General features: G+C 34.2%; 64 protein-coding genes and 9 pseudogenes (1 of these 73 running past the window's edge). 49 read left to right on the top strand and 24 right to left on the bottom strand.

The window, feature by feature from the left end; translation table 11 throughout:
- Window positions 1-545, top strand: the 3' portion of a protein-coding gene (gene hcp, locus C564_RS0118880; protein WP_018766394.1) for a hydroxylamine reductase. 742 nt of this gene lie to the left of the window's left edge; only the last 545 of its 1,287 coding nucleotides appear in the window; the start codon falls outside the window, past its left edge; the stop codon is at window positions 543-545.
- A 110-nt stretch (window positions 546-655) separates the two neighbouring features.
- Here the strand turns inward: hcp and C564_RS0118875 are convergent, their stop codons facing one another.
- A complete protein-coding gene (locus tag C564_RS0118875; RefSeq protein WP_003197459.1) occupies window positions 656-1,144 on the bottom strand; it encodes a hypothetical protein in 489 nt (162 codons plus the stop codon).
- A gap of 365 nt (window positions 1,145-1,509) precedes the next feature.
- Here C564_RS0118875 and C564_RS0118870 point away from each other — a divergent pair, with 365 nt between their 5' ends.
- Window positions 1,510-2,865, top strand: coding sequence for a hemolysin family protein (locus C564_RS0118870; RefSeq protein WP_026008623.1), 1,356 nt, complete (start codon window positions 1,510-1,512; stop codon window positions 2,863-2,865).
- A gap of 270 nt (window positions 2,866-3,135) precedes the next feature.
- A pseudogene (locus tag C564_RS35070) lies at window positions 3,136-3,284 on the top strand (aldehyde dehydrogenase family protein); the annotation flags it as partial.
- A gap of 171 nt (window positions 3,285-3,455) precedes the next feature.
- Here the strand turns inward: C564_RS35070 and C564_RS0118865 are convergent.
- On the bottom strand, window positions 3,456-3,848 hold the full coding sequence (locus C564_RS0118865; protein ID WP_016132763.1) for a YueI family protein: 393 nt from the start codon (window positions 3,846-3,848) through the stop codon (window positions 3,456-3,458).
- 165 nt (window positions 3,849-4,013) lie between these two features.
- Here C564_RS0118865 and C564_RS0118860 point away from each other — a divergent pair, with 165 nt between their 5' ends.
- A complete protein-coding gene (locus C564_RS0118860) occupies window positions 4,014-5,147 on the top strand; it encodes a BA2291 family sporulation histidine kinase (protein ID WP_003197467.1) in 1,134 nt (377 codons plus the stop codon).
- A gap of 39 nt (window positions 5,148-5,186) precedes the next feature.
- Here C564_RS0118860 and C564_RS0118855 read toward each other — a convergent pair whose 3' ends face one another.
- The gene (locus C564_RS0118855; protein WP_018766392.1) at window positions 5,187-5,936 is read right to left on the bottom strand and encodes a DUF4397 domain-containing protein; all 750 of its coding nucleotides are present in this window, start codon (window positions 5,934-5,936) and stop codon (window positions 5,187-5,189) included.
- Window positions 5,937-6,372: 436 nt separating this feature from the next.
- On the opposite strand from C564_RS0118855, the pseudogene C564_RS32290 reads away from it, so the two are divergent.
- Window positions 6,373-6,501: pseudogene (locus tag C564_RS32290) on the top strand (YjcZ family sporulation protein); the annotation flags it as partial.
- Window positions 6,502-7,099: 598 nt separating this feature from the next.
- On the opposite strand, the gene C564_RS0118840 reads toward C564_RS32290, so the two are convergent.
- Window positions 7,100-8,203, bottom strand: a complete 1,104-nt coding sequence (locus C564_RS0118840) for an ABC transporter ATP-binding protein (protein WP_003197473.1) — start codon at window positions 8,201-8,203, stop codon at window positions 7,100-7,102.
- 104 nt (window positions 8,204-8,307) lie between these two features.
- Window positions 8,308-9,171 (bottom strand): PucR family transcriptional regulator, encoded by an 864-nt coding sequence (locus C564_RS0118835; protein WP_003207132.1) that lies wholly within the window; start codon window positions 9,169-9,171, stop codon window positions 8,308-8,310.
- A gap of 1,129 nt (window positions 9,172-10,300) precedes the next feature.
- Between C564_RS0118835 and C564_RS0118830 the strand changes: the two genes are divergently transcribed.
- The 11 genes from C564_RS0118830 to C564_RS0118775 all read left to right on the top strand — a co-directional run bounded on the left by C564_RS0118830 (window position 10,301) and on the right by C564_RS0118775 (window position 21,197).
- Entirely contained in the window at window positions 10,301-11,611 is a 1,311-nt protein-coding gene (locus C564_RS0118830) for an aspartate aminotransferase family protein (RefSeq protein WP_018766389.1), read from the top strand.
- Window positions 11,608-12,306, top strand: a complete 699-nt coding sequence (gene atoD / locus C564_RS0118825; protein WP_018766388.1) for an acetate CoA-transferase subunit alpha — start codon at window positions 11,608-11,610, stop codon at window positions 12,304-12,306. Before C564_RS0118830 ends, atoD begins: the two co-directional genes overlap by 4 nt.
- Window positions 12,291-12,953, top strand: a complete 663-nt coding sequence (locus C564_RS0118820; protein WP_018766387.1) for a CoA transferase subunit B — start codon at window positions 12,291-12,293, stop codon at window positions 12,951-12,953. Before atoD ends, C564_RS0118820 begins: the two co-directional genes overlap by 16 nt.
- A gap of 15 nt (window positions 12,954-12,968) precedes the next feature.
- A complete protein-coding gene (locus C564_RS0118815) occupies window positions 12,969-14,237 on the top strand; it encodes a peptidase (protein ID WP_003197483.1) in 1,269 nt (422 codons plus the stop codon).
- Entirely contained in the window at window positions 14,234-15,085 is an 852-nt protein-coding gene (gene ablB / locus C564_RS0118810; RefSeq protein WP_018766386.1) for a putative beta-lysine N-acetyltransferase, read from the top strand. The genes C564_RS0118815 and ablB overlap by 4 nt, the downstream gene beginning before the upstream one ends.
- A gap of 224 nt (window positions 15,086-15,309) precedes the next feature.
- Window positions 15,310-16,701, top strand: coding sequence for a sigma-54 interaction domain-containing protein (locus tag C564_RS0118805; RefSeq protein ID WP_098206716.1), 1,392 nt, complete (start codon window positions 15,310-15,312; stop codon window positions 16,699-16,701).
- 210 nt (window positions 16,702-16,911) lie between these two features.
- Window positions 16,912-18,330 carry a lysine 2,3-aminomutase gene (ablA, locus tag C564_RS0118800; RefSeq protein ID WP_018766384.1) on the top strand — a complete coding sequence of 473 codons (1,419 nt, stop codon included), beginning with the start codon at window positions 16,912-16,914 and terminating at the stop codon, window positions 18,328-18,330.
- A complete protein-coding gene (locus tag C564_RS0118795) occupies window positions 18,327-18,599 on the top strand; it encodes a YokU family protein (protein ID WP_018766383.1) in 273 nt (90 codons plus the stop codon). The genes ablA and C564_RS0118795 overlap by 4 nt, the downstream gene beginning before the upstream one ends.
- Before the next feature lie 72 nt (window positions 18,600-18,671).
- Entirely contained in the window at window positions 18,672-18,887 is a 216-nt protein-coding gene (locus C564_RS0118790) for a YozE family protein (protein WP_018766382.1), read from the top strand.
- Between the two features lie 320 nt (window positions 18,888-19,207).
- Window positions 19,208-20,683, top strand: coding sequence for a recombinase family protein (locus tag C564_RS0118780; RefSeq protein WP_003197498.1), 1,476 nt, complete (start codon window positions 19,208-19,210; stop codon window positions 20,681-20,683).
- 241 nt (window positions 20,684-20,924) lie between these two features.
- Window positions 20,925-21,197 carry a hypothetical protein gene (locus tag C564_RS0118775; RefSeq protein WP_003197499.1) on the top strand — a complete coding sequence of 91 codons (273 nt, stop codon included), beginning with the start codon at window positions 20,925-20,927 and terminating at the stop codon, window positions 21,195-21,197.
- Between the two features lie 49 nt (window positions 21,198-21,246).
- On the opposite strand, the gene C564_RS0118770 is transcribed toward C564_RS0118775, so the two are convergent.
- Both C564_RS0118770 and C564_RS0118765 read right to left on the bottom strand, forming a co-directional pair.
- Window positions 21,247-21,858 carry a hypothetical protein gene (locus C564_RS0118770; protein WP_003197501.1) on the bottom strand — a complete coding sequence of 204 codons (612 nt, stop codon included), beginning with the start codon at window positions 21,856-21,858 and terminating at the stop codon, window positions 21,247-21,249.
- 155 nt (window positions 21,859-22,013) lie between these two features.
- The gene (locus tag C564_RS0118765; RefSeq protein ID WP_003197503.1) at window positions 22,014-23,414 is read right to left on the bottom strand and encodes a hypothetical protein; all 1,401 of its coding nucleotides are present in this window, start codon (window positions 23,412-23,414) and stop codon (window positions 22,014-22,016) included.
- Window positions 23,415-23,749: 335 nt separating this feature from the next.
- Here C564_RS0118765 and C564_RS0118760 point away from each other — a divergent pair, with 335 nt between their 5' ends.
- The 3 genes from C564_RS0118760 to C564_RS0118750 all read left to right on the top strand — a co-directional run bounded on the left by C564_RS0118760 (window position 23,750) and on the right by C564_RS0118750 (window position 27,657).
- Complete coding sequence (locus C564_RS0118760; protein ID WP_003197505.1) at window positions 23,750-25,174, top strand: hypothetical protein; 1,425 nt, start codon at window positions 23,750-23,752, stop codon at window positions 25,172-25,174.
- Between the two features lie 524 nt (window positions 25,175-25,698).
- A complete protein-coding gene (locus C564_RS0118755; protein WP_026008621.1) occupies window positions 25,699-27,222 on the top strand; it encodes a phage major capsid protein in 1,524 nt (507 codons plus the stop codon).
- Between the two features lie 207 nt (window positions 27,223-27,429).
- The gene (locus C564_RS0118750; RefSeq protein ID WP_018766379.1) at window positions 27,430-27,657 is read left to right on the top strand and encodes a hypothetical protein; all 228 of its coding nucleotides are present in this window, start codon (window positions 27,430-27,432) and stop codon (window positions 27,655-27,657) included.
- Window positions 27,658-27,926: 269 nt separating this feature from the next.
- Here C564_RS0118750 and C564_RS0118745 read toward each other — a convergent pair whose 3' ends face one another.
- Entirely contained in the window at window positions 27,927-28,136 is a 210-nt protein-coding gene (locus tag C564_RS0118745) for a hypothetical protein (RefSeq protein WP_018766378.1), read from the bottom strand.
- 286 nt (window positions 28,137-28,422) lie between these two features.
- Here C564_RS0118745 and C564_RS0118740 point away from each other — a divergent pair, with 286 nt between their 5' ends.
- From C564_RS0118740 to C564_RS0118730, 3 genes are read left to right on the top strand one after another with little or no spacing between them, the layout of a single operon-like run.
- Window positions 28,423-29,892 carry a dsDNA nuclease domain-containing protein gene (locus tag C564_RS0118740; RefSeq protein WP_003207137.1) on the top strand — a complete coding sequence of 490 codons (1,470 nt, stop codon included), beginning with the start codon at window positions 28,423-28,425 and terminating at the stop codon, window positions 29,890-29,892.
- Window positions 29,893-29,896: 4 nt separating this feature from the next.
- Window positions 29,897-30,544, top strand: coding sequence for a hypothetical protein (locus C564_RS0118735; RefSeq protein WP_018766377.1), 648 nt, complete (start codon window positions 29,897-29,899; stop codon window positions 30,542-30,544).
- Complete coding sequence (locus C564_RS0118730) at window positions 30,534-32,516, top strand: AAA family ATPase (RefSeq protein WP_003197513.1); 1,983 nt, start codon at window positions 30,534-30,536, stop codon at window positions 32,514-32,516. The genes C564_RS0118735 and C564_RS0118730 overlap by 11 nt, the downstream gene beginning before the upstream one ends.
- 317 nt (window positions 32,517-32,833) lie before the next feature.
- Here the strand turns inward: C564_RS0118730 and C564_RS0118725 are convergent, their stop codons facing one another.
- Window positions 32,834-33,094, bottom strand: a complete 261-nt coding sequence (locus C564_RS0118725; RefSeq protein WP_018766376.1) for a hypothetical protein — start codon at window positions 33,092-33,094, stop codon at window positions 32,834-32,836.
- A gap of 162 nt (window positions 33,095-33,256) precedes the next feature.
- Between C564_RS0118725 and C564_RS0118720 the strand changes: the two genes are divergently transcribed.
- From C564_RS0118720 to C564_RS0118705, 4 genes are all read left to right on the top strand, one after another.
- Window positions 33,257-33,733, top strand: coding sequence for a Rho termination factor N-terminal domain-containing protein (locus C564_RS0118720; RefSeq protein WP_003197515.1), 477 nt, complete (start codon window positions 33,257-33,259; stop codon window positions 33,731-33,733).
- Window positions 33,734-33,920: 187 nt separating this feature from the next.
- Window positions 33,921-34,064, top strand: a complete 144-nt coding sequence (locus C564_RS36865) for a hypothetical protein (protein WP_003197517.1) — start codon at window positions 33,921-33,923, stop codon at window positions 34,062-34,064.
- Window positions 34,065-34,136: 72 nt separating this feature from the next.
- A complete protein-coding gene (locus C564_RS36860; RefSeq protein ID WP_018766374.1) occupies window positions 34,137-34,283 on the top strand; it encodes a hypothetical protein in 147 nt (48 codons plus the stop codon).
- Window positions 34,280-34,858: a hypothetical protein gene (locus tag C564_RS0118705; protein ID WP_018766373.1), complete on the top strand. Its 579-nt coding sequence runs from the start codon at window positions 34,280-34,282 to the stop codon at window positions 34,856-34,858. Before C564_RS36860 ends, C564_RS0118705 begins: the two co-directional genes overlap by 4 nt.
- On the opposite strand, the gene C564_RS35065 is transcribed toward C564_RS0118705, so the two are convergent.
- Window positions 34,859-35,014 (bottom strand): DUF3930 family protein, encoded by a 156-nt coding sequence (locus C564_RS35065; RefSeq protein WP_003197522.1) that lies wholly within the window; start codon window positions 35,012-35,014, stop codon window positions 34,859-34,861.
- 158 nt (window positions 35,015-35,172) lie between these two features.
- On the opposite strand from C564_RS35065, the gene C564_RS0118695 reads away from it, so the two are divergent.
- The 5 genes from C564_RS0118695 (at window position 35,173) to C564_RS0118675 (ending at window position 37,944) form a co-directional block, all read left to right on the top strand.
- Window positions 35,173-35,352: a YozD family protein gene (locus C564_RS0118695; protein WP_003197525.1), complete on the top strand. Its 180-nt coding sequence runs from the start codon at window positions 35,173-35,175 to the stop codon at window positions 35,350-35,352.
- A 124-nt stretch (window positions 35,353-35,476) separates the two neighbouring features.
- Window positions 35,477-35,668, top strand: a complete 192-nt coding sequence (locus C564_RS35060; protein WP_017149660.1) for a hypothetical protein — start codon at window positions 35,477-35,479, stop codon at window positions 35,666-35,668.
- Window positions 35,668-36,489: a serine/threonine protein kinase gene (locus tag C564_RS0118685; RefSeq protein WP_018766372.1), complete on the top strand. Its 822-nt coding sequence runs from the start codon at window positions 35,668-35,670 to the stop codon at window positions 36,487-36,489. The genes C564_RS35060 and C564_RS0118685 overlap by 1 nt, the downstream gene beginning before the upstream one ends.
- A complete protein-coding gene (locus tag C564_RS0118680; protein WP_018766371.1) occupies window positions 36,471-37,226 on the top strand; it encodes a sporulation protein in 756 nt (251 codons plus the stop codon). The genes C564_RS0118685 and C564_RS0118680 overlap by 19 nt, the downstream gene beginning before the upstream one ends.
- 82 nt (window positions 37,227-37,308) lie before the next feature.
- Window positions 37,309-37,944, top strand: a complete 636-nt coding sequence (locus C564_RS0118675) for a phosphatase PAP2 family protein (RefSeq protein ID WP_018766370.1) — start codon at window positions 37,309-37,311, stop codon at window positions 37,942-37,944.
- Here C564_RS0118675 and C564_RS0118670 read toward each other — a convergent pair.
- From C564_RS0118670 to C564_RS37580, 5 genes and pseudogenes are all read right to left on the bottom strand, one after another.
- Window positions 37,931-38,812 (bottom strand): cation diffusion facilitator family transporter, encoded by an 882-nt coding sequence (locus tag C564_RS0118670; RefSeq protein WP_018766369.1) that lies wholly within the window; start codon window positions 38,810-38,812, stop codon window positions 37,931-37,933. The genes C564_RS0118675 and C564_RS0118670 overlap by 14 nt on opposite strands.
- Window positions 38,813-39,408: 596 nt before the next feature.
- Window positions 39,409-39,723 carry a thioredoxin family protein gene (locus C564_RS0118660; RefSeq protein WP_016114761.1) on the bottom strand — a complete coding sequence of 105 codons (315 nt, stop codon included), beginning with the start codon at window positions 39,721-39,723 and terminating at the stop codon, window positions 39,409-39,411.
- An 84-nt stretch (window positions 39,724-39,807) separates the two neighbouring features.
- Window positions 39,808-40,179: a tyrosine-type recombinase/integrase gene (locus tag C564_RS0118650; protein ID WP_026008620.1), complete on the bottom strand. Its 372-nt coding sequence runs from the start codon at window positions 40,177-40,179 to the stop codon at window positions 39,808-39,810.
- Window positions 40,154-40,681, bottom strand: coding sequence for a tyrosine-type recombinase/integrase (locus tag C564_RS37585; protein WP_018766366.1), 528 nt, complete (start codon window positions 40,679-40,681; stop codon window positions 40,154-40,156). Before C564_RS37585 ends, C564_RS0118650 begins: the two co-directional genes overlap by 26 nt.
- Window positions 40,682-40,705: 24 nt before the next feature.
- A pseudogene (locus tag C564_RS37580) lies at window positions 40,706-40,762 on the bottom strand (hypothetical protein); the annotation flags it as partial.
- A gap of 111 nt (window positions 40,763-40,873) precedes the next feature.
- Here C564_RS37580 and C564_RS0118640 point away from each other — a divergent pair.
- The 3 genes and pseudogenes from C564_RS0118640 to C564_RS0118635 form a co-directional block, all read left to right on the top strand.
- Window positions 40,874-41,197 carry a helix-turn-helix domain-containing protein gene (locus tag C564_RS0118640; protein WP_018766365.1) on the top strand — a complete coding sequence of 108 codons (324 nt, stop codon included), beginning with the start codon at window positions 40,874-40,876 and terminating at the stop codon, window positions 41,195-41,197.
- Window positions 41,198-41,361: 164 nt separating this feature from the next.
- Window positions 41,362-41,478, top strand: coding sequence for an IS3 family transposase (locus C564_RS38450; RefSeq protein ID WP_165774941.1), 117 nt, complete (start codon window positions 41,362-41,364; stop codon window positions 41,476-41,478).
- A gap of 40 nt (window positions 41,479-41,518) precedes the next feature.
- Window positions 41,519-41,761: pseudogene (locus C564_RS0118635) on the top strand (N-acetylmuramoyl-L-alanine amidase); the annotation flags it as partial.
- A 2-nt stretch (window positions 41,762-41,763) separates the two neighbouring features.
- Here C564_RS0118635 and C564_RS0118630 read toward each other — a convergent pair.
- Both C564_RS0118630 and C564_RS0118625 read right to left on the bottom strand, forming a co-directional pair.
- Window positions 41,764-42,066 carry a contact-dependent growth inhibition system immunity protein gene (locus C564_RS0118630; protein ID WP_026008619.1) on the bottom strand — a complete coding sequence of 101 codons (303 nt, stop codon included), beginning with the start codon at window positions 42,064-42,066 and terminating at the stop codon, window positions 41,764-41,766.
- Window positions 42,067-42,203: 137 nt separating this feature from the next.
- The gene (locus C564_RS0118625) at window positions 42,204-42,479 is read right to left on the bottom strand and encodes a TIGR04197 family type VII secretion effector (protein WP_018766362.1); all 276 of its coding nucleotides are present in this window, start codon (window positions 42,477-42,479) and stop codon (window positions 42,204-42,206) included.
- Window positions 42,480-42,787: 308 nt separating this feature from the next.
- Here C564_RS0118625 and C564_RS37575 point away from each other — a divergent pair.
- Window positions 42,788-42,886 (top strand): annotated as a pseudogene (locus C564_RS37575) (N-acetylmuramoyl-L-alanine amidase); the annotation flags it as partial.
- A gap of 33 nt (window positions 42,887-42,919) precedes the next feature.
- On the opposite strand, the gene C564_RS0118620 reads toward C564_RS37575, so the two are convergent.
- From C564_RS0118620 to C564_RS0118605, 4 genes are all read right to left on the bottom strand, one after another.
- Window positions 42,920-43,567: a sunset domain-containing protein gene (locus tag C564_RS0118620; RefSeq protein ID WP_018766361.1), complete on the bottom strand. Its 648-nt coding sequence runs from the start codon at window positions 43,565-43,567 to the stop codon at window positions 42,920-42,922.
- A 166-nt stretch (window positions 43,568-43,733) separates the two neighbouring features.
- Window positions 43,734-44,186, bottom strand: a complete 453-nt coding sequence (locus tag C564_RS0118615; RefSeq protein WP_018766360.1) for a DUF4429 domain-containing protein — start codon at window positions 44,184-44,186, stop codon at window positions 43,734-43,736.
- A 142-nt stretch (window positions 44,187-44,328) separates the two neighbouring features.
- The gene (locus tag C564_RS0118610; protein ID WP_018766359.1) at window positions 44,329-44,793 is read right to left on the bottom strand and encodes a restriction endonuclease; all 465 of its coding nucleotides are present in this window, start codon (window positions 44,791-44,793) and stop codon (window positions 44,329-44,331) included.
- Between the two features lie 36 nt (window positions 44,794-44,829).
- The gene (locus C564_RS0118605) at window positions 44,830-45,030 is read right to left on the bottom strand and encodes a helix-turn-helix transcriptional regulator (protein ID WP_018766358.1); all 201 of its coding nucleotides are present in this window, start codon (window positions 45,028-45,030) and stop codon (window positions 44,830-44,832) included.
- 163 nt (window positions 45,031-45,193) lie between these two features.
- On the opposite strand from C564_RS0118605, the gene C564_RS0118600 reads away from it, so the two are divergent.
- The 4 genes and pseudogenes from C564_RS0118600 to C564_RS0118585 all read left to right on the top strand — a co-directional run bounded on the left by C564_RS0118600 (window position 45,194) and on the right by C564_RS0118585 (window position 47,537).
- Complete coding sequence (locus C564_RS0118600) at window positions 45,194-45,496, top strand: hypothetical protein (RefSeq protein ID WP_018766357.1); 303 nt, start codon at window positions 45,194-45,196, stop codon at window positions 45,494-45,496.
- Window positions 45,493-45,675 (top strand): hypothetical protein, encoded by a 183-nt coding sequence (locus tag C564_RS0118595; protein ID WP_018766356.1) that lies wholly within the window; start codon window positions 45,493-45,495, stop codon window positions 45,673-45,675. Before C564_RS0118600 ends, C564_RS0118595 begins: the two co-directional genes overlap by 4 nt.
- A gap of 118 nt (window positions 45,676-45,793) precedes the next feature.
- Window positions 45,794-46,978, top strand: a pseudogene (locus C564_RS0118590) (FtsK/SpoIIIE domain-containing protein).
- Window positions 46,920-47,537 (top strand): replication-relaxation family protein, encoded by a 618-nt coding sequence (locus C564_RS0118585; protein ID WP_018766354.1) that lies wholly within the window; start codon window positions 46,920-46,922, stop codon window positions 47,535-47,537. Before C564_RS0118590 ends, C564_RS0118585 begins: the two are co-directional and overlap by 59 nt.
- 51 nt (window positions 47,538-47,588) lie before the next feature.
- Here C564_RS0118585 and C564_RS0118580 read toward each other — a convergent pair whose 3' ends face one another.
- Entirely contained in the window at window positions 47,589-48,203 is a 615-nt protein-coding gene (locus tag C564_RS0118580) for an insecticidal crystal protein CryET29 (RefSeq protein WP_018766353.1), read from the bottom strand.
- Between the two features lie 450 nt (window positions 48,204-48,653).
- Between C564_RS0118580 and C564_RS0118575 the strand changes: the two genes are divergently transcribed.
- Entirely contained in the window at window positions 48,654-49,049 is a 396-nt protein-coding gene (locus C564_RS0118575; RefSeq protein ID WP_018766352.1) for a hypothetical protein, read from the top strand.
- A 564-nt stretch (window positions 49,050-49,613) separates the two neighbouring features.
- Here the strand turns inward: C564_RS0118575 and C564_RS0118570 are convergent.
- Window positions 49,614-49,718 (bottom strand): annotated as a pseudogene (locus C564_RS0118570) (thioredoxin domain-containing protein); the annotation flags it as partial.
- Between the two features lie 157 nt (window positions 49,719-49,875).
- Between C564_RS0118570 and C564_RS35045 the strand changes: the two are divergent.
- From C564_RS35045 to C564_RS0118540, 4 genes and pseudogenes are all read left to right on the top strand, one after another.
- Window positions 49,876-49,974 (top strand): hypothetical protein, encoded by a 99-nt coding sequence (locus C564_RS35045; RefSeq protein ID WP_018766350.1) that lies wholly within the window; start codon window positions 49,876-49,878, stop codon window positions 49,972-49,974.
- 953 nt (window positions 49,975-50,927) lie between these two features.
- Window positions 50,928-51,104, top strand: coding sequence for a hypothetical protein (locus C564_RS36840; protein ID WP_018766348.1), 177 nt, complete (start codon window positions 50,928-50,930; stop codon window positions 51,102-51,104).
- Between the two features lie 539 nt (window positions 51,105-51,643).
- The gene (locus C564_RS0118545) at window positions 51,644-51,886 is read left to right on the top strand and encodes a DUF3947 family protein (RefSeq protein ID WP_018766347.1); all 243 of its coding nucleotides are present in this window, start codon (window positions 51,644-51,646) and stop codon (window positions 51,884-51,886) included.
- A gap of 153 nt (window positions 51,887-52,039) precedes the next feature.
- A pseudogene (locus C564_RS0118540) lies at window positions 52,040-52,387 on the top strand (dUTP diphosphatase); the annotation flags it as partial.
- 333 nt (window positions 52,388-52,720) lie between these two features.
- On the opposite strand, the gene C564_RS0118535 reads toward C564_RS0118540, so the two are convergent.
- Window positions 52,721-52,900 carry a hypothetical protein gene (locus C564_RS0118535; protein ID WP_003199845.1) on the bottom strand — a complete coding sequence of 60 codons (180 nt, stop codon included), beginning with the start codon at window positions 52,898-52,900 and terminating at the stop codon, window positions 52,721-52,723.
- A gap of 716 nt (window positions 52,901-53,616) precedes the next feature.
- Here C564_RS0118535 and C564_RS35035 point away from each other — a divergent pair.
- The 5 genes and pseudogenes from C564_RS35035 to C564_RS35030 all read left to right on the top strand — a co-directional run.
- Complete coding sequence (locus tag C564_RS35035; protein ID WP_080548452.1) at window positions 53,617-53,805, top strand: hypothetical protein; 189 nt, start codon at window positions 53,617-53,619, stop codon at window positions 53,803-53,805.
- Between the two features lie 164 nt (window positions 53,806-53,969).
- Entirely contained in the window at window positions 53,970-54,149 is a 180-nt protein-coding gene (locus C564_RS0118530; protein WP_018766345.1) for a hypothetical protein, read from the top strand.
- Between the two features lie 330 nt (window positions 54,150-54,479).
- On the top strand, window positions 54,480-55,133 hold the full coding sequence (locus tag C564_RS0118520) for a DUF6944 family repetitive protein (RefSeq protein ID WP_018766344.1): 654 nt from the start codon (window positions 54,480-54,482) through the stop codon (window positions 55,131-55,133).
- A gap of 207 nt (window positions 55,134-55,340) precedes the next feature.
- Window positions 55,341-55,658, top strand: coding sequence for a hypothetical protein (locus C564_RS0118515; RefSeq protein ID WP_003199857.1), 318 nt, complete (start codon window positions 55,341-55,343; stop codon window positions 55,656-55,658).
- Window positions 55,659-55,687: 29 nt separating this feature from the next.
- Window positions 55,688-55,897: pseudogene (locus C564_RS35030) on the top strand (transposase); the annotation flags it as partial.
- Between the last annotated feature and the right edge of the window lie 262 nt (window positions 55,898-56,159).

Below are 56,159 nucleotides of genomic sequence, written 5' to 3'. Positions count from 1 at the left end.
TAGTAACAGGGTTTCATCATAATACAGTATTATCATTAGCTCCAGAAATCATTGAGGCAGTAAAGGGAGGGAAAATTAAGCGCTTCTTTGTCATCGCAGGTTGTGATGCCCCAGGAAAAGGCGGAGAATACTATCGTGAATTAGCAACGTCACTTCCGCAAGAAACGGTTATTTTAACAACTTCTTGTGGGAAATTCCGCTTTAATGATGTGAATTATGGTGTTGTACCCGGTACGGAGATTCCACGTTACATTGACTTAGGGCAATGTAATAATTCAATTTCTACAATAAAAATAGCGGCAGCTTTAGCAGATGCTTTTCAATGTGAAGTGAACGAATTGCCAGTTAGTATTGTCCTATCTTGGTTTGAACAAAAAGCGGTTGCCATTTTACTTGGGCTATTTAGTCTTGGGATTCAAGATATTCGTATCGGTCCAAAGGCCCCTGAATTTATTTCACCTGGTGTGCTTGATGTATTACAAGAAACATTTGGTTTAAAACTTATTACAACTGCAGCAGAAGATATGAATATGATGTTATCGTAACAAAAAGGATGTCTTGTAATGAGACATCCTTTTTATATAAATAAAAAAGCGCATGATAATTGACTAGGGGGGAGTCGATTATCATGCGCGAACAAACGATTGGAAAAGAACTAAAATCCGAATATACTTAAAATCATTTTACGACGTTTCGGTTTTTCTTCTCGTTCATATGTTGGCGTGATATCAGGTGTGATGTAAATTGGTTCTTTTTTCTCAAGAGCAGCTTCTAATTTTTGAATTCTATCCATCATTTCTTCCATTTCTCTGCGATGTTGTAGCAATTGGTAATTGACGACATCATCTGCTTTATCTTGCATTTTTTCCTCTATACGATTTAAACGGTGTGTAATTGTATTTAATTGTGTAACAAATTGTTCAAAATCAGTTGATGGTTCTACTTGTGAAATTATAGCTGGAGATAAGGTTTGTTCTATATGAGAACGATGATATTCTAACATTTTATCTAAGTTGTCTTGAGTGAAAATGAAATGACCGTACTTGTTTTTTTCTATATTGAGATTCAATTGTTGTGCAATTCGAACCACTGCCTTTGGGCTAACACCTAACTTTTTCGCAATAATGGGTGTTTTATATTCCAAGGTAAATCCCTCCTATATATATCCTGTTGAATTATTTCGAGGTATTAAGCTTCTTCCCTGCATGGGTGACAAAAGAAGTGAGGAATCGGCAAAGAAAGTGTTTTTTCACGAGAATTAGTTTTTGAACATATAGATTCTTCTAAAAAGAGAGAAAAATGTCTGTTTTTTTTCAATTATTCTAGTTTGACTGAAAGAAGATATTTAGATTATCATAAATATAAATATCCTCTTTATGTATGCATATAATGTATAAAAAGGTGATGGCGAATGTAGAAACTTGTAAGATGATAAGAAAAGTCTTTTTCGCTTGAATAAATTAATTAGGAGGTGGCTTCCTTGCTTACAGCGTAAGTAAGGAAACGTATTTGGACATATATAGTATAAGTATGGTGATTGTTTTAATTGCCTTAACTGCATTTTTCGTTGCGGCCGAGTTTGCAATTGTGAAAGTAAGAAGTTCACGCATCGATTTTTTAATTGCAGAGAGAAATAAACGTGCAATTCCTGTGAAAACAGTCATTACAAACTTAGACGAGTATTTATCAGCTTGTCAATTAGGAATTACAGTTACAGCTCTTGGACTCGGATGGTTAGGAAAGCCAGCAATAAAGCACATGTTTGATTCGCTTTTCGCAAGATGGGAAGTGCCTCCCCAGGTTGCTGATATTTTGGCTGTGATTCTAGTATTTATGTTCATTACTTTTTTCCATGTTGTTGTGGGAGAATTATCACCAAAAACATTGGCGATTCAAAAGGCAGAACAAGTGAGTTTACTCGTTGCTAAACCGCTTATTTTCTTTTATCGAATTACTTTTCCGTTTATATGGCTTTTAAATGGATCTGCTCGATATGTAACAAGAATGTTTGGTTTACAAACTGCGAAAGAGCACGAGGAAGTCCATTCGGAAGAAGAATTACGGTTGTTAGTGTCAGAAAGTTATAAAAACGGTGAAATTAATCAATCTGAATTTAAATATGTAAATAAAATCTTTGAATTTGACGATCGTATTGCAAAAGAAATTATGGTCCCACGGACAGAGATGAACATTTTAGATAAAGATACTTCTGTTAAAGAAGCATTGCAAAAAATGTCCAATGAGAAATATACAAGATACCCAGTTGTTGATGGGGATAAGGATCATGTTATCGGTTTTGTAAACTTTAAAGATATTTTCACAGATTTTGTGAAACATGGTGCCTTTAGCAAAGAAACGGTGCAGCAGTATATTCGTCCCATTATACTTGTCATTGAATCGATTGCAATTCATGATTTGTTTTTAAAAATGCAACGAGAGCGTACACATATCGCTATATTAATTGATGAATATGGTGGAACAGCAGGTCTTGTAACAGTTGAAGATATATTAGAAGAAATTGTTGGCGATATTCAAGATGAATTTGATATAGATGAAAAACCAGAAATCCAACATATAAGTGAAACAAAGACAATTTTAGAAGGAAAAGTATTTGTTAGCGAAGTAAATGTATTGTTAGGTTTATCTATTGATGATGATGATATTGATACAATTGGTGGATGGATTTTAACAAAACACCTAGAAATTACAGAAGGTGATATTGTTGAAATTGAAGATTATAATTTTTGCGTTAAGGAATTGGATGGCCACTATATCAAACAGATAGAAGTGACAAAGCGAGCAGCTCCCATTTTAATTTCAGAAACTGAAAAACCAATAACATTACAAGAACAAGTAAGCTCGTAAACTCTGCATTTAGCAGAGTTTTTTTATGTAATGGGACAATGCTACAATAAAATAAGTCAGACATTTAACGAAAGCAATGCATGGAATTGATGAACTAGAATTAGATAAATACAAATTAAAAGACTGACATAAAACCTAATTTTTAGGTGGGAGAGAGCATCCGGCGGTCAGACCCTTTTTCTGCTCCATGTCGAGTGAAAACAAATGCAGACCCCCCATTTTGTTATTCATAGCCGCGGCTTATATGTCAAAAAATCAAAATGGATTTATATGGGCAGTTTCATGATTAAAGACATTTCAACTTTTCGAGTAGATCACATGCCATATGCGGTGTCAAAGAAAGTGGTACAGGTCGTGAAGGAATTAAATATGCGATTGAAGAAATGACAGAGAGGAAACTAATCTTTATAAAAAAATAAATACAAATAAAAGGTACACTTATTATCTAAGTAAGTGTACCTTTTATTTATCTCGTTATTTGCGTGCAGTAAGACCCCCATCTCAAGATTCAGAGAGGAGCAAGGAAGAGAAGTGGGGGATAACTGCCCGTAAAAGACCGATTGGTAATGGAAGTGTCACATTATCGTGTATTATTTCATCTCTTGTTTAAAAATCGTATCTTCAACATAAACTTGTTCTTTATCTACCGCTGTGTTATGCGCAAGAACTAAACCAATTGGTGTTTGTGTACCTTTATTTTGGACGATTGTAAAAGGTACATTTTTTTCGTTTGCTAATTTAATGTATTTTGATAAATGTGGGTAAGAGATGCTGCCGTTTACATATAGTTGTAATGATTGAGAAGTGCGCATGCTATTAGCTACTTCTGTGTAAACATTGCTTTGCATCACTTGACCGATTGTTAAAGCGATTTCCACACGTTCACGCAATGTGCCTAAGTACATATTGCGTTCTTCTGGTTTGTTTTGCTTTTGGCCATGAATGCCTTCTTGGAGATAATCTTCCACATTTTTATTTACCATATTTTTCACACCTTTCATATCTTATTGTACGCAAGAAATGAAAAGGATGCAAAAAAAGACATTGCAAATTAACTTTATCAACAGAAATTAACAAAATGTGACAACAATCTCTTAACGAAACTCGTTTTTTGTGTTAATATTCAAAATATATAGGGTATTCGTCGCATGGAAATGGAGGGAATGGGGGTTTTTCCAATCGATAAGGATATTAAAGAAGTATTTTGTTCGCACTTGAAAAACAACAGGCACCAATTCGTAGAGAACTGGAAAAACAAAATGATAATTTCCGAAAAAGATCCATTTAAGCAAGAAGTAGCTCAGAATGGAGAGAATTTATTAGAGTTAATCATTGAACTTATTATGGAAAATAAGGATGTAGCTCATCTACAGCCGTTATGTGAAAAAATTGCAATTGAGCGAGCAGGGGCGGACGTTAATATTGGAGATTTTGTCTATAACGCGAATGTAGGAAGAAATGAACTATTTGAAGCAATGTGCGAATTAGATGTTAAAGCTCGTGAATTAAAACCAATTATGACAAAAATACATACTTGTTTTGACAAATTAATTTATTATACGGTTTTAAAATATTCGGAAATTATATCGAGAAATTTAGAAGAAAAACAGCAATATATAAATGAAACACATAAAGAAAGATTGACGATTTTAGGACAAATGTCGGCTAGTTTTGTTCACGAGTTTCGAAATCCATTAACCTCCATTATGGGGTTTGTGAAATTATTGAAATTAGATCATCCGAATTTATCATATTTAGATATTATTTCACATGAATTGGACCAATTAAACTTTCGTATTTCGCAATTTTTACTTGTTTCAAAAAAAGAAATGTGGAATGAGTCTGAACGATTTTGGCTAAATGATTTGTTTCATGATATTATTCATTTCTTATATCCAAGTCTAGTTAATGCAAATGTTTCAATTGAAAAGATTTTACCGTATCCTATCTCATTTGTGGGATACCGTAGTGAAGTGAGACAAGTTTTTCTAAATATTTTAATGAACTCAATCGATGCTCTCGAAGTGATTAAAGAAGATCGTAAAATTATTATCGATACATGTGAAGAGGAAGAAAGGATTCATATTGTTATTAAAAATAATGGACCGATGATTCCGGCAGAAAGTATTGAAACGATTTTTGAACCATTTGTCACGACTAAGAAATTAGGAACTGGCATCGGTTTGTTTGTATGTAAACAAATTGTTGAAAAGCATAATGGATCGATTACGTGTCGCTCTGATTCAGAATGGACAGAATTTCATATTTCATTTCAAAAATAAAGAGAAAAAAGTCTACACCAAGAGAATGGTGTAGATTTTTTAATTTGTAAGAACCACGGCTTCTAATTTTGGGGATTGATTAGAATAGCCTACTAATGCAAATGTGTAAATTGTATTTGGTTCTACTTTTACATCAGGGATGGTTACAAGTATCTTTTTTGTATGGGCAAGAGAAATTTCAATATCAGCTGTTCCAGGGCTTACCTGTAAATAATCTGTTACTTGTTTAAATAAGACATTTTCGAATAAATAGTCGCCACCTTTTATGGATACATAAACAGCAGGGGTATCAGAGGAAAAATGTAAAAATCTTATTTTTGCTTGACCAGATTGCAAAGGAGTATTATCAAGCATTGGTTGCAACTGTAGATGTGTATCGGTACTAATTGCTGCCAGTGTATAAGAGTGGTTACCCATCATGGGAACAAGTGCTGAAAAAATAGGTGTTTCATTACCGACTGGAACGATATCAACCCGGTACTGCCCTTGAGTTAAGGACAAATAAGGACTGTGTTGTTTAAAAGAAATGTTTTTTACTACCTTCTGTCCGTTAACTAAAAAATCAATAGCTGGTGTATGAGGGGATGCGTGGAATATTCTCATATAGGATGGCAATGTAGCTTCTTGAGAGCCGCGTTTTTCATACACATGTACAAGTTTGGTAATCGCACTATGATATTTCATATATAATTCCATATATTTTTTGGGATTTGTATATTGATAGTAACGGGCAAGTTGTTCATACAGGGCTGCTTCTTGTCCATATTTTTCAATTTCAGATTGAGCCATGTAAAATTCCTCCTTTGTCATCACTATAACTATATGCATCTCGGAAAAGGGCTTATGCAAAAAATGCTTCAAAATATAAATAGGATAATAGATAGTTTATCCCGCATTAACGGGCAGTAAGACCCCCACCTCAAGATTCAGGGAGAAACAAGGTAGGTAGGGGATCAACTGCCCGTAAAAGCCCGATTGGTGAGGGCTAATAATCAGTGGGGGATGAAGAAAACCCCCACTGATTAAAGTTTCACTGTATTTAATGCCACAAATTTTATACATATACAAGTTGCTCGATCTGGTGCAAACTATAAAATCGTTAGCGGAGTTATGGAGTTTTTAATTTATAGGCAAACGCACATACAAAGTGGGAGTTGTCCTACATAATTTATTAAGGGAATTTAATTTTTAAGTAGCGGAGGGAGTGGAGCAAATCATGTGGGGTTACGGATATTCTAGTAGTTATTGCGGATATGGTTATGGCGGCGGAGGGTGCGGTACAGGTTCTGGATTTGCGTTGATCGTTGTATTGTTTATTTTACTAATTATCATCGGGGCATGTTGGGTTCGTTAATAACTGATAAAGAGCGTCATGCTGAACTGGTTAATATAGTTAATCGGTTCTTTCTTTTTTATTTTAATGTAAACTCGTATTTAAAATATCAGTTGGAACATGAGGTCTTGCGATATTTTAACACAAAAGAACAAATGAAGAAGTTGCAGTGGGATAAACTAATGATGGTAAAGGTTATCCAGAAACTGTGAAATTAATTGTTAAATATGTACTTGAAAATTTGAAATTACATTGAATGGAAGCATGTGTAAGGTTACATAAGGTTGTATCTATAGAGGATTAGAAAAATTAGATTTTCATAAAGTGAAATTTCAATCAGCGGTGGGGCTTCATCTCCCACCTAATTTCTTTGCTTTTGTTGCATGTTGGGGTGGGGCCTTACTGCTCGCGAATAGCGAGATAAAAAAGGAGTAGCCAAAAAATGTTAATGAAAATGAAAAATAAGAGGAGCGTCAGGTGGTAGCAATAAAAAACGAAAAGGATTAAATATAATACTTGTAAAAAAATAAAATATCAAAAAGAAGCTTCCTGGCCTTTCTTAGGTAAATAGTACAGAAAGATCAGGAAGAAAAATGGTTTATACCTTAATCAAGTATGTCTATTCATTACGTATACGTTGTTCTGTATCAATATCGAAAAAGTGCGCTTTAGTTAAACTAAAAGCTAACGGAAGTTTATCGGTAGCTTTAATTTCTGAACGAGCGTTGATTCGTGCAACAAAGTTTTGACTCGCAAGTTTTCCATGAATCATCGTTTCAGCACCTAATAATTCAGCGACCTCAACTGTAATTTCGACAGTTGATTCAGGAGAAGATTGAAGAACAATTAGTTCATCATGAATGTCTTCAGGACGAATACCGAGTATGATTTCTTTTCCATTATATCCTTTTTTCTTTAATGCTTTTAGTTGGCCATCTGGTACTTTGAAACGAATATTTTCTATATGAAAATAGTTATCTTGTAATGTTCCGGTAAAGAAATTCATAGCTGGAGAACCAATGAATCCGCCAACAAAAATGTTTTCAGGAGCATCGTATACTTCTTTTGGCGTACCAACTTGCTGGATGACACCATCTTTCATAACAACAAGGCGTGATGCCATTGTCATTGCTTCTGTTTGATCATGTGTCACATATATAGTGGTCGTGTTTAAACGGCGATGAAGTTTAGAGATTTCAGAGCGCATACTTACGCGCAATTTTGCGTCTAAATTGGATAGAGGCTCGTCCATTAAAAATACTTTTGCGTCACGAACGATAGCTCTTCCTAGCGCAACACGTTGGCGTTGTCCACCTGATAATGCCTTTGGTTTTCGTTTTAAGTAATCTTCAAGGCCTAAGATTTTCGCAGCCTCTGTTACGCGGCGATTAATTTCATCTTTTGGAAGTTTGCGTAGTTTCAAGCCAAACGCCATATTATCATAAACAGACATATGTGGGTATAGTGCGTAATTTTGAAATACCATCGCAATGTCGCGATCTTTTGGAGCGACATCATTCATACGTTCTCCATCAATATAAAATGAACCATCAGAAATGTCTTCTAGACCCGCAATCATACGTAGAGTTGTTGATTTTCCACATCCAGAAGGACCGACAAATACGATAAACTCTTTATCTTCAATATGTAAATTAAAATCAGAAACAGCAGTCGTTTTATTATCATAAACTTTAAAAATATGATCTAATACGAGTTCTGCCACAATTACTCACTCCTTATTCTTTGAATTAATTGAATTATAAGTTTTTTTTCGCAGGTAGGTAAATTGGCAGATTGCACAAAAAAATGAGAGGTTTTTATGCAAGTTTACGAGATATCTAAAGAAAGGAATGCCATATAAACTGCTACAGCGCCTTCAAATGTTTTGATATTAATTCCTGTTTTTTCAATGAATCTATCAATTCGATACTGCAAGGTATTACGATGCAAATATAAATGTTTCGCTGCAAGTGATACATTTAAATTACATTGGAAGAATACTTTAACACTATCGATTAGTTCTTTGTCATTTGAAATGTGTGCTAACAATTGATTTGTATATTTTTCTCTTTCTTCTTTTGGTAATGAGATCATTAATTGGTAAGGGAGTAGGTGTTCAATGTGTATAATCTTTTTTGATAAATAGGGAGAAAGAAAAGAAAATAATGCTCGTTCCCATTGATACAAACGAGAAATTCCATTTGTTTCGGTATAGTGTCTGCCAATAAAAAAGGATAGAGATATAAAAAAATCTGTTTCTAATGTATCAAGGGCTGTTTGTAATATAGATTTCGATATATCTTCTTCTAAGATGAGAACGCCGGCTTGAGAAGTCTCCCATATCGTTGTAGTGGCGAAAGAAAACATGGACTGTAAAGCATCTTGAAATTCTTCTCTTTCTACTATAGAGTGATTTGTGAAAAAATGTAAAAAACGAACAGATACGATAGGAATATCCTTATTTTGATATAACGCTTCATACCAAGACTTTTCTTTTTCTGTTTCATAAAATGTATCAGTATGAATGGGCGTTAAGATTGATGAAAGTAATTGACGTTCCCTTTGGTGTAAGCGAGATTTGCGAATCCCTACTTTGTTTCCTTCAACTAAAAACCAGCTATACTCCCCAGACAATACTGTTTCATTAACCGTTATATCTTTACCGTAATATGTTTTTAATTGTTGAATCATAGGAACACTCCTTTTCTTTTTCTGAGATAAAGTGAAACTTTCATTTAGCCAGATCAATTGATTTTTTTTGTGGGCAATTATCCCGCGCACCTATCTTTCTCATTTGTACGGACTTTAAGGTAGGGAGAATTTTATTAGTAATTAACCTTCATCGATCAGATTTTTACGGGAAGAATCAATTTGATAAAAATAATCTTTCTCTTGCAGGCAATTCCATTCATGGTTTTTATTTCGCAATAAATAGAATTATATTGTTAGGCTATGAATAAAAATGTTTGAAAAATTTTATAAAAAATTCAGAAAATGTATTACGAAAGAAAAAGTTGTAATGGTATACTTCATAACAACTGGTAATGACAACATGATATCATGATTTAATTTATTATTTATATAATCAATATATCATGGAAAAGAATGTAGTTACGGTGGAAAAGGATGTTACGAACGATATGCATCGACTTCTGCACTTATTCGCCAATATAAAGAAGCATCTCGATTACCAATGATGCTGGTGTGTATGGAGCTTGTTATTTAGGGTTGAATCGCTGGGAGAGTTAGATAGATTAAGGTGCTATGTAAGAGGAGAAACCTCGTACAGAGGATTTGCACATTTGTTTTTTCTCAGTAAAAAATATTTTGTAAAATGCAATAAAAGCATGTTTTTTAATAGGAATAAGTAGATGTCGAAAATTTAAAAAATAAATTATATGAAAGAAACCTCCTATGATTGAGTAATCATAGGAGGTTTCTTTTTGAAGGATTTGTCTAAATTTGTTGAAAAATATGACAGATAAACAAAATAAATAGGAAGGAAATTGACGGGAGTTTCGTCGAAGTTTACACAATGTCAGCAATTGAGCGAAGCTGATGGTATGGTGAAAAAATAATTAGGTAGTATGTTTTTTAGGCTTATTTTTTATAGGGGGGAGGATTTTTTAAAGAGGGGTAAAGGGTTTGGTCTTTTATTATATTTCTGAATGTTTATTTTTATTTTGATTTTTAGCACTCATTTGTATATTTTATAATAGTTTTTTGATAAATTCACTGCGTTTGCAGAGGGTTCTTTTTTATGAAAGAAACGTCAATTTTCTTCATATATATATACAAATTGGAGAAATGGGGGAGCGCTATGCGCGATTACTTAATTAAGCCACTTGTTGGTCAGCCGTATCCAATGATTTCACATGGAAAAGGTGTGTATTTGTATGATCAAAATGGTAATAAATATTTTGATGGTTCGTCAGGAGCGATTACGGCAGGTATCGGACATGGCTTAACGGAGATTGCGGAAGTGATTAAAAAGCAGGCAGAGGAGATTGCTTTTGTGTACCGCTCACAGTTTACGAGTGAGCCAGCTGAGAAGTTAGCAAAGAAGTTAAGTGATTTAAGTGTAGGAGATTTGAACTGGAGTTTCTTTGTGAATAGTGGTACAGAAGCGAATGAAACGGCTATGAAAATTGCGATTCAACATTTTCAAGAGCGCGGTATTCAAGGGAAACATAAAATTTTATCACGTTGGATGAGTTATCACGGTATTACGATGGGAGCTTTATCAATGTCAGGGCATCCACTTCGTCGCCAGCGATTTGTATCTATTTTAGAAGATTATCCAACTGTTCCAGCGCCGTATTGTTTCCGTTGTCCGGTGCAGAAAGTATATCCAACGTGTCAGCTTTCTTGTGCAACGGAATTAGAACGAGCAATTGAACGAATTGGTGCAGAACATATTGCAGCTTTTATAGCTGAACCGATTATTGGGGCGGCAGGCGGTGCGGTTGTACCACCGAAAGAATATTATAAAGTAATTAAAGATATTTGCAGCCATTATGATATTTTATTTATTGCTGATGAGGTGATGACAGGCCTTGGGCGTACAGGTGCATGGTTTGCGATGGAACACTGGGGCGTGGAGCCAGACATCATGACGTTAGGAAAGGGTCTAGGTGCTGGTTATACACCGATGGCCGCGACGGTTGTGAGTGACCGTGTGATGGAACCGATTTTACGAGGGTCGCGATCAGTTATGAGTGGGCATACGCTAAGTGCTAACCCGTTATCAGCCGCGACAGCTTTAGCGGTTATTGAATATATGGAGAAACATAATTTACCTGAAAAAACAGCTGAAAAAGGAGAATATTTAATAAAAGGATTGCAGAAAGTTCAGCAGCAATCGACGATTATTGCCGATGTGCGCGGAAAAGGACTCCTGATCGGAGTAGAATTGCAATCGTTTACAAAAGCGTCTGAGCTCATTTCAGTCGCGGCGAAAAACGGACTTCTTTTATATCAAGCTGTTTCAGGGCAAGCAGGAAAAGAGGATAGTGCGCTGCTTGTTGCACCGCCGATGACAACTACATATTCTGAGTTAGATGAGTTACTTGAGATTTTTGTGAAAAGTGTGGAAGAGATGATGCAAAAAGGAGGGCACAGTATCGTATGACAACCATTACAAATACATTTGGTAAATTAAAAGAAATTGAAGAGATTATGTCATTGTTTCATGATGATATGACGTTAATGTTTGGAGGGTTTGGCGGAATTGGATCCCCTCCATCATTAATACAGGCTATTGCACAAAAAGGAATTACAAATTTACATTTAATCGGAAATGATACGGGATTTCCAGAGGTAGGAATTGGCCGCCTTGTAACAAATGAGCGAGTGAAATCATTAATTACTTCTCATATTGGTTCAAATCCAAATGCAGGAAGACAGTTAAATGAAGGACGATTACGGATTGAGTTTTCGCCTCAGGGAACGCTAGCAGAGCGAATTCGTGCAGGTGGAATGGGATTAGGCGGAATTCTTGTCGATGTTGGTGTGGATACGATTGTAGAGGAAGGAAAACGAACAGTCGAAATGAACGGAAAAACATATTTAGTGGAAACAGCTTTAACGGCAGAGGTATCGATTGTATATGCGAAGAAGGCGGATCCGTTTGGCAATCTTGTGTTTGATAAAAGTGCTCGCAATATGAATCCACACGTTGCGATGGCTGGAGATATTACAATTGTTGAGGCAGAAGAAATCGTACCGCTTGGAAGTTTAGATCCTGAGGAAATTGTTGTTCCAGGTGTTTTTGTAAATTATATTGTGCCGTCGGAAGGAGTGAATTGGAGATGGGTATGGGAGTAGAAGTACGAGATAAGATAGCAAGGCGTGCTGCGAAAGAAATTCAAAATGGAATGATTGTAAATTTAGGGATTGGTATCCCTTCTCTTGTACCTAACCATTTGCCTGAAGATATACATGTTATGTTCCAGGCGGAAAATGGAATCGTTGGAATGGGCCCGACGCCAAGTAAAGGAAGCGAAGATGAAAACTTGTGTAATGCGGCTGGATTGCCGACGTCACTTATTACAGGAGCAAGTTATTTTGACAGTTGCACGGCATTTGGAATGATTCGAAAAGGGTTGCTTGATGTAACAATACTTGGTTCACTGCAAGTAAGTGAAAAAGGTGATTTAGCAAATTGGATTGTTCCCGGGAAACGTGTTCCTGGTATTGGCGGAGCGATGGATTTAGCGCAAAAAGCAAAGCGGGTCGTTGTTGTGATGAATCACGTTGATAAGTATGGAAATGCAAAAATTGTTTCAGAATGTACGCTTCCATTAACGTCGAAAAGGTGCGTGGATTTAATTATTACAGATATGGCTGTAATGGAAGTTACTTCTGAAGGTTTAATACTCCAAGAGTTAATGAGCCCTTATACAGTAGAGGATGTAAAACGAAATACGGAGGCATCTTTTCATGTGAGTTCTAATTTACTTGTGATTGAATGAGAGGAGCTAACAAATATGGAGCAATTAAAAAAACAAGTGTGTGATTATATTGAAAGTCATGAAGGAGAAAGTGTAAAGCTCTTAAAACGATTAATTCAAGAAAAAAGTGTATCTGGAGATGAGAGCGGCGCGCAAGCAATTGTCATTGAAAAACTACGTGAATTAGGTTTAGATCTCGATATTTGGGAGCCTTCTTTTACAAAAATGAAAGATCATCCTTATTTTGTATCTCCAAGAACGAATTTTTCAGATAGCCCAAATATTGTTGCGACGTTAAAAGGAAGCGGCGATGGAAAATCAATGATTTTAAATGGACATATCGATGTTGTACCAGAAGGTGATGTGAATCAGTGGGAACACCATCCATATAGTGGTGAAAAAGTAGGGAATCGCATATATGGTCGTGGAACAACCGATATGAAGGGCGGCAATGTGGCGCTTATGCTGGCAATCGAAGCGATTGTAGAACTGGGTATTGAATTAAAAGGAGATATTTATTTTCAAAGTGTAATAGAAGAGGAGAGCGGTGGAGCAGGTACTTTAGCAGCAATTTTACGAGGATATAAGGCAGATGGGGTTATCATTCCAGAACCAACAAATATGAAGTTTTTCCCGAAACAACAAGGTTCAATGTGGTTTCGCTTGCATGTGAAAGGAAAAGCAGCACATGGCGGGACTCGTTATGAAGGAGTAAGTGCAATTGAAAAGAGCGTGTTTGTTGTTGAACATTTGAGACAATTAGAACAGAAAAGAAATGAACGGATTACAGACCCGTTATATAAAGAAATTCCAATCCCTGTTCCAATCAATGTTGGGAAAATTGAAGGTGGTAGCTGGCCAAGCTCCGTACCAGATTCGTTGATTTTAGAAGGAAGATGTGGAGTTGCGCCGAATGAGACTATGGAGGCGGTAAAAGAAGAATTTGAAAATTGGATAGGGCAATTAAAGAATGTAGATCCATGGTTCGAAGAATATCCAGTAGAGGTAGAATGGTTTGGGGCAAGGTGGGTCCCAGGTGAATTAGATGAGGAGCATGCGCTCATTACAACGCTTCAAGATAATTTTGCTCAAATTGAAGAAAGAAGTCCAATTATAGAAGCATCACCATGGGGCACAGATGGTGGTTTATTTACACAAATCGCAGAAATCCCAACCATTATATTCGGACCAGGAGAGACAAAGGTAGCCCACTATCCAAATGAATACATTGAAGTGGATAAAATGATTGCCGCAGCAAAAGTTATTGCATGTACATTACTAGACTGGTGTGAGGTGAAAAAATGAACTATTATGAATCATTCAGAGAACAGACAAACTACTATACTGTAGAAGGAGTGCTAGATTATTTTAATAAACGTATTCGGGTAGATCATTATACAGGAAATGTAGAAAGTCTTATGCGAAAAATAGAAGAGTTAGCAGAGAAGCATTCTTTCACCAAATGCATTATAAAAGGAAAGGGAGAGCATGTTTCGGCGTGGCTCTCTTTTGGCTTTTTATTAGAAGCGACAATTCCACATTATTTTCAAGGACATGATGCATACTTTTTCGTAAAATATCGTGATGATGAAAGACGAAATAGTATCCAGTGGATTGATGAGGACCGCATTATAGATGGTGTGAGAGAAAAGGAAGTAAAGGAGAAACAAGTTCCAGAGAAATTTGTACTACGAAAAGCGACAGAGGCAGACGCAGAAGAATTGGCAAGTGTATTTGGAAAAGTGTTTGAAATTTATCCGACACCGTTAAATGAAGCAGACTATATTGTTCAGACGATGAAAGAAGATACGATTTATTATGTGTATGAATCAGAGGGGCGTATTATTAGTACTGCTTCAGCAGAAATGAATGTGAAAGAAGGTAACGCAGAATTAACGAATTGTGCAACTTTACCTGAATATCGAAAGCATGGATTTATGAAAAGTTTACTCATTAAGTTAGAAGAAGAACTACAAGAGAGAGCAATCTTTTGTTCTTACACAATCGCACGTTCACTTTCGTTTGGTATGAATGCAGCTTTTCATCAGCTAGGATATACATACACAGGAAGGCTAGCAAATAATTGTTATATTTTTGATAAATTAGAAGATATGAATGTATGGGTAAAAGATTTATCCCGCATGAATGGGTAGTAAGATCTTTACTTGAAAGTTTAGAATACCAGATTGTTGCGGGCTAATAATCAGTGGGGGATGAAGCCCCCCGCTGATTAGAGTTGCACTTTATTACTTGTTGGCGGGAAAGTAATGATATGAAATAAATAGAAAAGTAGAACGGAATCGCAATGCTTATAATCGCGCACAGGGGTGCCGGAAATTCGGCATATAAATTGCTGAATTTTTAGCAAAAGGGGGGAATGACATTGCTGGCAGTTTCGACACAAGAAGTCATTGAAGCGATTTTGGGCAGTATTGATGAAGCGATTCATGCTGTGGATGAGAATGGTATTACAATTTTTTATAATACTGTTGCTGCAAAACATGACGGATCAAAGATTGAGAATGTATTGGGTAAGCATTTATTAGAAGCATTCCCATCTTTATCAAGGGAAACGAGTACACTTATGAAAGTTTTAAATACAAAAAAGCCGATTTTACATCAAGTGCAGCGTTATCAAAATTTAAATGGTGAAGATGTTTGTACTGTAAATACCACATTACCTATTTTTATAGAAGGTGAAATTGCAGGTGCTGTTGAAATCGCAAAAGATTACTCGACGATTCAAAAATTAACGGATACAATTGTTGATTTACAATCGAAAATGAAACGATCCTCTAGGAAGAAGATAACAAAAAAACACGTTGCTTTTAATACAATTGTGACGAATGATTCCCACTTTAAACAAACAAAAGATTTGGCGCAAAAGGTAGCTCCAACAAATGCAAACGTTTTAATATACGGGGAAACAGGAACAGGAAAGGAACTATTTGTACAAGCGATTCATGAGGCTTCCAACCGTAAAAACAAACCGTTTATTGCCCAGAATTGTGCAGCTCTTCCAGAGTCCTTACTAGAAAGTCTATTATTTGGGACAACTAAAGGGAGTTATACAGGAGCTATTGAACGTGCGGGGCTATTTGAACTTGCAGATGGAGGGACATTATTTTTAGATGAATTAAATTCGATGCCCCTTGATCTGCAGGCGAAAATGCTACGTGCATTAGAAGATGGAGTAATTCGTCGCATCGGTGATAGTAAGACGAGAAAAGTAGATGTTCGCGTGATTACGGCGATGAATCAACCTCCAGAAGTATGTTTACGTGAAAATAAAATTCGTACCGATTTATATTATCGTTTAAATGTATTTTCTCTATATATTCCACCGCTTCGTGAACGAAAAGAAGATGTATTATTGTTAGCATCCTACTTTTTAAGAGACTATAACAAAGAATATAAAAAACAGGTGCTCCATATTGATAATGGGACGAAAGAAAGGTTGCTAGCATATCATTGGCCTGGAAATGTAAGAGAGTTAAAACACACGATTGAACACGCTGTAATTATTGCAGAAGGAGGTTCATTAACAGTTAGTTGTTTACCACGAACATTTCGAAAAGAAGTAGATTCAAAGAAACAGAAGAAATCTATTCTTCCATTACGTGAGGCACTTCACCAAACAGAGAAAGAATTAATTAATCAAGCGCTAATGGAAACGGATGGGAATATTTTGCAAGCTGCTAAATTATTAGGTATTCCAAGACAAACATTGCAGTATAAATTAAATAAGTATGACAAAACCGCCGAATAATCGGCGGTTTTTGTGTGTTTGCACCAAAAAAAGAGCGTTTACATATACAGAAAGTAACGAATATTGTATTGAGTAGAGCGCCATTTAAAATAAGAAAAATATTTTTTCTTATATATAATAGGGTATCTTTCGTCATCACTTCTTGAAAATGTGGAGTTGGCATAATTATTGCTTATATAAATGGCGAGCGTAAAAAAAGGGGGAATAGCAATGTTACATGATGTATACAAACCAAATCGTCACTGGAAAGATATCGAATTATGGAAAGATGTTACAGAAGAGCAATGGAATGATTGGGTTTGGCAATTAACGAATACGATCAAAACGTTAGATGATTTAAAGAAAGTGATTAATTTGACACCAGAAGAAGAAGAAGGTGTTAAAATTTCAACAAAAACGATTCCGTTAAATATTACACCGTACTATGCTTCTCTTATGAATCCCGATGATCCACGCTGTCCGATTCGGATGCAATCTGTACCGATTTCGGAAGAATTATATAAAACAAAGTATGATTTAGAAGATCCGCTTCATGAAGATGAGGATTCACCAGTTCCAGGTTTAACACATCGTTATCCAGACCGCGTGTTATTTTTAGTAACAAATCAATGTTCTATGTACTGTCGTTACTGTACACGTCGTCGTTTTAGTGGACAAATTGGAATGGGTGTTCCGAAAAAACAATTAGATGATGCAATTGCTTATATTCGTGAAACGCCACAAGTACGAGATGTTTTAATTTCTGGTGGGGATGGTCTTCTTATTAATGATAAAATCTTAGAATACGTATTAAAAAATTTACGCGCAATTCCGCATGTGGAAATTATTCGTATCGGAACGAGAGCGCCAGTTGTATTCCCGCAACGTATTACAGAAAATCTATGTAATATTATTAAAAAATATCACCCAGTATGGTTAAATACGCACTTTAACACTTCTATTGAAATTACAGAAGAATCAAAACTAGCATGTGAAATGCTTGCAAATGCAGGTGTTCCAATTGGAAACCAAGCGGTTATTTTAGCAGGTATTAATGATAGCGTTCCGATTATGAAAAAACTGATGCACGATTTAGTAAAAATTCGTGTTCGTCCGTATTACATTTATCAATGTGATTTATCAGAAGGTATCGGTCATTTCCGCGCTCCGGTTTCAAAAGGATTAGAAATTATTGAAGGGTTACGTGGACATACGTCTGGTTATGCGGTTCCAACGTTCGTTGTAGATGCACCAGGAGGCGGCGGGAAAATTGCTCTTCAGCCAAATTATTTAATTTCACAAAGCGCAGATAAAGTTGTTCTTCGTAACTTTGAAGGTGTTATTACAACATATCCAGAACCAGAAAACTATGTACCAGGAAGAGCGGAAGGTTACTTTAAAGAGATTTATCCAACATATGAAGAGAAACGTTCGGATATTGGTGTAGCAGGATTGATGAGTGATAAGAAATTTAATCTTGTTCCGGATGATTTACAACGTATGAATCGTCGGAAAGATTATGAAACAAATGAAACACATTCTTCTTTAAAAGATAAACGAGATAAGCGTGATCAGTTAAAAGATAAAAAGTATCAAGCCCAAATGTCGAAATTAGAAGATGGCAAAAAAGCTGAGGGTGACGCAGTATGAATTGTATGTGGTGTGACAGTACAGAAGCAAGAGAAAGTCTGAATACTGTATATTGGGAATTGCCAGATGGTACAAAAGCCATTGAAATTCAAAAGACACCATGTATTTCGTGTTCATCATGTGGAATGGACTATCAGGCTGATCATGTTGTAAAAGAAATAGAAGATCAGTTGTTTTTAATTTATACAAAAGATTTACCAAAACAATTGACATATGAAGAATTAATGGAACGTCCACGTCTCCTAAAAAGAAATTATTTCGACTTTTAACCAGCGGTTATGCTGGTTTTTTTCTTTTTACCCTTGTATAATGTATCCAAGTTAGAAAGGTAGGGAATATTTTTGAAAAAGTCATTTTATCACTATATGATGAAGTATCGTGCGTCTTTAATCAGAAATGAAATATCAGATTTAGCTGAAGCTATGTACGATGATTTAAGTTTTCCGAAGCAATCAGAAGATTACGATGAAATTAGTTCATATTTAGAATTAAGTGGATTACTAGGCAGTATGTCTATTTTTGATGAGGCGTGGGAGCTATACATACAAGAAAGATAACGATTAAACATATACAAATATATCTGTATTGGTGTACATCACTCTATAAAAAGTGATGTATTTTTTATTGAAATTTTTTTTGAATATAAGCTGATGTGATAAGCGTTTTTCTGCCGTTTGCATATACTGGTATCAAAATCACGACTTTAAAAAGGAGAGATATAAATGGCAAGAAAAAAACAACCTAAATATAATGTAGGAGATATAGTCGTGATTACGCTATATGGAACTGTTGGCAAAATTACAAATGTTAATTTTCTATTTTTATTCGGTTAATAATGTGGTATCATTCCTAGTACATAATATAAGAGGTGAAGAACATGGGATTAGCTGCAATTTATTTACGCTTATCCAGAAACGAAGAACAACTAGACATAGATGAAATCTTATCTAGTCATAGAAATGCTCTAACGAAACTCGCAAAACAGCAGAAGTTAACTTACGACATGTATCAAGAGATTTCAAGTGGAGTTAATACCGACAGACCGCAATTGAATTTGCTATTAAGCAGGTTAGATGATTATGATGCTCTCCTTGTAATGGATATTGACAGAATTTCTCGTGACAACGCTCATGCTGAAGAAATTAAAAAGATGCTCATTCTTCATGACATCAAAATTTTGACTCCTCAAGGTGCAATTGATTTGTCACAGGAAAGCAATGAAATGCTTTTCTCATTCCAAGCAATGATGGCAAACTTTGAATATAAACAAATTCGTAAACGTTTGGGAAGAGGACGATTAGCAGCAGCAGAACAAGGGAAATGGACGATGTCAAATCGAGTTCCTTTAGGATATAAGAAGAACGAAGAGAAGAGATTAGAGATAGTTGAAGATGAAGCTAAAATCATTCGCTTTATCTTTCAAAAGACATTAGAACGAGTCAGTGCTAACGAAATTGCAAAACAGTTAGATACTTTAGGGTGGAGAAGCAGAAATGGTAAAGTTCTCACATCAGCACATATTAGTCAAGTCAGAAGGAACGTTGTTTATTATGGAGTTGTTCAAGCGTGCAGACGAGTTAACGGTAGGGTGGTTGATGAAGTATTTGTTGAAAATGCTCATGAACCGATTATAAGCAAGCAAACATTTTTAGAAGTACAGGAGATATTGGCAGAAAATACGACTGGTAATTTCTTTAACAAAGCGAAATCTATAAGAAAACTTCAAGGCTTAATTTACTGTAATTGCTGCAAGCGGAAGAGATACATTCAATGTGATGGGCATGGCGTTGATTTTGTGAAGTCATGTATTTATAAAGTCGATAATAATAATTGCAGAGACAGAGGACATAAATATGCTCCGATTGAACAGTTTGTGTTACAAAAAGTGAAAGAAAAGAAGCCGGCCTTTGAACAAGAATTAAGGATGCTAAAATCTCTTGATACAGTTGAGGTAGAAAATAAATTATTGATTCAAAAAGAGTCTTTAGAGAAGCAATTAGATAAATTCAATAAACGTCAACGGAATCTGAAAGAAATGCGGATGGATGGAGAGATTACGAAAGTAGAGTTTTATGAGATGCGCGACAGGAATGAAGAACAAATCAAACAAGTTCGGCAACAAATGGAACTTATTGATATTCGGTTAGAGAATCTATCAAATACAGACGAAGAACAAAAGAGATTAGAAGATGCTATCAAAAAGCTAGATATGCTTGAGGAGTTGAATGATGAAGTCTGTAACGCTTTTCTTAAGAAGTTTATAAAGAAAATATGGTTTAGCAGCAATACAGAAGCAAATCATGACACAACAAGAGAAAGGGTAGAAGCTACGGTAGAAATTGAGTGGTTATAAGCCTAATGTTCCGTTTCTTATTTAAAAATAACAAAATATATAATGATTAAAGAGGATCTGGCGTAATAGTCAGGTCTTTTTTTATTTGTTCACAAATCTGTCGCATTTATCGCTTTAAAGAACGTACGCTCGATATATAAGAGTAGTAGAAAAACAAATTACTGCTGAGACTATTGTATTTTGATGTTCGTTTTAAAAATCGGTTTTATTAATTCTAAAATTATTACTGGAGGAATTTCAAATGGAACAAAAAGAACTTGAATTACTAAAAGAAGTAGAATTACTAATTGCAGGGCTTGAGCCACTATTTCAATTAAGAGGTCGTATGGTTGATGAAAGTACAGCGCGAGGAAAAGGAGGAATTAACGATGAAGATGGAATGGATTTTGATAAGTTATTCAGTGAGGTTTATAAAAGAACAGGTTCAGAAATTGTAGAAGTGACAGAAAGGTTTTATATATCGGTGGTTAAAAATTTCAAATGGTGGAGTTTAATACTCTTTAACACTTGTTGATTATTAACTAAACAAGACCAGGCCAGTTGGGCTTGGGCTTTTAGTGTAATTATCTAATAATAAGATTTGGTCTGTATGCTTCATCGGGATATGGTAATCTGTCTATTAAATCCATTAAAAATTGAAGGTAGTTTTTGACATGCTTACGGAAGAAATCAAAGTCATTAATGTCTTTATCTTTGTATGCATGTATAGCATTTCTTCTTTCTTGAACTAATGTAAGCCAATCTGTCTTGTCTTTTCGCTCTGAATCGCTCCAAACACTGTCATTAAAGAAGTTTTTTAATCCGTTAAACATTGCTCCATCAGGATCAATTTGGTTTCCCCGTCGAGACATTGCATTAATATCAGTTTTGTAGGTTTCATAATAGACTGATAGGAAGAATTTTAAACTGCCTTCAACTAGTGCGCCAAGATTTGCCCAAGCCAAAATTAAATCTCCATGCTCAGAGTTTGGTTCAGGGTTTTGATCCCATTTATGTAAAGAATAACTCAGAGAAGCAAGCCAATCTAGTCTTGATTTGCTTAGTAGATTGGCAGCCTCAATCGGGGCCCATCCTTGTGCTGTAGACCAAAACTTTTTGAGATGTTCATTAAGTTCAATAATTTTATCTACAGTTTCAGAATAAGATAAATCGTTAACAGTTTTTCTTTTAAACATAGTAGACACTTCCCTTCAGCATTTCAGTTACTAACATTCATAGAATATCATAAATTAAAGATTACAGATGAAAATATTGTTAATGGAAATAATATTTGTAATAAAATCTTTATTTTATAATTAAAAATGAAAAGGACCTAAGTGGTCCTTTTATCTTATCTTTTTCTATTATTTTGACGAGATTTTCTTGATATTTTCTTTTTCTTTTTATTAGAACGTTTTTTGTTTTTAGCTTGATTAGTGTTAGTATTTTTTTTCATAGAAGAAGGAAAGTAATCCTGCAAAGTTCTAGGTTTAATGCCTTGATTGACAAAAATAAATTTACGAGTTTGATAAACAATCTCTGAAAGTCCGATGCATGAACGCATTAACTCAAAACATTCAAGAACAAACTCTGTTAAATATATATTTTCAGGAGTTCCCTTTTTTTGATCGCCAGAAGGATAATAGGTTAATTTTTGAGTAATAACATCATAAGTATAACTTCTATGTCCTATTGCATTACGTAATCTATTATCAACTTTAGAAACGAAAATTCTATCGAAGCTTTCTTCACCATTAATAAATTCTAATTTCCGCCCCTTACTGCGCATTTTACTATAATCTTCAATATCTAAAATATCTTTGATTACATTTTCTTTCATTTTTTTGAAGTCTGCTCGATGCTTTAAATTATTATATGCAACCATTAAATTTAAAATATCGCCAATATCTTCAAAAGTATCTATGTAGAAATCCTTAATATCTTCAAAATCAACAGTTGTTAATCCTAATTTTTTGATTACTTCTTCTTTGTGATTTTGTTCTGAATAAAAGTCTAATCCGTAAATAGGAATAAACATGTGGAATTTATCAATAAACTTATTGATAATACCGAATAGCTTACGTTCATAATCAGCTAAATAACTTTCAAAGTGTCGTGCTATCAAAAATAATTGATTTTTGTCACTAGTATTGTCCAGCTCTTTGAAAATATGGTCAGTAATTTCCATAAAATAATTACCTGCAAAATTATTGGTGAATATTGAATTTAAAAAATGAATCGCTCTTAATAATTCTAGCTCATTATCTGCAGGGAATTCTGTTTTATTTAATAATTTATGAATTTCCTTAGGTAAGTATGTATGATTGCCATTAAACCATAGCTCATTAATTCGTCTCAAAGTGGGCCATTCATGTTCAATTTTATGTAGAAAATGAATGGTGCTTTGCTTGAAATTATCGATATTTTCTCCCATAGAGAATAAACCATTTTTGAAAAAAGGGGGGAAAAAAGTATCTATTTTCCCAGTATATGGGCGCATTTTTTCAGTTAAGAGCTCTCCAGAAACTTCAATTAGATAATCAGGTTTTCCAATGTTCTTTAAAGGTGTTACATTTTTTAATTTAATAGAAAATCCTGCATTTTGCTGATCTAAATATACGTTGCCGAATATTGAAATATCACAATTACCACATTTGATTCTTACTGGATAGTGATCTAACCAACCAAGTTGAACCTTTATACGAGTAATACTATTACAAACATTACATTGAAAATCATTTGTAACTATCATTAGAATCATCCTTTTAAAAACGTATTATTTCATACTACGTTTTATTATAATAGCAAATAATTATAATTTACCACCTATATATCATTAAATAAAATTCTCATTTCATGATATGGTTTCAGGCGAAGCCTGAACCATGCGTTCAAGCGAAGCTTGATCACAGAGTGTTACAAAATTATATATGAGTGATAAGGGTAAAGAAAAAAGGAGAATTCTTAATACTAGCAATTCGCCCTAAAAATTTACCTTAAAGAATTTAGTCCGATTGATTTACGTTTTTCCTTCAGCAGATAGAAATGTATTGAGAGAGAAAATAAAACAATCGGAGGACATCAACTATGACTTACTTATCTGAACGATTTAATCAACAAGATTTTAAGAATATGGAACCAGGTTATAATTACGGATTTTGGTCAGAACCAGACAGTGGTAAAACTACTATGATTGTTAAGCATCTTATTCCGTTGGTAGAAAAAGAGAATAAATCTATATTATTCCTTTATCCAAGGTCAGCAATTGGAGAGCAGCTTGAATATAAATTTGTATCTCATGTAATTGATTACTTTACTTATCAATCTTTGGAAGAAAAATTAAATGACGGACTTATCATGAATCATTACGATTATATTGTTTGTGATGAAGCTCATTACTTTGTTGAAGATGCTGACTTTAATGAAAACACTGAGCTGTCATTTGACTTCATCAACAACGCACGAAATTCAGTAAAGATACTTCTCACTGGAACTCCAGAACCATTGCAATATGCTGAATTTAAAAAGCTGGTCATTCCTATGTCCGCTGTCAACTATTCGAATCATAATGTTGAAGTTGTATTCTTAACTCGCTCAACAAAGATGATTGAAAATCAGATTCGAAAAGAATTACAAGAAGGTCAGCAGACTTTAGTATTTTCGTCATCAGCAACTCAAGCATATGAAATGTCAAGGAACTTTTTGGATCATAATCCATTCTTTATTAGTAGTAAAGGAAACCAAACGTTCAAAGCCAAGAACGATGAAGACATTCGAGAGAAAATTATTAAAGAAGAAAAAACTGAACGTTCTATTGGTTTTATGACCGCCGCCATGAATACTGGAATCAACTTCAATGAAGATGTGAAAAATGTTGTCATTCTTGGTTCGCCATCTTCTGTTGATATTCGTCAATCGGTTGCTCGTGTTCGTAAAGGTGATCAGAATAGGAAAGTAAGACTATACATTCAAGTTCCATTTGGACAAGCTATTCGAACCAAAGTTGAATCTATAAAACGAGATTTGGAATTTACTGACATTGGTATTTATGAATGGCAAAAGAAGTATGGAAAGCGAAAAGTTCCAAGCTTCGTATGGCATGAAACAGATAGAAATAATAAAGATTTAGCACATATCAAAATCAATAAATTGATTTTGGCTAAATTGAAATCTGATATGGCAGATTTTGCAACGATGTCTTGTGACACAGTTGGAACATACAAACGTATGGTTGAGAAGTATTATCCTTCAACAGCGATTCATTGGTTGAAATCATCCTCTGAAAATGTTGAGGAATTCTTAGCAGAAAACGAAGGAAGATTCTTGGTTAAACATGAACAAGAATCAATAAAAGAAATGTTCAAAAAAGCTGGAATTACAAGCAAGTCTGGTACAGTTGGCCCTAAAATAATTCGAGATTATCTTTACCAAAAGAACAACTATTCATTAGAACTGTCATTAAAATCTATTGGTGGAAAGAAGCAGCAAGTATGGCAGTTCAATAAAATCTAAGTCATCGAATAAAAGTTTCAAATCTATTAAAATAAACTGCTTTTCGCATATATTAATATTGAGTAAGTAAAAGTGTCTAGAATCTTGGACTTATATATAATATTTATATAAGTAGTGAAAAAGTTGCATTTAAAAGTAATGTTTCGTACAAAATCTTCCAGTTATATATATTATGTTATAGAGAGACGTTTACTCCGAGCGTCTCTTTTTCAATTTCGTAGTTGAGTTTTAAAGTTTTTGCAAAGGCTTTAAGGTTCATTGGGGAGTTGGTTTAACCTCCTAATTTCTCCAATGTCAAGAGAGTAAGTTTTTTCCATTTGTCTGGCTCTCCTTTTTTTAAAACAAATTCAATAAAGGGCTACTTCAAGTAGCTACTAAAAATATAAAACGACAGAATGAGTTCTATCGTTTCCTATCGATTTTTTCTTTTTGAAGAGGCGTATCCTTCGGGGGACGTCTTTTTATTTTTGCCATTTTTCAGGTTTGCTTTGACAAGCAAATTTTATACGGGAGTGAAAGAGATTATGAAAATGGAATTACGTGTTGCTAGTGCCAAGTTGGATGCTAACCAAGATGGTTCATTGAAAGTGTCTGGCTATGTTAACCAGACTGAGCAGTTAAGTGAAGTTTTAGGTGGCACAAAAAGATTCGTTGAAAAGATAGCTAAAGGTGCATTCGCCCAAGCAATTAAGAATGCAAAAGAAGTCAGTTTTTTAGCAGAGCATGATTCGAAAAAAATCTTAGCTTCTACAAGAAATAACTCATTGAAGTTAATTGAAGACGAGATAGGTCTTTATATGGAAGCAACCATTACTCCAACTTCTTGGGGAAAAGACTACTACGAATTAATCAACTCTGGAATTCTTAGAAATATGTCATTTGGCTTTAGAACCATTTCGGATTCATGGAAAGCTCTTGGAAATGGTCTTCATGAGAGAACTATTGAAGAGCTTCTCCTCTACGAAGTTTCCGTTGTAAAAGACCCTGCTTATAGCCAATCCACTATCGCAGCTCGTGGTATCAACTTGGTTGAGGAAGTTGAGATTCCGAGTTTAGCAGAAACTAAAAAAGAAGAGGAGAAACAAAAAATGGAAAAGACAGAATTTAGATATGTAAGCAATAAAAATGAAGTAGAACTTCGTAAAGAAACAGAAATTCGTGAGTTCAATGAAACTTTCCGAAATCTGCCTGGAAACATGACTTCTGGAAATGAAGCAGTTATTCCTCAAATAGTAGCAGATATGATCGTTGAGAAGTTAGCTGAAACTTCTCCAGTATTTGCTCGTGCTAGAAAAATCCCTTCAGCTTCTGGTTCTGTAAAGATTCCAAGAGAAACTGCTGTTGGTGTTGGTATGTTTGTTGGAGAGGGACAGAACTTATTAGAAGAAGCTATGTCTCTCGGAGAAGTTTCTTTAAATCAAAAACGTGCGGGAGCTTACATGGCTCTTACAAATCAATTAATTAACGATGCTGCAACTAATATGGTTGAGTACGTCCCAAACTTACTTGCAAAACGTACTTTCAAAGCAATTGAAAAATCAATTCTTCGTGGTACTGCTGCTGAGGAATTCCGTGGAATAGTTCCAGATACTACGGTTAAAAAGCAAACTCTATCTGTTGCTGTAACTGATACTCAGTTATTAGACACATTGTTAGATATGGTTCTTAACGTACATCCTGAGTATCTTCAAAAATCTCAATTCATTATGTCTAGACCATTCTACAATCGAGTTGCTAAGTTAAAGGATGCATCAGGTAATTTCTACGTACAAAACGGAATCGTAAATAATCGTCCAACTTATACGTTGTTCGGATTGGAAGTAGTTATCACTGATTCATTAGATGCTGGTGATGTTGGTCATGTTCCATGTATTCTTGGAAGTCTTGAAGATGGATATGCAGTCATGGTTAAGCAAGGTCCGAAAATGACTTTAGTTCAAGATACTGAACATGCTCTTCGTGGTTCACTTGGATTCTTGTTTGATGTTTACATGGATGGTGTGGTTTATAATAGCGATGCGTTCACTAAATTAGAAATTATTGCGTAGTCATATGTGAAAATATTCACAAATTGAGAAGTCGGAATCTTTTGGTTTTGACTTCTTTTTTTATTTCAAAAAATCGAAATATGCTCTTAGCCTTAATTTATTATCTGTTATTTTATTGGCTGCTTTTAACACAGACAGTAATACAGATACAGCTAGATTTAGGCTGATTGCAGTAGCACAGTTAAACGATAGAAAGGAGAAATACTAATGAGTCTTCATAACAAGCTATACCATTTAATACAAGTACGTGAGTATTTAAACTCAACACAGTATAGAGAAGCAGCAGCATCCATCATTGCTAAAGACTTAATTGAGAAGATTCAAGAGAGAGATCTTAAGGTTAAGAGAACAGTGGTATTAGATCGTACTAATCTACAGTTACGCTCGATGAAGTTACCGGACGTATCTTATGGGTTCATTCGTAAGTTCCTTTGATAGTGATGAAGCACGAGTTAGAAGTAGGTTGGACTAAGCTTCGGAGCTATGAAGTCTCTGTTACTACTACAACATCACTAGTTTGATTGTATGTAGTAAGGAAGATTGTCTCGCCCAGTCTCAGAAGGTACCGCCTATCTTTTTGAAAAAAAAGTAAAAATATCATGTAATAATGGTGGAAGTGTCACTCACACCCAAGGTACCAATTGGCCCAAACTCCGTTGAAATAAAAAAGATTATTCTGTACGAATAACCCTTCGAATTATTTTTTATTCTTTATCCTTCTTTTCGTCTTCTTCCGATGATTGAGCGCTCCGCCAGTTAAGTGTGACTTTATCTCCGACTACCATGCCTGGATAAGGTCTTATGTGAACTGTAACACCTTCGCCAAATTCCTCTCGATTGCTCGGCTCATCTAGACTTGGGATTTCTGGAAGGGTTAATTCTTCTTTTGAATCATTTTGCTTCTTATCAGACATATTCATTTCTCCTTCTTAGTTCAATTTTAATAACCTCATCGATATTATTTCTTTTTTATGAAAGCTTATACCTTCTTTATTATCTAGTGGACGTTAGGACTTCGACATTAAAGAAAGCTTCCAAACTCCGTTAAAATAAAATAAAGTTAATTTTCAGAATTATAAGATTTAATAAAAATTAAATCACATTTTGAATTAGAAAGAAATGTAATAACTCAATAAGTTAGTTTATAATAATATATATGGAAAAATGTAGAATAATAAATGATTTTGTAGGTGAGTTGTCATGGTTAACTATGAATTATCCCTATTTAAAAAAAATACAGATGCTATTGCAACCAACAGAGGCTTTCTTTATCAGTATTTAAAAACTTTGAATACATGGATAAGGAACTATATAGAAGGAAATAACGTAGAGATTTATTGTGAAACTGAAGACGATATCAAAGAATTAGATTTAATAAACTCAATCGTAAGATTTACACAAGTTAAATGCTATTCTACTTCTTTTAGTTTAAAAAGTGAGGATATAAAAAAGTCAATATTTAACTTTTTTATTTTGTACTCAGAGTATAGCTGCAAGTATTCAGGTGAATTCCAATTTATTACAAATAGTAAAGTATCTAGAGAAAGCGTTCTATTAGATAAATGGGCATTAAGTGATGGCGATCTAGATAAAGAGCTTTTGGAGGAGTTAATCTTAGAAAGTAGGAAAATTATAGAGGAGTTTATTACAAAAGAAAAAGATGCTCAAATCAAGAAATTTGATGAAATGATATTAAAGAGAAATAATAAGATAACAAGCGATGACCCGAACAGTGAAAGAATCCAAAGGTCAATCTCTGAATTAGAAAGTAAAAAGGGGAATATAAGAACCCAGTATAAAATAGCAATGGAATATGTTCAAGATGATGTCAAATTGAAAGATTTTATATCTAAAATTAAATGGGAATTTGACGATATTTCAGCAGAAGAATCTATAGAAGTATTAAAAACAGAAAATATTGAGCTTATCTCAAAAATAAAAGAAATCGAGTGTGTTTCTAAGACTATGGAAGCAAGGTTGCTTACAGAAGTATTTCATAAGTCATCAGAGAGTCTGGTGGAAAATAGAGTATTAACAAATAACTTGTTTGCAGAGATTATTAGAGAGTCAGAGGATGAAATTTATCAGAAGGCAGATGGCGTACTAGTACAAATTTATTATCGTTTTGATAGCCTTGAAGACAAAATGAATACTATATTAGAGAGTTTAAAAGACAAAGAAAATGAGAAGATGGTTAGCAAGAAGCAAGAAATTGATAAGATAAATCTGAAGTTTTTTGAAGAGGATGAAATAGAAAGGGTTAAAGTGGGGGGAGAAGAGGAAAGAGAAAAACAAAGTAACTTAGAAAGAAAAATTTCTAATATTGGATTAGGTCAGGATGCTGAATTTCTCATAGATATTGCAACTACCAATAGATGCTCATATTTACTTTACCTTGAAGAGTTAAAATTGACCGGCAGAACAAATGAATATCAGGTAATAAAGGAACTTGAGAGAAAAGTAAGGAGCCATTGTTTTAATCAATTTAGGAAGAAGCAGGCAAAGATAGATTTCAATCCTCATGACTTTTGGTTAGATTTACAGGAAGAATTAACTAAGGAATCTAAGATTTTTGAAAAAAGTAAACAGATTGAAATTGATGATGAAATTGTATTTGCTCAAATGTATCAAATTGCCGCTGAATGTCCGCTCAAATGGCATAAGGAGTAATTTTATGGAAAAGAAAAGTAGTGTATTTTTTAATATATTAATCAATAATAGAGTTAACATGGATATGATCCCTTTGGATCAACAAATTAACTATATAAAGCCGGATGATGATTATGATTTTCATACGTATAGAATTTTACTTTTAATTAGAATATGTGGTAATGAAAAGACTATTGTTTCTAATTATCCTGTTTTATATGGCAGAAGAAAGTTTGCTTTTTACGATTTCTTAATTAGATATCCCTTCTATTTAGAAAAGGTGTTAGATAAGAAGAATAAAACCAATTTAAATGAAATATTGGAATTAAAGGAATATGAAAAATATGAAGCTTTTTCTCCGATGATTCATTATTTGCGAGGACCTTGGGACAATAGGTACGATGAAATATTTAACTATATGCTTAGTAAAAGGTTAATCGAATTAGAATTATCTAAGGTTACGAGTTCGGGAAAACCCCAATTTTGTATAAGTTTAACTAGTTTAGGGTTGGAAATCGCTGATAAAATTCAACAAAAAGAACCTTTGTGGACTAATAGAATGAATGTAATTAATAATATATTTCCTAAGAACACAACTAATGAAGCTATAGATAAGTTTATATTTAGTAATTTTCCAGAACTAATCTTAGGGGGGGGAAATGATGTATATTGAGGCTATAAAAATAGATATTTTGACGGAGTCACATCGGAAATATGGTAGGTTTGTTTCATTTTTAAAAGAAGATGGAACAAAAAGAGAAATTAATTTAATTTATGGTGAGAATAACCTTGGGAAAAGTACATTAATTAAATCAATCATATACGCTTTAGGTGGGGAAGATTTATATGGGAAATCATCTTGGAATGATACTAATTTTCCTCCTATCATGAAGCAAATTAATGGTGAAGAGGTAATTCAAAATACAATTTTTCTTCAATTAATCAACCATGAAAACAAAAGAGTTACAATCGCAAGAAATGCGTTAGAAAGAAATTGTCCAATTACCGTATATCACAATGTAGGTATAGAAAATATCGATGCGGCAGAAGAAATAGAATATTTGAAAATGAAAAAGGATGCTTATATAGACGGGAACAAAACATTTCAAGAATTCTTATTCCAGTATTTTGATCTGCCAGAAGTACAATATGATGGGACAAAAATCTATTTTCAAAATTTGATGCCATTATTTATTATCCCTCAAACTTCATGGAATGATATTCAAGCAGTGAATCCTTACTATGGGGTTCCTGAACTTAAACAAAAGGTATTTGAAATACTAATGAATTTTAGTACTGTAAAAAATTTAGGCGAGAAAATAAAGCTCAAGATTAAAAGGGAAGAACTGAAGGGAAAACGTCGATCATTACAGGATATAGAGGATATATTATCCGTTTTTAAATTAAAATCTTTAGCGGCTAACGAACAAGAAACAAAAGAATTGAATAATAAGCTGGAACAATATCAATTGCAATTAACTAATATAGAAGAGAGTAAAATAGAAGTGAATGACAATGTTAAGCCTTTAAGGGAAAAATTCAGAAGGCTAAACAATATCATTAGAAAACAAGAAGAACAGCTACATATTCTGGAGAAAGAAATAGAAGAGTATAGCTATTATATCAATAAGATAAATTTAGATATTGATAAAATAGATAAATTAAGCACCGCAAAAAAAATGATTTCTATTTTGCCTATTCAAAAATGTCCCCATTGTTTAAGTAATATTACAATTGATGAAGAGTACGAACTTGAAAAAAATAATTGCTCATTATGCGGACATGATTTTATGATAAATAATCATCCGAAAAGCCAACAGTTATTTGGATATTTGTTAGATGAAAAAAAGGATTTTGAAAACATAAAGAAGTTGAAAGAAAGAGAAAAAGAAGAAATTGAGAGTAAATTATTTTTACTTAATTTAGATGTTAAAGAAATACAAGAAACTCTAGATGAACTAGATACAAGGCTAAAACCTGACTATTTAAAGGAATATCATTTTTTATCAAGAGAAATAGGCAGATTAAATAATGAAATCAGTAATTTAACTCGAGAAAAAGCGATAATTTCAAAATATGAATTGGCACTACAAGAAATTGATAACCTTGACGAGGAAGTTAAGAGGCTCGTAAAAAGTGTGAATAAGAAAGAAGAACAAAAAGATGATGATGATAAACTTAAATTTTTTACAAAAGCATTTAAAGAGTTGCTAAAGAATCTTGAGTTTATAAAAGACGGATTTGATGGTGAAAAACTAAAAGAAGCTACAAATAAGATATTTAAACAAATAACAATCGATAAAAATGATTATAGGCCAAAAATTGACGGAAAAAATTTGTTCTATATTACTTCAAGCAGTGGTCTTATAAGAATTATTATTAGTTATTATTTGGCATTTCTAGAGACAGCGCTTGAAAAAGATACAAATCACCCTAAAATTCTTATTTTTGATGAACCTCGACAACAGAACTTGGATAAAGATACTTTTAATGCGTTTACTACAATCTTAAAGTCATTTGCAAAGGAGCACAAAGGAGAGATTCAAGTTATTTTCACATCCGGCAATACAGGATTATTAGAAGAAAATCATACTGTTCTTGATTTGGGAAAAGATACTTTCTTGATTCAGGAGATTAATGATTAAGTTTTATATAATGAAATATCAATTTTATTACTGACATCTTTACAAGTAAAAATAAGGCGGTCATATCTATTGTGAAGATATGACCGTCTCATTTTTGTCTGTTTATTGATGCTAGAAGAATTATGGGCTGATTTTATGGCTCCTATTAAAAACGGATTCTCAGATTGCTTTGAATTATCTTTTGGAATATATATTAATATATAAAGTTGATAAAATGTAACAGTGAGCCTTCTGGAGCTCGTGATGGCTTTTTGTTTTAATTGGTATTGATTTCCTTGACTATACTAAAAAACTAGAATGATGGAAAAATATACAGATTACTCGACGTACTTGAATAGATAACCCCCTTCTTTGAATTTTCTTCCGGGAATAGTAGGGACATTATTTTTAAGAGAATGTTTTATCCATCCTTGATTTGCAATATTATTTTCTGCTGCCCATTTGAAGGTTTTAATCAATCCTTCGATAGTTTCAATATGCACTCCATTTTTATAAACTTCAATTGTACGAGTTCTTCCTTTCTTTTTTTTAGTTTTAGATTCTTCACATTGCTCTTGAGTAATATTTTTTAAATCCATTTCTAATTATTTACCTCCGATGAAATTTCTAGAGGTTATTGTACAATAATTGCGAAGCTATGGATAGTTTATTTCTACAGAAATATGTACGTTCACCTTAAATTAAGTTAATATAATAAAAGAGGTGTTAGTTAACTGAAAATTATAAAAATACGGTGGGTAATGTTGAACTTACAATCAAACTTATACATTAATGAATCAAAATCAATGAAGGAGTTGTTTGTGATTTCAAGGGAGTGTGGTATTAAACGACGTCATGGATTAAACAAACAGGAACTTTTGAAAGCAATTAATGAAGAAATTATGAAGCGCAATCAAGAAGTTGAGCAAAAATACATGGAATGGAAAGCTACGCAGTCTTTACAAGAAGAAAAGCCTGTTAGAAAACCTCGTAAGCCGTCAGAACGAGTAAAACGCTTCGTAGTGTTAATTAACGACAAAGATGAAGTGGTTGAAAAATTTGAAAATCAGACTAAAGCAATACATTACTGTGTGACTAACGGAGTTTGCAATGTTGGCTGGGCAAATTGCTCTTTGAAGACTGGAAAAGCGATGTACGTAAAAGACAACGGTAAGATTACAAAGTCTCAGAACGGAAAGTATCATGGAGTTGGGTACAGATTGTTATTTGCAATCTAAAATAAAATTTCAGTTACCGTAATAAAGATGATTTAATTAGTCAAAAAAAGATTAGTTAAGTCATCTTTTTTCTATATATATGAGGATTTTTAATTTACGTTTTTCATCTGGCAGATATAAGAATCATGCGGACAAAGAACACAGACAAAACGTCTCGCATATCATATCGGCAGAGGTGAGGAGCACCATGAATTTCAAATACAAAGAAATCGGAAATTTCGATGCTCGTAAGGCAGCTAAAGCACTTCTTGAATTAGCTCAAGAGATAAAACTTGAAGATGAAAATGAAGGTAAAAGTGAAGATAAAAATGATAATGAGAAAGCAAGTTGAACCCGTACATATTCTGTGTGTACGGGTTTTCTTTTTTGTTTTATAATTATATTATAGGGAGTGATACACATAATGACATCTGAATATTGTGAAGATTTAGAGGGTATTGAACAGATGAGAAAGCTGTTAGAGATGTATGAAAAGATTAAAGATAACGAAAAATTCCGGGCTTTCTTTGAAGAAGAAGACCGAATAAAAATAGAAAAACAACAAATATGAAAATATTAGATGGTGTTTATGTATATGAAGTTAATAATCATGATGGATATTACGTGGAACAAACACTTCAACATGTTACGGAACAAGAAATGAAAAAAGGTGAAACAGAATGGATTGAATTACGCTATCATTTTACGTTCGGTGATCTTGTGCAAGTTACGGGATATGATAAAGATGTTTTTCGTATCGTTGGGTTTCGCACAGAGGTGTGGCGGTATAAAAATGATGCCTGGGAAGATACAATATATGAATTATCGAGAATTACAGATGGTGAGTGGTTAGAGGCTGATGAATCAGATTTAACTTTGCTTGCGAATGCACAAACTGCTAATGCAATCTTGAAAAAAATGAAACAAGATAAAGCCGGGATGAATAAATTAGATTTAGGAAAATTGAAGTCAATAAACAACTCAAAAAAGGTGAGTATTAAAACAAGCAGACAAGAAATTATTGATGGATTATTAGATATTTATAACGACTATCAATTATTATACGAAACATTTCAAGATGAAGAATATAAAATTGTTATGGATGTCGTCCATAATTATTTAGTTAAATTAACAGAGAAAAAATAGTTAGAAAGCAAGAAGAAATTGAACAAAAATATATATTGTGTACGGTATACCTACAATAGTTAAAAAAATAATAAGCCCTTTAATGATAGAGTCTGCCCATTTATCTTCATGCATGAACTCTTCTTTTCTTTGCTCTATTTCATATTGATATTCCATTCGTATTTCCCCCTTCAAATAGCTTGTACTACATCGTATGCTGCAAGGTGAAAGGATATGATAGACAAGTATGATTTGGAAAAGAAAATCTATTTTTCTAATCTCGTATACATAATTTTGAAATTTTTTCATAAAACAGAAATAAAGGGGTGATGCTCATGAAGGAAATTGAAGTCGTAATTGATACGGAAGAAATTGCGGAGTTTTTTTATGAGCAACTAATTGAGAGAGGGTATGTACCAAAGCGAGAAGAGATTGAAGATCTCGCTGATATTACATTTGAATATTTACTAGAAAAATGTATGATTGATGAAGTGTTTGATGAGGATGAAGGGTGAAAGTAACGACGGGATCTACTCGTCGTTTTTTACACTTCAAAATTCTTTCTTTACAAACTTGTCACAAACATAAAGCGTAATTATTGATATAATAAAAAGAAAATTTTAAGCAAGAGGTGAAGGGATGTTCAAAAAAATTATTGATTCTTTACTAGGAAAGAAGAATAGATATCGTTCATATTCAAGTAGTGATTATCGTCATAGAGGTCGTTCGTATTCAAGTAGTGATTATAACAAGAGGAGAAATTCTCATGGCTATGGACATCAGCATTATAAAAGAAAGCGTAAAAGCCGCAGCTTTTTTTCAAGTAGTTGATGAAATGGCGTGATATACTCGCCTGGTTTGATAGACCGCTGCGTATGGATACAATTGTCTCGCAGCGCTATAAAATTGAATCAGTAATTGGAATGGGCAGCTATGGCTTTACATATATCGTTTATGATTTGCAAACGAAAGAAAAAAGAGTTTTGAAACAGTTAAGACAAAGTAAGCAAAAATATATGTCAGGTAGAAGGTCATTCGCACAGGAGCAAGCGATTTTAGAGCAGTTAGATCATCCGGCAATACCGCGCTTATATGACGGCTTTATATGGAAAAAACAGCCGTTTTTTGTAATGGAGTACATGCCAGGTAAGAATTTTGAAGACTTCATTTTCAAAGATGGACATGTATATGAAGAGCGTGAGGTTTTTCAGATTTTATATAAAGTACTTGAGCCAGTTTCTTATTTTCATAGTAAAGGTATTATTCACCGAGACTTACGAATTCCTAACATTTTAATAAAAGAGGAGCAGGTTAGTATTATCGATTTTGGATTAGCTAGATTTATAGAAGAAATCGATGAACGAGTATCTACCTATGAAGGAGAACAAGCCTATATGCGAGAAATTCACTATCGTAGTGATTTTTATGCGCTAGGCCACTTTACATTATTTTTATTATACTCTGGCTATGAATCTACTGCAAAAGAAGAAAGGCCATGGTATGAAGAGTTACAGCTAATGAAAGAAAACTGTGAAATTATTATGCGAATGCTACGGATGAAGCCTCCTTATTACGAAAATATACAAGAAGTTAGAGAAGATGTACGCTATGCATTAGAAAGGATGGGGGATACATGTTTCAAAAGTTTTTAGCAAGCGTTGGAATAGGAAATGCAAAAGTGGATACAGTTCTTGAGAAAGATGAATATTTAGTAGGAGAAGAAATTGTAGGTGTGGTTCATATTACGGGTGGATCAGTCAATCAACAAATTGAAAGCATTTATTTAACACTATCGACATCGTATATACGAGAAGTAGATGATAAAAAAGTAAGTGCTACATTCGATCTAGAACGAGTACGTTTAACCGAACCTATTACGATATCTCCAAATGAAAAAGTAGAAATTCCATTTTCATTCTCAATGCCAATTGAAGCGCCACTTACATTTGGAATGAAAACGGTTTGGATTCATACAGGTCTTGATATTAAGCACAGTATTGATCCGAGTGATCGTGATTACATTCAGGTGCTACCGAATGTGTTATTAAACAGTGTTTTAGATAGCGTAAAACAATTAGGATTTAGGCTTCGTCAAGCGGAGTGTGAAGAATTACCACGTCATTTACGTGCCAATATTCCATTTGCGCAAGAGTTTGAGTTCATTCCAGTTTCCGGACAGTATTATGGCAAATTGGATGAATTGGAATTATTAATTTTACCACGTGCTTATGATCGTTTGGACATTATTATGGAAGTTGACAGAAAAGCCCGTGGGTTAGCAGGTTTATTTTCAGAAGCTTTAGACTTAGATGAAAGAGTTGTTCGCTTTACTGTAACACGTGAAGACATTCCAACGATGCAGCAAAAAATTAACAGTTATATTTCTTAATAAATGATGCATAAAAAAGAAATGGGGAGGAAAACTAAAACAACCGCTCCATTTCTTATTTTTATATAGTGAGGTTATGTATGTGAAACGATATCGACATGTATACTTGTTAAGTACGTTACTCATTTGTTTTGTCGGATTATCACTTTCGTATCATACCGCTTGTATTGAGAGATTTGATGATGTTATTTCCAAATTTATTCAAGGTTTTCGGAACGATTATTTGACAGCTTATTTTACCTGGATGTCTTATATTGGTTCAAAAAAAATATATTTCCCAGTATTAATCATAGTTGTAATGTACTTTCTCATTCGAAAAAAGTTGTTAAGTGCGTTATTTTTAATCGTTAATTATTATGGATCTCGTTATCTTAACAGCCTCTTAAAATTATGGTACGAGCGCCCAAGACCGGATGTCACGCAGCTTGTTACAGCTACAGGGTATAGTTTTCCGAGCGGCCATACGATGAATGCTACAGCATTTTTAGGGTTTATCGCCTATGTAACAATCACAGAACATCGCATTACACTGCATAAAAAGTTGTTGCTTATTTTTATTACATGTTTTGTTATATTTTCTATTTCTGTTAGCCGTGTATATCTCGGTGTCCATTATCCATCCGATATATTAGCGGGCTGGGCAGCGGGTGGAAGTTGGCTTATTTTATGTATTATGTTTCATCAAGCATTCATCAAAAAAGAACCTATGTCATCATAGGTTCTTTTTGCATAGGTTCAACATGAATATGAGTGTGTAAAATTCCAAATTTTCGTTCTAACATTTCTTCAATTTTATCGGTAATATGATGGCTTTTACTCACGTCCATATGGGCATCTACTTCAATCGTAATATCCACATACGTTTGGTTTCCATACATACGTGCGCGAATATCAACAATATGTTCAACACCAGAAACGAGTCTGACAGCTTGTGAATATTCCTCCATTTTATCCGGATCAATGCCGTCAGTTAACATATGAGAAGCTTCTATAAAGATGTCCCACGCGGTTTTGCAAATAATAAAGCCAACGATTAACGCCGCAATTGGATCGAGGATAGGCATGTGGAACTGTGATGCTACAATGCCGACAACTGTACCTATACTCACGAGAGCATCTGATAAATTATCTTTTGCAGCGGCTTCTAATGCTTTACTTTTTGTTCGCTGCGCAATTTTATTATTATATTTGTACACGACGTACATGACGACAGCACAAAATAAGGCAACCCATGCTGCAAGTACATTTGGTACGGTTTTTTGCGGATTGAAAAACGATTGAATTGCACTTACGATTACTTCTAAGCTGACCGTCGCCATAATAAAGGAGGCAACAAGTGAAGCGATTTGTTCTGCACGTGAATGTCCGTATGGATGATCCGGATCACGGGGTTTACGAGAAATTTTAAGACCAATTAATACAGCTAAAGAAGCACCAATATCTGTTAAGTTATTTAAACCATCCGCCCGTAATGCACTGGAAAGGGCAATATAGCTAATTACGATTTTCAGTGATGATAAAAATATGTAGGCGATAATGCTGACAATAGCTCCTTTATCAGCTTCTTTATTAGAAAGTGAATTCATAATGATCACTCACCTTTCTGTTAGGAAATTCTTTCTATTAATAGAGTATCAAACGAAACTCGTGTGGGTCTATACAAACATTGTTGACGCTTTATAGTTTTTTAAGTAGAGGATAACAAAGTTTCGCAAAGGAAAAATATGTTGCAAAGTACAAAGTGAGAAAAGGTAAAAATTTCATCGGATTTCCTTTGCGATATAAGGAAGGGGGAGATGCGCAAAATATTATCCTGCTTTTTACGATCCTTAGTATCACAGGGGGTAAGTCGTCCGATGAGGAAGCAAGATATTTCTATGCTATCGATATCTATTTCGAAAGGATTTGGCGGTTTAAATGAAGATTATTTTATGAACATTGAATGAAGATGAACAAAAATTAAAGGGGATTAATAATCTGCTATATGATTTGTTAATTACATATAAAAATGGAGATGTATCTTGGAGATGAAGGAGAAAGAAGTATCCTAATGTATATTGGTCAGGAGGAAATAGCCTATTACACTTCTGAAGAAATGACTAAGTAATTACGAAAGAAAATCATTAAAAAAGACTAAAAAAGTGCCTCTGAAAGAATATATCTCAGAGGCACTTCTTCTATTTTAGTATGCTTCTAAAAACTCAGTAACTTGCTCTTCTGTTTTTGCGTTTGCACTATGTAAATGACCAAGTTTTTCACCATTTTGATACACTAATAAGCTAGGAATTCCCATTACTTGATACTCTTCTGCAATACTTGGGAACTCATCTTTATTAATAGAATACCATTCGAATTTCTGGAACTCTTCCATTACATCTCCGATAAAGTTGTCCATACGTACACAATCTGGGCACCATGTAGTGAAGAACTTAACTACTACTGGCTCCTCGCTTGCGATAATGTCCTTGAATTCCTTTTCAGACTTGATTTCTTTCATGTTTTTCGCTCCCTTTACAATTGTTTTATTTTGTATTTTTTTAGGTGGTAATTTCATTAAAAAATCGAAACTTCTAACGAATTTCTAACGAACGGTTTTATTTCCGAACAATTCGTTTGCAAATTGGTCCACCGCAGTTTCTTGAAGTCCTGGTACGACATGTGAGTAGATGCTTAATGTGATGCCTACTCTTTTATGTCCTAAACGTTCACTTACAATCTTCGGATGAATACCTTGTTTCAACATTAGAGTTGCATGAGTATGCCTTAGATCTTGGAACCGAATATCAGGAACCTCACTTTTCTTTATAAGCTTTTTCCAGAGCTGTGTCAAACTTCTGAAATTGCAAGGATTTCCGTTAATGGTAGGGCAGACTAAATCATAATTGTTATATGCGATACCATAGCGTTCTTTTTCTACTTTTATTCGTTCATGATGTTCTTCTTTCAAAATCAATGTCTTTCCATTGTAGACCTAGTATTTCATCTTTACGCATTCCACAAGTGATTGCAAGAAGATAAGCTACATAATAACGACTATCCTGAGCATTTTTTAAAAAACGCAGTACATCTTCCTCAGACCAAGTGTTTACTGTTTTTTCTACCCCTTTAGGTGGGCTTACAACATCCGCAACATTCTTTTTAACAATTTTATGTCTCATTGCATAAGAAAGGGCAGTACGAATAATCTGATGTATACTTCGTACCGTAGTGGGCTTCATACTTTCTGATAGATCACTATAAAATTTTTCAAGATCTATACCCTTTAATTTTTGCATTGGAATGTTACTGAGTTTTGGTATAATACGATTATTAATATGTTTACGATAGTTATAGTACGTGGTTTCTCTAAGCTTTATCTTCCTAGCTTCAAGATATTGAATAAAGAATTCACGTACTCTCATTTTTGTGGGCTCGATATACGAGCCTTCTTCAATTTCTACGATTCTTTTAGTCATATCGGTTTGCGCTTCTTTTTTCGTTTTATATCCTGAAAACCATTTTTGGCGTCTTTTTCCCGTTTCAGGATCGGGACCAATGTCTACTATTATTGTCCACTTCGAACCTGATAGTATCTCCTTAAGGTAGACAGTGTAAAAAGACCATGAACAAACATGGATGTTACACTTCTACTTGGAGGGGATTTTATTATGGTTAAAAAAGAGGTTAAATTTCAAACTTATTCAGATGAATTAAAGATACAAGTTGTAAAAAGTTATTTAAATGGTGAAGGTAGCCAAACAGCTATAGCTAAGAAATATAAGCTGAAAAGTAGAACACAGTTAATGGATTGGGTTCAGAAATATCAAGAAACAGGCGGTATTTCAGACTCACGGGGAAAAAACAACGGTAATAAGGGCTTCAAAAACCCCTTGAAAGGTCGTTCTCGTACGAAATTCGATAGTGTGGAAGAAGAATTGGAATACTACAAGGCGCAGGTGGCTTATTTAAAAAAGCAGTATCCAAATCTATAGGAGGTGTTCTTGCTCAAACGGCTAAGTACGAGATTATTGAAGAACTACGTTCTCGATACAAAGTAACCTGGCTGGTCGTCATTGCGCAGTTAAATCGATCTAGCTACTATAAGTGGCGCTCAACATGTACGCAAAGACAATTACGCCTTTCAAAGGATCATACATTGCGTGAACAGATTCAAGCAATTGAAACATACATCTATCATTATAACTACAAACGATTCCAAAAACGACTCAACCATCGAGCTCCGATTGAATATCGAATCTCGATGGCTGCCTAGTCTTTTTTTAAAAGCTGTCTACTTGACGGGGGGAAGTCCAGGGAAACGTGTTGTTTCTAAGGTGGACAACCTCTGTTTCTATGATTCTCTATCTTGGCAAGATAAAGATGTTGCAGGAACTGTAGATACAGGTTTAGGCTTTGCTATTGATGCTAAAGTAACTGTCAATGGATCAACACAATACAAAGTACACAATTCGAAAGGGAATACGTACTATATTACGGCTAGTGAAATTTTAACAAAGCCGACTCATATCACGTTGAGTCGGCTTTGTTTATTGTAATTTTATTTTTTACTTTTTAAAGCTTCTTTTAGTGTTTCAAGGGTCTGTTTTAACCATTCTATAGGTGTTAAGTTTAATGCTGGGTAATAAATATAAGTATTATATTTAATAAATTCCTCTTTTTCGCTATCAGTTAAATTGCTGTTTAAAAATGAAAGTATATCATTTTTAGTATTTTCAATACAGATTTTAGTAACTTCCATTATAAATTCATTAAGGGCTTCCTCAGGCGATTCAATGTCTTGGTGGAATGTTCCTGCTAAAAAATCACCTAATTCTTCATAAGAGTTATATCTATCTTCCATAGTTTGAATCGCAGATTGATTCCGGTCCTGCTCTTCGAATACACTTCGTAATTTTTGATTTAATTGTTTGATTTGGTTTTCAATATCTTGACTCATCTTTTTCCTCCTATCGTTTTACCTTTACGAAGGTGGCCACATTAGCGAAAAGTATTTTGAAGTTCGTTATCCATTCTCTCAAACTCGTTAGCTACCGAATGAATATTATCGACTGCTTGTTGAAAGGCGGTGGAAAATTGTTTCGTCAAATCTAACATTTGTTGATTTGCTTCTTGGGCTTTGGAATTAACAGTTAGCGTAGTTCGTGCCGCCTTTGTTATAGAACGATTTGTCGCACTTTGGATTGTATCCGAAGCTGCTCTCATTTGCGTAGCGATTTGTTGTGCCACTTGAAAATTACTTTGAAATTGTCCCATCGCATAAACCCTTTCTATATTTCTATGAACGTATTAAGGAAGGAGAGTGCCTAGTATGTATGTCTATTATCTTACTGTTCTTCATAGGAACACTCCTGGGAAAATATTGCGAATTTAATTATAACAATAATTGGCTATGTGTTCCTTGAAAAATTCCCTTTTTATAACATGTGTGTTTTTTACAGTCTTCAGTCGGTGGGGGAGAGTTCATAATGAGAGAGAGGACTTTTCCAGGAATGAAATGATAGATAAAGAGATTAGATATGGCTTGAATAGTAGAGGTTAGTATAGTATTTATAATTGATGCGAATGAAAGTGTAAATGGTTCTTGTCAATACAAAGTACACAACAGCAAGGGCAAAACATACTATGTAACTGCAAGTGAAGCCTATGTATATGTGAAGTAAAGTAAAACCGTCTCCTTTGCGGAGACGGTTTTACTATCTTTTTGACGCTCTATATCCCGCAGCTTTTGCTTCCGCTTCTGAGCAAAACATTTCTTCGGCATTTGTTTTATCATAAAACTGTTGTCCAGGCATATGATAAATTTTTTCACCCTTACTGTTTTTATTCCCTTTAATATTACAAGAGCCACCTTGCTCAGTTGGTTGTTTTTGATTTGGTTGAGGAGCTGGAGTCGCAGCTTCTTGTTTAACTTGAGCCTGTTGTTCTTGTTGTTTCTTTTGTTCTTCTTGTTTTCGCACTTCCTCTTGCTTGTGTTGCTCTTCCTCTTGTTTACGTTTTTCTTCTTCTAGTTTCTTTTGTTCTTCTGATTTTTTCTTTTCTTCATCATTCTTTTGGCATTCTTTAGATTTTTTATCTAACTCTTTTTCCTTTTCTTTTAGTTTTTTTTCAAATTTCTCTAACTCTTTTTCTTGATTGATTAGTTGTTGTTCTTTCTTTTTTAATTCAGCCTTTTCAGCGCTACTTGTACCATTACTACACGATACTAATAGAATAAGAATTAGAAAAAACAATGTGATAATGACACGTGTCGCTTTCGTGAAATGTTGATGTTTCCACATTAGAAATAAACCAATTGGGAAAAAGATGATTAAAAATAAAATAGTCCAAACCTTCCTTTGCATTTTGCTCCTCCTTGAAAAATATGTATATATTCCAATGTTTACTATATCAGATAAGTAGAGTTTATTTTACATAAATTTTTATTTTATAAGCTATTAAGTAAGATTTTATATATATATGTTTTTGAATAATGAAACCCAGCTCCTTTATAGGAGCTGGGTTGTTTTTTTATATCCCAAGTAATTGTTTCTTCTTCGCATCAAATTCCTCGTTTGTAAGAATGCCGCTATCACGCAAATCAGCTAGTTTTTTTATTTGATCAGCTACATCAGCAGGAGCATGAGTAGGTGCAGGAGAATGGAATTCGTCCATTTTCTGTTCAATCAATGCTTTCACTTTTATGAAATTCGGTTGTTGTTTTTTATTAAACATAATTGTATTTTCATCTTTTGTGGCATCAAAAAGACCGCCTTTATCCTCTTTTCCTCCAGAGAAAGTAAACTGGATATAACCATTTGTGAATGTTCCGGCAGGCTTGAATTGAATAGAAGAAAGCTGTTTAATTTGTATGTCTTTATCTCCCTTTAACCCTTGTGTCATCTTCGCGAGCATGCCTTTTCTTTTAATGACGATTTTGTTCCCATCGATCTGTAATTGCCCGTTTACTCCTGTCGCCTCCATAATAATCCCCCTATATATGTATTAATATTTCGAAAATAATTATATCAAATTATAAGGATTTATTTTACAAAAAAAGAAGTTATTAAATGTTTTTTGTAAGAAACTAAACAACAGAAAAGCCAACTCTACAAATGAGTTAGCTTTATGAGTTCATCATATTGATTAACGCATCTCCATCAATCAATTCAATATTTTTATTCATCGCATATTGCCTCGCATTTTTATTAAAATTACTGAGCGTTACAAAATACCCTCCGACTGCTTCGGCATCCACAATAACGCTATGAAGTTTCTGAATAAGAGGTCTTCCAATTGTTCCTTTCGTATAACGTTTCACTTCAACAAACTTCATTTCCTTCCCTTTATGAAGAATGATATCTTTTCCGCCGTCATTAGAACCCGAAGTAACTTGCGCTTTATATCCGAGAGAACGGAATAAATCAGCTACAAAGTATTCAAATTCCCTCGGATCCATCTTTTCTAAATCCATTCGATTTGCAGCTCTTTTTATTCGATTCGCACGAATTTTTTCTGTAGAAACTTCAGGGTTTTTTGTTATTGCACCAACAAGAAAGACCATTACAAGTAATGATATTGCCCAAATCATGCAATTCACCTCAGTATGAGTATGCCCAGATGATGTTTATTCTAAATCGTCTTCAATCCAGATATCTTCCACGTGCAACTCTAATATCTTTGCAATTTTTATTGCATTCCGTAAAGAAGGTTCACTTTTCCCATGAATAATTTGGCTAAATTGTTGTGGTGTGATGTTGGCTCTTTTTGCTAACGCACCTTGTTTTATCATTCGCTCATCTAAAATTTCTTTAAGCTTACATTTCATATTTGTTCACCTCACTTTCGTATATTCGATAACAAAAAGAAATTCCCTATTTACTTTTTTTAAGATGGACAAACAAGTTTTTAATTTCTAGGTCATATACCTATATCAAGACCACGAAGAAGCCTACATGGAATTGAGCACACCAAGAAGGGAGCTGGTTTATATGCGTTGGCAATATTCACATTTAAATGAAACTCCTTACCTCTATCCTTCAAAAGAACTGAGAAAAATGTATAAGGATTCAAACGGAAAGAAAGAAACATGTGCAATTATGGGCCACATGGAAAGATATGATGTTTTTAACAACAGAGAGTATAAAGGTTACTATCGATTATCAAACGATATCATGGATGATTTATATGAAGATGAAGACGAAATCCTTGAATGGGGAGAAGTTATAGAGCAGTACCAACCGATTGTGACATCCAAAGGCTTGCAACTAAAAAGAAGAGAGGGATTCAGATGACAATCGTAGGGGAAGTGGTAGTTGTTTGGACGGCAACTGGTTTGTCTGTAGCAGGAATGAAAGTGGTAGAAAAAATGGGGCAGAGTGTTCCATATTGGCTTCCACGTATGACCATGTACACCACATTAACAGGCTCGTTTTTATATCTTCTACGTTATGTACTTTTCGCGTTTCTATAAGGGAATATAGATGCGGAAATACACTTATTAGATAAGAAAAGGGAATTCGCTTGTACAATATGACCTTATAAACAAGGGAGTTTTATACCCTATAAAGGGTATAAAAAGGGGTGAGAAAATGATTGAATTATTGTTGATTCCTACAGCTGCGTTAACCATCGTTTTATGTGGTGATAAGTTCAAAGGAAAGAATGATGATAAACGAAAAATACAAGTGTTCTTTGAGGTATCTGGAATTGCGATAAAAAAAGAAGATAAGCTGCATTATCCGAAGTTTCAAAAGCAAATCGATGATGATCGTAGTGCGACTTACGTATATAAATTACCGGTTGGAATGCCGAGCAAAATTATTCAAAAGGTTGAAGATGTTGTGAGTGAGGGATTAAATAAACCAGTGCGGATCCAATACGATAACTACAAGTTAAAAATACGGGTCTTTCATAAAGAAATACCGAACAAATGGGAGTGGTCTACAGATTTAATACAGAAGGGAAAATGGCTTGTCCCTATTGGGCAAAGTCTAGAAAAAATCATTTATCATGATTTTGATGAAACACCACACATAGCAATTGGCGGTTTGATTCGTATGGGGAAAACAGTGTTCTTAAAAAACATGTTCACCACGTTATCTTTAGCTAATCCGAATCATGCACATTTTTATTTAATTGATTTGAAAGAGGAAGGATTGGAATTTAGCGAATACAAGAAACTGCAGCAAGTAGAAAACATAGCCGAAACACCAGAACAAGCACATGCAATGTTGATAAAAGTTATGGAGAAGATGAGCGAGCGTGGGAAGTACATGAAAGAACATGGCATCAAAAATATTGTGCATACCAAAGAAAGAGACCGGTATTTCATTGTGATTGATGAAGGAGCAGTACTTGCACCAGCGCGAGGGTTACCGAAAAATCACAATCAAATGTTAGAAGAGTGCCAATACATGATTAGCTATATTGCTCGTGTGGGTGGGGCGCTGGGTTTTCGCATTGTTTTTTGTACGCAGTACCCAACGAGTGATTCATTACCGAGGGTAGTAAAACAGATGTCTAATGCAAAGTTGGGTTTCCGATTACCCACTAGAACAGCATCAGAAGTTGTAATAGATCAACCTGGATTAGAAGCTCTACCGTCTATACCAGGAAGAGCAATATATATGAAAGACAACTTTACAAAATTGTAAGTTCCATTTATTGACGATGAGCTTATGTGGGAACATCTAAAAGAATATGAGGTGGAGAAGGATGGACACATTGAAGCAGTTGAAGAAGGAACGTCAGATGGAGATACTTGCGACGATTAGAAAACTGCAGTTTGCAACAAGAAGACATTTGATGCGCGTACATGATATGGGTGGCATACGAAATGAAAACCGTATTATGAAAGACTTAACTCCATTCGTAAGTCGTGTAACCTATTATAAAGAGTATGTATATTACCTCAACAAAGAAGGTCATGCACTATTGGGCGAAGGGAAAGTTGTTTCAAGAAATAGAATGGAGCATGCGCTTTTACGAAATGAAGCCTGGTTACATCTATATTGTCCAGACGATTGGCAAATAGAAACGGAAATACGTTATAGAAAGAATGGAGAGAAAAAGAAGATTATTCCAGATGTAAAATACAGAGATGAAGAAGGGATACTTCATGCAGTTGAAGTAGATCGTTCACAAAAAATGAAGATTAATGAAGAAAAGCTAAAAAAGTATGAAGAGTTTACGCAAATTTATAAGCAAAAAAATAATGGAAAGGTGCCAATTATTCATTTCTTTACAGTTACAAAATATAGGGAAAAGAAATTGGAACAGTTAGCAGCAAAATATGATATATATGTGAAGGTCTATGTGATTCAAAGTATATAAGAGTGTAGCAAAAAATAACCGCCCCTCTACTTATAAGTAGAGGGGTGGGGGTTACGAGGGATAAACATCTTCAAATTTAATCCCAACAAGCATATGTTTCATCATTATAAGGCATTGTGCACTATCATTAACTGTGAAAGAACAAACTTCCTGTTTAGTTTTTTTTACAACCAAAACATCAAAACTAATGGCTAAAACGTCTGTAAGATAGTCTTTGTCCTGAGTATCTATAGCGATTAAAATATTATAAGTATATCTTGGAAAAACACTCCCAGTGTTATACCAGAAGATCCATGGTTCAGCATCTTGCTTATTTAAATTAATAAACATGTTAGTAATAGCATCGGTCACCTGACTCACAATATCTTGGTTTATACTTTCTCCCCAACGATAAGTAGGAAATGCTAATATATCTTTAATAATCAGATTACTAATTTTCTCGATCAATTCTGAAATTTGAAGTGCTTCTCCTCCGATGATTGCTTCCTGTGACGACTTCAAAAAGTTTATATCACGATTTGATTCTAGCGCGTTGACTAGAGTGCGAGGATCAGTGAAATCATTAAAATCCATATCCAATTCTTCAAAGAATTTCTTTAATTTAAGAACCTGTCCAAAATGTTCTTGTTTCACAGCAAACACATTATGAAAGTGATTATTCCCCATTTTTCAACAGTCCCTTCTAGATAGAGCATAAGACAGATATATGATGAGAATTCCAATATATAACTATTTTTTGTTTTAAAATGTGGTACTGTACCTTTTCGAAAATAAATTGCCCTAAAGTCTTGAAGAATAAGATTGTTTAGGTTCATTTTTTTGTTCACTGTAGTTTGAATAAACAGTGAACAATTTCGTACGTTAAGGATGTTCAATAGACAGTATCTAATGTTTGTTATAGTACTTTGTTTTTAAGTAATGGGTTTGGAAACTAATTTTTGATCATATTTCTGTTAGTTTCGTTAAAAATAAATAAAGTTTCTTATAGGACGTTGTCCACTATGGACAAACTATATAGGGGAATAAATAGATAAACGGAAGAGTAAATATAATAATATGTTCTTAAGTGAATAGTTATTTTCATAATTGGTACAAATTTATATTTGGAGGCGTATTATGAAAAAGAAACTAATTGCTATATCAGTTGGTTATATTTTAATCTTAAGTGCATGTGGAAATAATAATGAATCTAGTAAAAATGAGTATAGGTTTAATGGTACCTGGGAATTGATAGACAAGACTAATACAAAATGTCCACCTACAATCGTGTTTTCAGGGAAAGATAAGATGGTATGGAAAGGATTCACTAAAGAAGGAGATAAGAAAACTGCGGAGCTACAATATACAAGAATATTTGAGGATGAATTCCAAGTAAAACTTACTGATCTTAAGGTTAATGGAAAAACAACAGAAAGCAGTGAAGAAGAAAAAACTACTGTTAAAATGATAAGAGATAATGATAGGTTACGCCTTGTGAATAATGGTAATTCTTGTACTTATTCATTAAAGTAATTATTTATTTTAGATATCATTTTATTGATAATGCGTTTAAAAGTACTCTTTAATGAGTGCTTTTTTTATTGGATAAATTGGACTTCTAAAAAGATATGCTCGACTTTGAGCTTATTAAGCACAGTGGAAGGGGATCGCGAAAAGCGAGTCCCTTCTTGGGGCAGCGCCACACCACCATCAAGTTAAGATTTTGAAGTATCTCCAAAACGAAAAAAGAATTTATTATGTAGCCATAAACATAGGTAATAATGTTTTTAGTTATTAGGGAGTTCAGATAAAATACTCCAAATAAGGATATTAAATTATGGAATTTTTAAAATCCCATAATTTAATTGATGATTTTCGTCATAATGTCAGTGAGAGTGATGTGTAATTGAAGAAATACAATGAAGATTTTTAGTAGAAGAAATATAAAAAAGTGCTAACAAGTTTGCAAACAAAACTGCAAACTAAACGAACGATTCCAATTAATGGTAAGAGGTAAGTGGTCGCTTATATGTCCTCTAAACCCTTATATTATAACGTTTGTTAACGATGTATACTCATGCATAAAACTGACTACTTCACCCGTACACAATCTGGGCACCATGTAGTGAAGAACTTAACTACTACTGGCTCCTCGCTTGCGATAATGTCCTTGAATTCCTCTTCAGACTTGATTTCTTTCATGTTTTTCGCTCCTTTCAATTTTATACGAATCTGCTAGTATTTTTATGCAAAATCCGTATTTGTAAACATTTTACAAACATTAGTGTTTTTGAAATAGATTATTTGCAAAATCTTCAACTACTTATTGCAAAATAACATCCCATTAGGTGAGACCGCAATGCAGGACCTTGGAGAATTCTGTGATGTATTAGGAAGTCAAATCATTATGGAAGCTGTAGACAGAGCGATTGACCAAAATGCAAAGCGTTGGAAATAGATCAGTGGCATTCTATTCGATTGGCAAAAGAAGAATGTCAAAACAATTGCAGATGTAATCAAGCTCGATGAAAATTATAAAAACCGAAGAGGTGGTGTAAAAGAGGCAACACGTCGGAAATGCTATGGCAGTGGTAATGCAACGAGCAGAAATTATGAGGAAGAAAATGCGAGCAGAGAGCGGAACATGCCAAGTTTTATTAAGCGAGTATAAGTGCTCAAAATGCATGGATTCAGAAGTTGTTTTTTATGAAGAAGTGAATGAATTTGGTATGAGTAAAAAAAATAAGGACAAGCAGTCGTACCTGCCGTCCTTATTAGGAGAAAGATTACCCTGGATAAAAACCACGAATAATCAGAAAACACGCTCGTAAATAGTGTTAACGTAAATTTAAATATATATACAACAAAATGGGATAAGCAAAAAATGCTTATCCCAAGAAGGGTAATTTAGGAGAAATTCAAAACACCAAAATGACTCGTATTGGTAAATAGGTTCGTTGATAGTATATGTGAAATGAAAAAGATTATACGAAAAGCAGATAGCTCTTTATGCTATCTGCTTACGTTGAAAATTATGTTTTCTCAAAAAACAGTAATACAGCAACTCACTTATGGGTAGTTTGTGTGAATTAAAAAAGTTTATACGAAAAAAGGGCAGACAACGCTTTTAGTTGCCTGCCGGTGGGTTGAATGAGTTAGCGAATTGCAATAAATTGCGTTCTCATTACAAGAAGAGTGAAGCCGCTAGTTCGGACGGCTTAAGGATAGTGTGGGCTAAGAAATATGAATTTATGTGAAAAATGTAATCTGTTACGTCCAAATGAAGAAATAAATAGATATTCATCAGACAAGGGAAATGGAGCATATCTGTAATAAGGTGTAGAAAACTGTCAAATTGGGAGAAACCTTAAAAAGCTAGGCGATAGCCTAATCGAAGGGAGAACGGAGAATATGGCTGAAGAGAGAAACTGGGATCAAATCTGTACAAAGGCTGAGAAGTTACGTGCAGCTGATGAAAAAAGTGGACTTGGGGGAAAATCGCTGAACAGTTTGGTGTTGTGGAAGGGAACTTGTACTACTACATTTCTAGAAGGCGAGAAGCAAAAAACATACCTAGAAAGCGTGTAGGAGCTCTGGAAGTTCTTTTAGCAACCCATCTTCTAAGCGGAACGGTTCAGGATTTAAATGATGTAAGAAGTGGATGAAGTAATGGAACAGAATCGTGAGTTATCGAAAGAAGTTGAACAGCTGCAGAAAGAACTTCTAGCAGAAACAACAGCGAGATCGTGAGGATGATTACAGCTCTTTATTAAATGAATTCAAGTATCAAATTTGAATTTCATACAAATATACAGAGATTATCCTATAAATAAAAACTCTACTCTCATCATATAGAGAGTAGAGTTCATGGATGCAGTTGCTGAGTTCTCGGGATGGTGAACACCAGCAACTAAATAATATCGTGAGTATTCAGAAAAAACATTGAGTAAATGTTTCTGATTTTTCAAATAATAGTTAATTGGAATGAAATGAATAAAAGCGTTATTTGAATAGAAAGAGATTAGGGAGTGACAAGATGAGAAGTTTCACAAATTATCAACTTTAAATCAATATGCATAGTATGAAAGATGGAAGGTGAGAGTATTTACGAGGAGGGGGAGAAACGAATGTTTCCCAATTATTTTTACAATGAAATGCGAATGCGTCCTTTAGGAGGGCAGGGTCCTGCGCAAAGTACAATTCAAGCTGTTCACCAGGCTATGCAAGCACAGCAACAAGCGTTACAAGCACAACAAATGCACCAAAGTATACAACCTCACTATTCATCACAATATTATTACCCGATGTATATTACACAGGATGGAATGCTTTTTTCAGGAATTCCGCATGAAACTGTATATGGTTTATAGCAAATAATAACAGGAGACATTGCTGTTCGATGGACACTTATTCATAAATAATTTAACAAAACGCTTTTTAATTAAGTTTCAGCTTAACAAAAGAGGATCTGCCACGAATAGCAGACCCTCTCTTAAAATGGTAAAGAATAACTCTTACCTTACTCTTTTATCTGGCGAGGAGAAACGAAGGTTGTGCCAACAGGATTAGCTTTTGAGATTCCACCAGGATACGAATTACAAGCACGACCACGTAGCGGTATGAGGCGTGACACGAAGCTACGAGTGATATTAGGTACGGTTGATAGTGGTTTTAGGGGAGAAGTTGGTGTCATTGTTGATAACGATGAACGAGTATTGGAAGTGAATATGCAGGCTCATGTTATTGAAAGAGGAACGCGCATTGCTCAAGGCGTTATAGCCCCAGTGGAAACAGCACATTTTGTGGAAGTGGACGGGCTATCGGAAAGCCAAAGAGGTAAAAACGGATTCGGATCAACAGGAACTAAGTAATACCAAATTTAAATTTTCTTCAGGCTGAAAATTTAATGAAACAAAAAGTAATGAATAAAAGGAAAAATCCCTGGGGGACAGGGATTCGATAAGGGAGATATTGTTGTCGTGCAATGTCGAAATTTGGCATATTCAACAAATTAATATTATCACGAATTTTCAGGGGATTGTGATAGTGGATGTGTCAAAAATGTGTACGGGTTTCATATACAGGCGTTATTTTACAATTATCTTGGCCGGGCCCTTCATAAGGAAGAAAGTGGTTTTAAGGATTTTTAAGAAAAATAAAAAGGACAGCCGATATTTGCGACTGAACTCTTTTTATAAAAATCTTTATTTATCTTCAAGAGGTTTCATAACACTGGATGGAAGTTGATTGGTTGGAGCTAATACAGATTCTTCACTTGCTGGTTGAAGTGTTTTTAATTTTAGGAGTACACCTGCCTCTGTAGCAATTTCGTCCTCTTTTGCTTGATGGCTTGATGTAGATATATTTTCATTCGCTTTCTCCATTTTACATCCCTCCTTATTACATGTAGGTATACAAGCGACATAATTGTTGAAAATTACTAAAGTGTTTTTTAGTATTGTACTGATTATGAATAAAATGTATTGAAAAATCTTTTAGTAATAAATGCCGTTGTAACAATAGTATAGGATAGATTTAAAATATTATGCTGGATGGGAAGAGAGATGAAAATTAAACAAAATAAAAGCGTTATTTAATAGCGAATAAAAAGAGAGAACACATATGAATGTGCTCTCAGAAAGGTAGATTTTTTATGAGAAAGGGTCTACATAAAATAATATATGCTTGTCTCAGTTAAGTGTGAAAAAAATCAACAAAACGCTATTTTGTATGTAATAAAAATGTCCTCTTTCAATGTGAGGGCATATGAGTGAGCATGTCTTATATCCATAATATATGCTTACCCTATCAAATAGTGACAAGTTAATAAAAATAAAAGAGCAGCTAGCAAAAGCTAACTGCTCGACTCCAATGGGGGACTGGAGAAAGATTATTGTATCTACAGTATTGACGGAATATTGAGTTTTATTCAAACGGAAATGTTTATTAGGGAAGTCACACCAAAATCTTTGTTATTAGCCATATTAGATATGAATATTATTACTCTAAAATACAGAATATAGACTAATAAACAAGCTGTTTTTTGTTTTTAATCATAGAATATGATGAATCCTATTATGAAGAGGAGGTAATCATATCTATGAGATGTAATTGTCATTTTAATCGCTTTCGAGATTGCGGTAGATTTTGGGATGACTTAATGTTCTGTAGATGCAGACATAGAGATTGTGATGACCGTCGTTGTAGACGCGACTGTGATTGCGATGATTGTCGTCGTAGACGTAAACATGATCGTGATTGTGATCGCGATGAGCGTCGAGAGTGGTAAAATTTTTTGAAAGAGTGCTTTTCTTCAAAGCACTCTTTTTTGTTTATGGATTTTCTGAATTCTTTATTGATAGTAGTTATTTAATAGAAAGAATGTAGTTGTAATTCAATTTAAGGGCTAACAAAACAAACGAACACAACGAACAAAAATAGAGGAGGGGAATTATGGATTCTAAAGTAATGTTTACTATGCAAATGAATGGTGAGAGTAAAGATGCAACTGCATATGTGAGTGGGATTACTAATTTAATACAGCAGAGAAAATGGCTTGTTCCTATTGGTCAAAGTCTAGAAAAAATCATTTATCATGATTTTGATGAAACACCACACATGGCAATTGGATGAAGAATTTAGTAAATTGAAAAAAGATTTATAAATTGCACACCTTTTGAACTGGGCAAGCATATATTGAAGTATGGGACAAGCGTAAATCGCTTTTTTCATACTCATTGAAAACTCCTTATCACGAAAGAGCACTGTCGAGTGCTCTTTTTAATTTGGAATATATACATAGGTGAAAAAGCTTGGAGAAGTCATTTCATGCACAAAATGAAATGTATGAAAATATAATGGGAAAATGTAGGGAAGACATAAATATTATTATTTTACAAGTGGGTATTGATGTCCGTGAATCCATGATAAATAAGATGATTCTAATATAGGTGGATGAATAATATGAATCCAAGAAATTTAACGGTTACGGGAGCATGGTTTCAAGTAGGTGGAAATACGATAGCTGCCATTGGAACTACAAGAGGGTTTATAGGAGAAGAAAATGTTGAAGAACCACTTGTAATTGTAGGTGGATCATTACAAGCTCTTGGATATATACTGCAATTGATAGCGTTAAAAGATTTCTTTGAAAAACAAGGGATGAAAGTAGAAGAAACTGCACTGAGTAAAGAGGAACAAATGAAACAAAAAAATAAATCTTTGGAGAAAACAGGGATTGAATTATTAGCTTTAGGGAATGTTTCAAATGTAATAGGAACGTTTTTTAATATACAAAAAGAAATGGAAGAGAATGATTATCTCATTATCACAGGAAATAGTCTACAGTCTATTGGTGCATTTGTAGGGGTAGAAGTGGCATTGAATGAGGAGCCTGAAATTCCATGGTTGATTGTAGTGGGTAATTCACTACAAACGCTAGGAGCTGGATTACAAGCATTTCAAGGCATACACAACATATCCAAGGAAAACCAAATGATTGAGAAAAATGATAGAGAAAAAGAAGATGAGAGATTCGTTGGACTAATTGGTATTTGGATACAAGCAATCGGTACAGCAGTTTCAGCAATTGGAATCACACAAATGATAGAGGATTGAGTTTGAAACTTTAGCTATCGAGAAATTAGTATGAAGATTCATATGAATGGAAGGAAATATTTCATTCTCTTTTAAGGTCGGACAAGGACTTTAGGGAGAATTATTTTCTATAGCTCAATTTTTGGTAATTTAAAAGAATAAAAGATGTTTTATAGTGTAGGTTTTTCTTCTTTCCTGTCGAAGATGTAATAAAAGGGAGGTAGTAAAATGGCACAGTTTGAAGTTGGAAAAATCACTTATTTAGGAGAGAGAAAAGAAGAAATAGATTTTCGAATAGCTTATGTAAGGATTGATGACTATTTAGACTGGGAAGTCATTATACGTGGAACTACTGATAAAGATACAATTTTTATTGAAATAATGAAGAAAAATGAGCAACCAGTATTTGAATTTATTACTACTGAAGGTGAAGTTCTTCAAGGTAGGACAAAAATAGTGAAATTTATCCCGAAATTAATTGATACAGAAATTGATTTATTTGGTATTGGAAAGTTAAATGGTTATGAAATAAAAAGTGTCCAATAGGACATAGCCATCAAGTTAAGACTATGTATAATTTTCAACAAAAACAACCAACGCGTCTAATCATCTATAAATTAACAGAATCTGAACATACAAAACGATTAGAACGGCATAAAAAAGAAAAACGACGAATGCCTAAATACGCGAGTGGTATCAACTTGTTTATTACAAAGATAAATGAAACTGACATGACGGCGCATAAAATTTATCAATTCTATTCTCTTCGTTGGCAAGTTGGCGTGTCCAGATAAGGACACATTATCTAGTTGGTGAAAGTCCAATCGGGAGAATAGACTCCACTCCCGTAGCCTGAGAGGCGCCATGAAGTGAAAGCGACATGGCGAAGCCTTCTGACATCACATGCAAAAGGCATGTGGGCAAATCTCCAGGTTGTAACGTACAGTGAACGTAGACGTAGCCTCGTTACACGCAATTCCGGTGGCTGAGACGGTCGATAACGTGCGAAAGCAGCAAGAACTGACCGAAACGAGTCTGGAACGGCAG

This window comes from Bacillus sp. 105MF, assembly GCF_000374885.1.
GTDB classification, from domain to species: Bacteria; Bacillota; Bacilli; order Bacillales; family Bacillaceae_G; genus Bacillus_A; species Bacillus_A pseudomycoides.
The sequence above is the reverse complement of the archived record's forward strand: the minus strand, read 5'-3'. Positions and strand labels throughout refer to the sequence as shown.

Bases quoted from the DNA above. Each gene is read 5' to 3' on its own strand.
- C564_RS0118865 (WP_016132763.1), bottom strand. From the start codon at position 3,848: ATGGTAAATAAAAATGTGGAAGATTATCTCCAAGAAGGCATTCATGGC.
- C564_RS0118775 (WP_003197499.1), top strand. From the start codon at position 20,925: ATGGAACAAAAAGAACTTGAATTACTAAAAGAAGTAGAATTACTAATT.
- C564_RS0118515 (WP_003199857.1), top strand. From the start codon at position 55,341: ATGGCACAGTTTGAAGTTGGAAAAATCACTTATTTAGGAGAGAGAAAA.
- C564_RS0118860 (WP_003197467.1), top strand. From the start codon at position 4,014: ATGGAAATGGAGGGAATGGGGGTTTTTCCAATCGATAAGGATATTAAA.
- C564_RS0118660 (WP_016114761.1), bottom strand. From the start codon at position 39,723: ATGAAAGAAATCAAGTCTGAAAAGGAATTCAAGGACATTATCGCAAGC.
- C564_RS0118620 (WP_018766361.1), bottom strand. From the start codon at position 43,567: ATGCAAAGGAAGGTTTGGACTATTTTATTTTTAATCATCTTTTTCCCA.
- ablA (WP_018766384.1), top strand. From the start codon at position 16,912: ATGTTACATGATGTATACAAACCAAATCGTCACTGGAAAGATATCGAA.
- C564_RS0118735 (WP_018766377.1), top strand. From the start codon at position 29,897: ATGGAAAAGAAAAGTAGTGTATTTTTTAATATATTAATCAATAATAGA.
- C564_RS0118695 (WP_003197525.1), top strand. From the start codon at position 35,173: ATGAAGGAAATTGAAGTCGTAATTGATACGGAAGAAATTGCGGAGTTT.
- C564_RS0118725 (WP_018766376.1), bottom strand. From the start codon at position 33,094: ATGGATTTAAAAAATATTACTCAAGAGCAATGTGAAGAATCTAAAACT.
- C564_RS0118670 (WP_018766369.1), bottom strand. From the start codon at position 38,812: ATGAATTCACTTTCTAATAAAGAAGCTGATAAAGGAGCTATTGTCAGC.
- C564_RS0118605 (WP_018766358.1), bottom strand. From the start codon at position 45,030: ATGAAATGTAAGCTTAAAGAAATTTTAGATGAGCGAATGATAAAACAA.
- C564_RS0118830 (WP_018766389.1), top strand. From the start codon at position 10,301: ATGCGCGATTACTTAATTAAGCCACTTGTTGGTCAGCCGTATCCAATG.
- C564_RS0118820 (WP_018766387.1), top strand. From the start codon at position 12,291: ATGGGTATGGGAGTAGAAGTACGAGATAAGATAGCAAGGCGTGCTGCG.
- C564_RS0118805 (WP_098206716.1), top strand. From the start codon at position 15,310: ATGACATTGCTGGCAGTTTCGACACAAGAAGTCATTGAAGCGATTTTG.
- C564_RS0118545 (WP_018766347.1), top strand. From the start codon at position 51,644: ATGTTTCCCAATTATTTTTACAATGAAATGCGAATGCGTCCTTTAGGA.
- atoD (WP_018766388.1), top strand. From the start codon at position 11,608: ATGACAACCATTACAAATACATTTGGTAAATTAAAAGAAATTGAAGAG.
- C564_RS0118580 (WP_018766353.1), bottom strand. From the start codon at position 48,203: ATGGGGAATAATCACTTTCATAATGTGTTTGCTGTGAAACAAGAACAT.
- C564_RS0118745 (WP_018766378.1), bottom strand. From the start codon at position 28,136: ATGTCTGATAAGAAGCAAAATGATTCAAAAGAAGAATTAACCCTTCCA.
- C564_RS0118520 (WP_018766344.1), top strand. From the start codon at position 54,480: ATGAATCCAAGAAATTTAACGGTTACGGGAGCATGGTTTCAAGTAGGT.
- C564_RS0118770 (WP_003197501.1), bottom strand. From the start codon at position 21,858: ATGTTTAAAAGAAAAACTGTTAACGATTTATCTTATTCTGAAACTGTA.
- C564_RS0118730 (WP_003197513.1), top strand. From the start codon at position 30,534: ATGTATATTGAGGCTATAAAAATAGATATTTTGACGGAGTCACATCGG.
- C564_RS0118795 (WP_018766383.1), top strand. From the start codon at position 18,327: ATGAATTGTATGTGGTGTGACAGTACAGAAGCAAGAGAAAGTCTGAAT.
- C564_RS35045 (WP_018766350.1), top strand. From the start codon at position 49,876: ATGCAGGACCTTGGAGAATTCTGTGATGTATTAGGAAGTCAAATCATT.
- C564_RS0118855 (WP_018766392.1), bottom strand. From the start codon at position 5,936: ATGGCTCAATCTGAAATTGAAAAATATGGACAAGAAGCAGCCCTGTAT.
- C564_RS0118625 (WP_018766362.1), bottom strand. From the start codon at position 42,479: ATGGGACAATTTCAAAGTAATTTTCAAGTGGCACAACAAATCGCTACG.
- C564_RS0118600 (WP_018766357.1), top strand. From the start codon at position 45,194: ATGCGTTGGCAATATTCACATTTAAATGAAACTCCTTACCTCTATCCT.
- C564_RS0118835 (WP_003207132.1), bottom strand. From the start codon at position 9,171: ATGATTCAACAATTAAAAACATATTACGGTAAAGATATAACGGTTAAT.
- C564_RS0118780 (WP_003197498.1), top strand. From the start codon at position 19,208: ATGGGATTAGCTGCAATTTATTTACGCTTATCCAGAAACGAAGAACAA.
- C564_RS0118610 (WP_018766359.1), bottom strand. From the start codon at position 44,793: ATGATTTGGGCAATATCATTACTTGTAATGGTCTTTCTTGTTGGTGCA.
- C564_RS0118765 (WP_003197503.1), bottom strand. From the start codon at position 23,414: ATGATAGTTACAAATGATTTTCAATGTAATGTTTGTAATAGTATTACT.
- C564_RS0118595 (WP_018766356.1), top strand. From the start codon at position 45,493: ATGACAATCGTAGGGGAAGTGGTAGTTGTTTGGACGGCAACTGGTTTG.
- ablB (WP_018766386.1), top strand. From the start codon at position 14,234: ATGAACTATTATGAATCATTCAGAGAACAGACAAACTACTATACTGTA.
- C564_RS36865 (WP_003197517.1), top strand. From the start codon at position 33,921: ATGAATTTCAAATACAAAGAAATCGGAAATTTCGATGCTCGTAAGGCA.
- C564_RS36860 (WP_018766374.1), top strand. From the start codon at position 34,137: ATGACATCTGAATATTGTGAAGATTTAGAGGGTATTGAACAGATGAGA.
- C564_RS0118640 (WP_018766365.1), top strand. From the start codon at position 40,874: ATGGTTAAAAAAGAGGTTAAATTTCAAACTTATTCAGATGAATTAAAG.
- C564_RS0118815 (WP_003197483.1), top strand. From the start codon at position 12,969: ATGGAGCAATTAAAAAAACAAGTGTGTGATTATATTGAAAGTCATGAA.
- C564_RS0118575 (WP_018766352.1), top strand. From the start codon at position 48,654: ATGAAAAAGAAACTAATTGCTATATCAGTTGGTTATATTTTAATCTTA.
- C564_RS0118630 (WP_026008619.1), bottom strand. From the start codon at position 42,066: ATGGAAGATAGATATAACTCTTATGAAGAATTAGGTGATTTTTTAGCA.
- C564_RS37585 (WP_018766366.1), bottom strand. From the start codon at position 40,681: ATGACTAAAAGAATCGTAGAAATTGAAGAAGGCTCGTATATCGAGCCC.
- C564_RS0118760 (WP_003197505.1), top strand. From the start codon at position 23,750: ATGACTTACTTATCTGAACGATTTAATCAACAAGATTTTAAGAATATG.
- C564_RS0118740 (WP_003207137.1), top strand. From the start codon at position 28,423: ATGGTTAACTATGAATTATCCCTATTTAAAAAAAATACAGATGCTATT.
- C564_RS0118705 (WP_018766373.1), top strand. From the start codon at position 34,280: ATGAAAATATTAGATGGTGTTTATGTATATGAAGTTAATAATCATGAT.
- C564_RS0118615 (WP_018766360.1), bottom strand. From the start codon at position 44,186: ATGGAGGCGACAGGAGTAAACGGGCAATTACAGATCGATGGGAACAAA.
- C564_RS36840 (WP_018766348.1), top strand. From the start codon at position 50,928: ATGGCTGAAGAGAGAAACTGGGATCAAATCTGTACAAAGGCTGAGAAG.
- C564_RS0118720 (WP_003197515.1), top strand. From the start codon at position 33,257: ATGTTGAACTTACAATCAAACTTATACATTAATGAATCAAAATCAATG.
- C564_RS0118535 (WP_003199845.1), bottom strand. From the start codon at position 52,900: ATGGAGAAAGCGAATGAAAATATATCTACATCAAGCCATCAAGCAAAA.
- C564_RS35060 (WP_017149660.1), top strand. From the start codon at position 35,477: ATGTTCAAAAAAATTATTGATTCTTTACTAGGAAAGAAGAATAGATAT.
- C564_RS0118680 (WP_018766371.1), top strand. From the start codon at position 36,471: ATGTTTCAAAAGTTTTTAGCAAGCGTTGGAATAGGAAATGCAAAAGTG.
- C564_RS0118755 (WP_026008621.1), top strand. From the start codon at position 25,699: ATGAAAATGGAATTACGTGTTGCTAGTGCCAAGTTGGATGCTAACCAA.
- C564_RS35065 (WP_003197522.1), bottom strand. From the start codon at position 35,014: ATGGAATATCAATATGAAATAGAGCAAAGAAAAGAAGAGTTCATGCAT.
- C564_RS0118685 (WP_018766372.1), top strand. From the start codon at position 35,668: ATGAAATGGCGTGATATACTCGCCTGGTTTGATAGACCGCTGCGTATG.
- C564_RS35035 (WP_080548452.1), top strand. From the start codon at position 53,617: ATGAGATGTAATTGTCATTTTAATCGCTTTCGAGATTGCGGTAGATTT.
- C564_RS0118750 (WP_018766379.1), top strand. From the start codon at position 27,430: ATGAGTCTTCATAACAAGCTATACCATTTAATACAAGTACGTGAGTAT.
- C564_RS0118585 (WP_018766354.1), top strand. From the start codon at position 46,920: ATGGACACATTGAAGCAGTTGAAGAAGGAACGTCAGATGGAGATACTT.
- C564_RS0118530 (WP_018766345.1), top strand. From the start codon at position 53,970: ATGGATTCTAAAGTAATGTTTACTATGCAAATGAATGGTGAGAGTAAA.